The organism is Zhenhengia sp. (genome assembly GCF_046966505.1).
Taxonomy (GTDB): domain Bacteria; phylum Bacillota; class Clostridia; order Lachnospirales; family Cellulosilyticaceae; genus Zhenhengia; species Zhenhengia yiwuensis.
On sequence record NZ_JBKVCH010000005.1, the window covers coordinates 57,672 to 115,342 of the forward strand.

A 57,671-nucleotide genomic window follows, 5' to 3' on the forward strand; every position below is an offset into this window, starting at 1 on the left:
GGCAACAGGTACACATCTCAGCTTTTGCAATCTGCTCCTGTTTTATGCCTGCATCCACTAGAATCTTTTCATTGCATGCCCATAAATCAATATAATATTTTTCATTGCGTATATTTTTTGTAATAAAGTTTACATGCCCAAACTTCTCTATAAAGACCCTAGCCACTTCTTCCCCTACTTCAAAACAGCAAGGTCCTATAGAAGGACCTATCCCGACTTGTATCTCTTCAAGTGGAATATGATGCTTATTATGCCATATTTCAATCATTTTTTTACCAATACCCCCTACAGTACCTCTCCAGCCTGCATGGGCCATTCCAATCATACCATATTTTGATGCATAAAAAAACAGAGGAACACAATCTGCATAATGTGTTACAAGTGTTAATCCCCTTTCCCCTGTATAAATACCATCTACACTCTCCCATTTATTAGGAGAATGAATACCATTTCCTACATCCTTTAATGTCACTTCTTCTATATGTGTTTCATGAATTTGTCTAGATAAGATAAGACTTTCAAAAGGTACTTCTAACATGTGACAAACCCTTTTATAATTTTCAAGGACATTACCTTCCCCATCTCCTCTATTGAAGCCTAAATTTAAGCTTGCCCATTCTCCTTCACTAACACCACCTAATTTAGTTGTAAAACAATGCTTCATATGAGGATCATCTTGCCATTTTTTAAATTTTACATGAGGCACTTGACTTTCAAGATCCAATATACAGTCTGTGTGATTTTGCATAATTATCCCTCCATAAACGCATTTATAATATGATTAATCTGCTCTTTATAAATCTCAACAACATCAAATCTACACGGAATATCTCCTAAATGATGATACACCAAATAATATTGAGCTACCTTTACAATCTTTTGCTTTTTGTAATAGGTTATACTCTCACGAGGCAATCCACATTTATTATTGCTTCTATATTTAATTTCTACAAATACAGTATATGCCCCATCTTTTGCGATCATATCAATCTCACCTGTTCGACATCTAAAATTCATAGTTAAAATTTGATATCCTTTATCTACTAGATATTCTCTAGCTCGTATTTCATAATAAGTACCTATTTGTCTATTATTAAAATTGTTTCTACTTTTTGGCATATCTTCATTCCTATCATTTACAAATGTTTAATTTGCCTTCTCGTTTTTACTCTATTAGAAGTGTAGCCAGTTTAAAATCTTTATAAACACTAGAACATCTAGAAAGATGATACCCTTTATCCTGTAATAAGTAAATAAGTTTAATAAGAAAAATTTTTCTCCCTATAAATAATGCTGCCTTATCTATAACAATTAAGGCAGCATTATTTATCCTATTATTAGAATTTAAAATCCTTCTTTTTTTAAAAAGGTTTTTCTATGAAGTGATGTAATGCCATAGTGTCTAATACCCTCATAATGTTTTGTACTTCCATAACCTTTATTGCTTTCCCAATCATACATTGGATAAGTAAGGGCATACTCTTTCATCATTCGGTCTCTTGTCACTTTAGCTACAATACTTGCTGCTGCTATAGAAGCACTCTTATTATCTCCTTTGACAATCGCATGTTGTATACAATCAAGCTGTGGAATGGTTTTATCACCATCTACTAAAACCGTTTGATAGATCACATTCATCTTTTCTAAAGCAACTCTCATAGCTTTAAAGGTAGCTTGTAAAATATTAATCTCATCTATTTCAGTTGCTTCTATAATACCGATTCCTACATACAATGCTTTTTTCATAATCTCATCATAAAGTAGTTCTCTTTTTTCTTCTGTCAACTTTTTAGAATCCTTAACACCTAATAGTTCACAATTCGTCGGTAAAACAACAGCACATGCCACAACTGGACCTGCTAATGGTCCCCTTCCTACTTCATCTACACCTACTAAAACCTGACCTGATTCTCTAAAGCATTCATCAAAGTCCTGTTTTTGTTGCCATTCTATTTTCAGATTTTCTAGTGCTTGAAGCTCTTTTAATCCCTTTTGATAAAGCTTTTGTACTCCAGCTCTTGTATCTCTTTTAAAAAACTCTAATAATGCTGGCAATGCTTCTATAGAAGTATTTTTATAGAGTATTTCAATGTCTTTCATTTTGAGTGTCTGTAAATCCATTATTCTAATACTCCTATTTGATCAAAAGGATAAATTCTAAAAGCTCCAATAGCAATAATAGCTTCTTCTTTTATAGCACCAAATACACGACTATCGGCACTCTCCTCACGGTTATCTCCCATCATCCAAAAGCTTCCTTCTGGTACCTCATAAGGAAATTCTATATCACTCCAAGAAAATGGATATGTAACATGTTCTTTTCTTACATAACTTGATTCGTCTAAAATCTCTCCATTAACATAAACATCCCCATCTTGAAGATCCACTATATCTCCACCTTGGGCCACGACACGTTTTACAAGTCTATCTGGCCCTTCCCTAAAAATAACAATATCCCCTATTTCAGGAAGTTTATGATAAGCTGTAAATTGACTAATGAGAAGATGATCTTTTTCATTAATGGTAGGAATCATTGAACCACTTGGTACTTCTGTATGCATAGCTACAAATTGAATAACTAGAAGTGCTGCTAAAAGGGCAACTAGTAAATCCTTACTAAAATCTAATACGTTTCTTAACTTTTCCATGATTTACGCCTCTTTCCTTAAGTATTTATTACCTTAATACACCTATCTGATCTAAAGGATAAATTTTAAATGCACCGATAGCAATAATCTTTTCCTTTGGAATAGCACCAAAAATACGACTATCGGCACTTCCTTCCCTATTATCTCCCATCATAAAATAACGACCTTCCGGTACTGTATACGGAAACTCTATGCTACTTCCTACATATTCTCTTGTGCTATTAAAGGTACGAATATAAGCTATTTCATCTAGTTCCTCTCCGTTAATATACACTTTCCCATCTCGTAAATCTATAATATCTCCAGGAAGCCCAATAACACGTTTAATTAAATTCTCACCATTATATTCAAAAACTACTACTTCACCTCTATCTGGCACTCTATAATAGCTTGGAATCAAATTAACAATAAGATGATCACCCTTATTGATTGTAGGAATCATTGAACCACTGGGAATACGTGTGTGCATCATTAAAAACTGCGAAATGAGTAAAGCAGCCAATACAGCAAGTAATGGCTCCTTTATAAACTCTAAAAAATTTTTAACTTTTAACAATCTGATCCTTCCTCTCCTACAAGGTCTGTAGGGGATTCCACTGTAATCTTACCGATCTTGCCACTGCGATATTCATCTAAAATAACAAGAGCTGTTCTGTTTTCATCTACCCCACCACCTGGTGTAATGAAGCCTCGTTTATTACCAATTGCAAGTAGCATATCATATGGTGTCATTTCATCTGTAATTTCTAGTTTATAACGTTCTTCTAATTTGCCTCTAAAACGTTTTGCTCCTAACTCTAAAAAGCCCATAGCAAGTTCACGTGTATCTAAGATTTCATCTTTAATAGAGCCTAAATAAGCAAGTTTTTTAGCAACTTCTTGATCTTCAAATTTAGGCCATAAGATACCTGGCATATCTAAAAGTTCAAAGCCCTTTTTAATCTTAACCCATTGTTTACCACGTGTTACACCTGGTTTATCTCCAGTCTTAGTAGAACCTTTTCCTACTAAAGTGTTAATAAAAGTAGACTTTCCTACGTTTGGAATACCTACAATCATAGCACGAATAGGTCTATAAATACGTCCTCTTGCTTTATCCCTCTCAATTTTTTCTCTAAGCATTTCTTCAGCTGCAGCTGTAACCTCTTTCATACCTTTTCCTGATGTAGCGATAATTTCAATAACCTTAACATTACTACTGCTATACCAGTCAGTCCATGCTTTAAGCAGTTTTGGATCTGCTAAATCACTCTTATTAAGAACGATTAAGCGCATTTTTCCTTTTGCAAGTTTATCTATATCAGGATTTTTAGTACTATAAGGCGCTCTTGCATCTAATAACTCAATAACAATATCAACAAGTTTAATATTTTCTTCTATTAAACGTCTCGTCTTCGTCATATGTCCTGGATACCATTGTATTTGCATTATTCTTCACCTTTACTTTTCTAATAAATTTCTTCTTTTAAAAATGGATTCGTCCAAAAAGGCCATATACGCATATCAATGCGGCCAATAATTTTATTTCTAGGTACACAGCCTATATAGTTAAATCGGCTATCTATACTATTATTATAATTATCACCTAGGACAAAATAAGTATCTTGTGGTACTGTAAAAGGATACTTAATATCTCCTCCATGCATCATAACATTTTTATCTTCATTATTAATAGGGGTGCCATTGACATAAAGCTTTTCATTTCTATAGTCTATAAGATCCCCAGGCATACCTATAATACGCTTCACGACGGGATTGGAAACGTTATCTGAATGAAACCCTACAATTTCCCCTCTTTGTGGTGACTTAAATGTGTACACAAATTTATTTATAATCACCATATGGCTATTATCTAGTAAGGGCGCCATTGATGTACCTTGAACGCGTAGATTTTGCATAAAAAAAGTAGTTACAATCGTTACTACAATTAGCGCTATAGCTAAATCTTTCCCCCAGCCCCAAGCTACTTTAGCACATTTATTTTTTATGTATTTCATCAGCCATACTCTCATTTCTATACACAAAAAGGGACTTTAAAAGTCCCTTTTTATTTTATTAATTCTTATTACTTGATTAATTCTTTAACTTTAGCGTTTTTACCTACACGGTCACGTAAGTAGTTAAGTTTAGCACGTCTTACTTTACCACGACGGATAACTTCGATTTTTTCAAGAAGTGGTGAGTGAACTGGCCATGTTTTTTCAACACCAACACCGTAAGAAATTCTTCTTACTGTGAATGTTTCACGAGCTCCACCATTTTGTCTTTTAAGAACGATTCCTTCGAACATTTGTACACGTTCTCTTTGTCCTTCTTTGATACGAGCATAAACACGTACTGTATCCCCTACATTGAAAGGTGTTACTTCTCTAATTTGTTCATTTTCAATTGCTCTGATAATTTCGTTCATTATTTTTCTCCTTTAATCTAAGATGTTCTTAAGCACATATGTGTCAGCGGACCATCCGTAATAACTCTCACAAATTATAGCATGTCTTTTTAAGATTTGCAACGATTTTTTGCATAATCGTGGATAAACTGTTTCTCTTTATCCGTTAATGGAGCTTGTTTGAGAAGATCAGGCCTTTTATTAAAAGTATTTATAATAGACTGCTCTCTCCTATAGGCAGCAATCTTCTGATGATTACCAGAAAGTAGTACATCAGGTACAGCCTGTCCATTGTAAACAGCAGGTCTTGTATACTGTGGATACTCTAAAAGTCCCTCTGAAAAGCTCTCATCTTGAAAAGATTCTTCTTTTCCTAATACACCAGGTACAAGTCTACTGATACTATCTGCTACAACAAGCGCCGCAAGTTCACCACCTGTAAGTACATAATCACCTATAGAAACTTCATCTGTTACAATAGCATCTATAGCACGCTGATCAATCCCCTCATAATGCCCACACAGTAGGACAACATGTTCTTCTTGTGCAAAGCTTTCGGCCATAGATTGTTTCCAAGGCTTCCCTTGAGGTGTCATATAAATAACACGTGAAGGCTCAGCTTTAGCATGCTCCTTAATATGGTCATAACATCTACATACAGGATCAGCCATCATTAGCATACCTGCTCCACCGCCATAAGGATAATCATCAACCTGAAGATGTTTATTATTTGCAAAATCACGAATATTAACCGCTTCTATTTCAATAAGTCCTTTTTGTCTAGCACGCCCTAAAATACTACAATTAATAACTGCATCTATCATTTCAGGGAATAAGGTCATTACTGTAATTTTCATTAGTCCTCTAACCCTTCTAATAAATGTACAAGCATTTCCCCAGCTTCTAAATCTACCTTTAAAATACACTGTTTAATAGCAGGAATAAGAATTTCTTTTTCCTCATTACGCACAACATACACATCATTGCTACCTGTCATAAGAATATCTGTTAACTTACCTAAATCTCTCCCTGTATCTGTCACCACTCTAAGCCCATAAAGGTCACATTGATAATACTCATCCTTTTTAAGTGGAAGTGCATCTTTACGATCAATCTTTAAGAGACTATTTTTAAGAAGTTCTGCTTCATTCATAGTATCTATGCCCTTGAATTTTAAAAGTACAAAATTCTTATGATAACGTACTGTTTCAATTTCATAAGTTGTCATTGTTCGGTTTTCAACTTTCACTTCCTTAAGCTTACCAAAACGCTTAACATCATCTGTAGATGGGAGAACTCGTACTTCTCCTTTAACACCATGTGTATTAACGATTTTACCTATTGTAAACATTTGTTCCATCTTATAAGCATCCTTTCTATGTTAAATCATTTTAACAACTAGATACAAAGCCCTCTTTTATAGGAAAGAAGATCTTCTATCTAATGGTTAATATAACAAAGTAGGCTAGGGTATACCCTAACCTACTCATTAATCTCCACAACAACTTTCTTACTTAAAGAAGCTGCCGAAGACTTTACAATGGTACGTATTGCTTTTGCAATCTTACCTTGCTTTCCGATGATTTTACCCATATCACTTGGGGCTACTTTTAGTTCTAGAATTACTGCATGCTCATCTTCGCGTTGTGACACAGAAACTTCTTCTGGAAAGTCAACCAATTGCTTGGCGATCACTTCAACTAAATTTTTCATCGGATACCTCCATTAGGTATTACATTTCAATACCAGATTTTTTAAGTAAAGTTTTTACTGTATCAGTTGGTTGAGCACCATTTGATAACCATTTTTCTACTGCTTCTTTATTTACGCTTAATTCGTTTGGTTCTTGACATGGGTTGAAGAAACCTACTTCTTCAATGAAACGTCCATCTCTTGGAGAACGAGAGTCTGCTACTACGATTCTGTAGAAAGGAGCTTTTTTAGCACCTAATCTTTTTAAACGGATTTTTACTGCCATTGTATTCCACCTCATTATAAAATTATTATTTATTTACATAAAAGGTAATTTAAATTTACCTTTTTTGCCTTTCATCATACCAGAGAACTGCTTCATCATCGTCTGCATCTGCTCAAACTGTTTAATCAGACGATTAACTTCTTGAATATCGCGCCCACTACCTTTTGCAATACGTTTCTTACGAGACATATTTAAAATGCTTGGGTTTTGTCTTTCCTCTTTAGTCATAGACAAAATAATGGCTTCAATATAGGCAAGCTGTTTTTCATCAACATTAATATCGCCTAGTTTTGCGGTATTCATACCTGGGAGCATCCCCATAATTTGATTAAGAGGTCCCATTTTTTTTAGCTGTCTCATTTGATCTAAGAAATCATCAAAGTTAAATTCAGCTTTTCTAAATTTAGCTTCTAATTCCTTAGCTTTTTCTTCATCATAGTTTTGTTGAGCTTTTTCAATAAGTGTAAGGACATCTCCCATTCCTAAAATACGAGAAGCCATACGTTCTGGATGAAACGGCTCAAGGTCACTTAATTTCTCACCCATACCAGCATACTTGATTGGCTTATTCGTAACTGCTTTAACAGATAAGGCTGCACCACCTCTGTTATCACTATCGAGTTTAGTCATAATAATCCCATCAATGCCTAATGCTTCATTAAAGGCTTCTGCCACATTGACAGCATCTTGTCCTGTCATAGCATCTACAACAAGTAAAATCTCTCTAGGCTTTACATCAGACTTAATAAATTTAAGCTCATCCATAAGTACTTCATCAATATGAAGTCGCCCTGCCGTATCGATTAAAACAACATCATAGTTGTTTTCCCTAGCATATTCCATCCCTGCTTTTGCAATATCTACTGGGTTATGATCTGTTCCTAATGAGAATACTGGAACATTAACTTGTTTACCGACCTTTGTTAGCTGTTCAATAGCTGCTGGTCTATAAACGTCACATCCTACAAGTAATGGTCTTTTCCCTTGAGATTTGATAAGTGCTGCAAGCTTACCACTTGTTGTTGTCTTACCAGCTCCTTGAAGACCTACCATCATAATAGGTGTAATCCCCTTAGATGCAAAAGTAATTTTACTTTGTGCACCGCCCATCAGGCTTACTAACTCGTCATTTACGATTTTAATAACTTGCTGACCTGGTGTTAAGCTTTCTAGAACATCAGTACCTACTGCACGTTCTTCTATTGTTTTAATAAATTGTTTAACTACTTTAAAGTTAACATCTGCCTCTAAAAGAGCAAGCTTAACTTCTCTTAAGGCAACTTTAACATCTTTCTCAGTTAGTTTACCTTTACTTTTAAGCTGTTTGAAAACTTCCTGTAGTTTAGTAGATAATTGATCAAAGGGCATCCTAAAAGTCCTCCTACATTTCACTTGACAGCTTTTCAATAAGTGCTAAAACTTCCTCAAGCTGTCTATTATTTTTATTTGTGCATTCTTTACAAAATGCATTAAGTTTTGCTTTTGCTTCTGTAAGAATCTTTTCTTGTTTAACGTATTTGCTCCATAAGCCGAGTTTTGCTTCATAATCAAGCATTTTCTGCTCAGCTTTCTTTATGGTATCAAAAACACTTTGACGGCTAATGTTATATGTGCTTGCGAGTTCTCCTAATGAATAGTCATCAAAATAATAACGCATTAATAATTCTCTTTGCTTGTCTGTTAATAAGGACTCATAAAAATCATATAAGTACGTAATTTCAACAAACTTTTCCATACAACACCCCCCGGCCACTGTCAGCCCTTTTTGCTTTACAGATGAATTATAAAGAAAATCTCATCATTTGTCAACGTTTATTTTTTCTCTGTATTAAAAAGTGCTGCAGCAAATGCTTCTGGATCAAATGGTTGAAGATCATCTATCTTCTCACCTACACCAATATATTTAACTGGAACCTTTAAACTTTCGCAGATTCCTACTACAGCTCCACCTTTAGCTGTTCCATCCAACTTAGTAAGAACGATTCCATCTACTTTGGCAACTTCTTTAAAAACTTTAACCTGTGAAAGAGCATTTTGGCCTGTTGTTGCATCTAATACAATAAGGACTTCTTTATGAGCTTCTGGGTATTCTCTTTCTATAATACGGCCCATTTTCTCTAATTCTTTCATGAGATTTGTTTTATTTTGAAGGCGCCCTGCTGTATCACAAATAAGAACATCACTTTTTCTTGCTTTAGCCGCTTTAATACCATCAAAAACAACGGCTGCAGGATCTGATCCTTCTTCATGTTTAATAAGTGGTGTTTGTGAGCGATCTGCCCAAATTTGAAGCTGTTCTATAGCTGCCGCTCTAAAAGTATCTGCTGCTGCAAGGACTACATTTTTATTTTGTTCTTTAAATTGATGTGCAAGCTTTCCAATAGTTGTCGTCTTACCTACACCATTTACACCAATCACTAAAATAACATTAGGCTTTCCTTCTACAATAAGTGGTGTATTTTCTTGTGCTGTTAAAATATCTGTAATGATTTCTTGAAGTGTATTTTTGAGCTCACTTGGTTCTGTAATTTTACGTTCTTTAACTAAAGCACGTAATCTTTCCATCATATTGAGTGTTGTATCGACACCAAAGTCAGCCATAATAAGAGCCTCTTCAAGCTCTTCATAAAGCTCTTCGTCAATTTTCTTAAAACCTCGTAGTACGTCATCTACTGCTCCTAAGAAATTATCACGTGTTTTAGTAAGCCCACTAAAAAGTTTAGAGAATAAACCTTTCTTCTTAGGTTCTTCTTTCATTACCTCTTCTGCTTGAGTCTCTTCATTTATTGCAGTCTCTTCTACTGCTGGCTGTAACTCTGTAACTGTTTCGGATTGTTCCTCTAACTCATGTGCAGTTTCTTCAACTAAATCATTGAACTCTGCACTTTCTTCTACATGCTCTACTTCTTGATGCTCTACTTGATATTCCTTTTCTTGTTCTGCTTCTTGTAATTCCATAATAGGCTCTGATAGGATAATATTCTGTTTTTCTTCCTCTGCTATAGAAGTTTCCTCTTGTAAAGACTCCTCTTTAGCTTCTACTTGTTTTGTGTCATGTTCCTTAGTCTTATGAACCTCTTCTTTTTTCTTAAAAAATTTCTTAAAGAATGCCATAGGCTCCTCCTTAGCTCGTCTTCTTATCTAAATATTTTGTTGCTTCTTCTAATTTTATAGAAAGCACTGTAGAAACGCCTCTTTCTTGCATGGTCACACCATATAAAGTATCTGCACGTTCCATTGTACCTTTTCTATGTGTAATCACAATAAATTGGGTATCTTTTGAAAAACTTCCTAGATACTGTGCAAAACGCAGTACATTGGCATCATCTAAAGCAGCCTCTATTTCATCTAGTACACAGAATGGTGACGGTTTTAATTTAAGAATACCAAAGAGAAGGGCAATGGCTGTAAGCGTACGCTCTCCCCCTGATAAAAGAGTCATATTCTGTAACTTCTTACCTGGCGGTTTAGCAATAATCTCTATTCCAGACTCTAATATATTGTCTTCATCTACAAGTTGTAAGAAGGCCATACCTCCTCCAAAAAGTTCCTGAAAGACCACACTAAAGTTCTCTGCTATATTCTTGAATTGCTCCCTAAAGATTTCATGCATCTGCATGGTTAACTGATTAATAAGTTCGACAAGTGCTTCCTCTGCCTTTTCTATATCTTGTCTTTGAGCAGATAAAAATTCAAAACGTGACTTTGTCTCTTCAAACTCGCTAACTGCATTCACATTAACATGTCCTATTACCTTAATTTTAGCACGTAGCTGATCAGCTTGTTTCTTCATATCTACAATACTACCAAGGTCCTTCTTAAAGGCTAGACACGCCGAATAAGTCATTTCGTATTGTTCCCACATATTATCAGTTTGCTTATGCTCTTCCATCTCTAGTAATTCTTTTTTATTATGCAACCTATAGCTTTCTTCTTTAAGATTTGCTAGAACTTCATCTATTTTTATAACATTCTCATCGACTTCTTTTGCTTTCTCTTCTAATAACGCACGATCTGTTTCCACTTGAGCTTTTTCTGTCGCTGCATTGATAATTTCTTGTTCTAACTTCTCTATTTCTTCTTTTGTCTGCACAATAGTTTGCTGTAATTTCTTTTCATCTTCATAGAGAGATTCTTTACGTTCAAGAATACTCATATGTTGTTCTTTAGTATTGCTAATATTCACTTCTAATGTTTTGATTTGCTCTTCTACATGGACTTTATTCTGACTAGTTGTAGATAAAGCAATTTTTTCTTCTGTTAATTCATTTCTAAGAGCTTCCCTAGCTGTTTTTAAACTTTCTAGTTCGACCTCAAGGTCTTTTAAGCTTTCTTTATCAAGTTCTATTGTTTCTTGTAAGGCTTTAATTTGTTCATAGACTTCTTCTTTTCCTTGCTCTGCCAATGTCTTTGCATCTTCTATAGCAAGTTTTTCTTCTACAAGTTGAAGTTGAGATTGTTTTGTAAGTTTTAAGCTATTTTCACATTTATTAATTTCTAGAATAAGGACTTTTTCTTCATCATGTAACTTCATAAGCGTATCACTTGCCTTATCCCATTCTACAAGTAAATCCTTCATAGATTGTTTAATAGTCTGTATACGCTTTTCAAACTCGACTGTCTGTATTTTATAAGTTTCATAACATTCTTTTAACTCTTTAAGCTCACGTGTCCTTGCAAAAATATTATTTTTATTATTTTTACTTGCACCACCACTTAAAGATCCCCCTGCATGAAATACCTCTCCATCTAGTGTTACAATCTTATAACGATACTTATATTTACGTGCAATAACAGAAGCATTTTCAATCTGATCTACGATAAGGATACGATCTAGTAAATTCGAAACAATTGGTGCATAAATCTCTTCATAAACTACTACGTCACTTCCAAGACCTAAAAACCCTTTCTCTTTACGAAGGGCTTCTAAATCTGCTGGCTTTGCATAAGGCTGAATTGTATCAAGTGGAAGGAAAGTTACTTTGGAAATATTCCTTTGCTTCATTACTTGAATCATAGCTTTAGCATCCTTTTCAGAACGCGTTACAATATTTTGCATAGCGCCACCTAAAGCTGTTACAATAGCTACTTCATACTCTTTAGGTACTTCTACAATATCTGCTGTAATCCCTAAAATACCTTGCCACATTGCTGCATTTTCTTTCTTAAGGGTTAAAACTTGCTTAACACTATGATAATACCCCTCAAAGTCATTTTTTACCTGCTCTAACCATGCAATGTGACGCTTAGTTTGTTCTTTATTTTGCTGATTTGTTTTATAAGCATGTTCAAGATTTGAACACTCCTGTTCGAACTGCACTTTTCGGGATTCTAACTTCTCAAAGTTTACCTCTTGTGTCCTTAAAGTCTCTTGAACTTCTTGTTCTCTTTTCTTCTGAACTTGTAAATGGACTTCCTGATGGGTGATTTCACTATTGAAAGTTTGAATGCTTTCAGTTAGCTGACTATAACGATAATCGCGTTGTTCTTCTACAGAAGTCTGTTTATCAATTTCGCTCTTAAGAAGATCTATTTGGTGAACTTTATCAAAAATCTCAGATTTTGAAGCCTCTAAGCTTTTTTCCTTACTTTCTAAATCTTGTTGTTTAACATCAAATTCCTTTTCTTTTTTATTAAGGCGTTCTTCCTTCATAGCTTCTTCAAGTTCTAAAGCTGTATGTTTTGCTTTTAAAACTTGGTATTCATTTTGCATAGCCTCTTTATAATCTTGCTGCTTTTTTGTATCTTTATCGATTTGGTCAAGAAGCTGGTGAATACTACTGATACGCTCTTCATTAAGTTGAATAGCGGCATGCTTTTGCTGCTGGCTTTTTTCTAAATCACTAATGCGTTGCAGGAGATTTTGTGTTGCTAAAAAGAAGGCTTCTCTTTTTTGTTTATTCTCTTCTTGAACTTTTACTAATCTTTCTTTATTCATTTGAGCATCAGAAATCTGTGCTATAACACTTTCAATATCTGCATTTAGTTTATCTGTATCACGTTTAATGCGATGGACTTCTTCTATATAAAGGTTAATCTCAATATCTTTTAACGTATCTTTTAAGTTTAAATATTCCTTTGTCTTACCTGCTTCAATTTCTAAAGGTTCTAGTCTGGCTTCAATCTCAGACATAATATCATGAATACGTAGTAAATTATCACGTTCCTTCTCTAGCTTACGCTCTGCTTCTTGCCTACGTACTTTATATTTATAAATTCCTGCTGCTTCTTCAAACAAGCTTCTACGATCCTCTGGTTTTGAACTTAAAATTTTATCAATCTGCCCCTGTCCGATAATAGAATAACCTTCTTTGCCTATCCCAGTATCCATAAAAAGCTCTTGAATATCTTTGAGCCTACAAGGCGAACCATTAATAAAATACTCACTTTCACCCGATCTATAAACACGACGTTTAATCACGACTTCCATATATTCAATAGGTAGTACATGATCATCATTTTTAATATGCATGGATACTTCTGCATAACCTAGAGATTTACGTTTCTCTGTCCCAGCAAATATAATATCTTCCATTTTGGTTCCGCGTAGTGTTTTGGCACTTTGTTCACCCAGTACCCAGCGAATGGCATCTGCAACATTACTTTTCCCACTTCCGTTAGGACCAATAACAGCTGTAATGCCACGCGGTATGTTAAGTTTAACTGCATCCCCGAAAGATTTAAATCCATGTATCTCAATCTTATCTAGATACATTTGTCACCTCTCTATTTCTCCAGCGCTTTAAGCGCAGTTTTAGCTGCTTGTTGTTCAGCTTCTTTTTTACTTTTACCGATACCTTTACCAAGGCATAATTCACCATGATAAACAGCTACATAGAAATCTTTATCATGATCGGGGCCTTTTTCATCTACTACTTCATAATGCAGAGGCTGCATACTTTCTTTCTGGATATTTTCCTGTAAGATTGTTTTATAATCTGTGTAAAGATCCTCTACCGAAAGGCTGTCCACATTCTCAATAAGTGTTGTCTGCAAAAACTTTACTACATCTTCAAAGGCACCATCTACAAAAATAGCACCTGTAACAGCTTCAAACGCATCAGCTAAAATTGAGTTACGTGTACGCCCACCTGTCATCTCCTCACCTTTACCTAATAGGATAAAAGCGCCTAAATCTATATTTCTTGCTGTTTTAGCAAGAGAACCCTCACATACAATACTGGCTCTTACCTTTGATAAATCACCTTCTGGCATAACAGGATATTTATCAAATAAATATTTACTAATAATAAGGTCTAAAATAGCATCTCCTAAAAATTCAAGACGTTCATTATCTTTCATCTGATGATTGCGATGTTCATTTGCAAATGAACGATGTGTAATCGCCTCTTTTAAGTTGTTCGTATTATTAAATTGATAACCTATAATTTTTTCAAGCTCCATAAGCTTTTTAGGACTTATAAAACTTTCTATTTTTTTGTGCATTCTAATCGCTCCTTAGTTCAGTTCACTCAACACATTCTTAAATAGACTGTTTAATAATTAAAATTTTTAGCTATTAAACACCCTACTTAATATATGCGAAAAGCCCCGCAAAGCGAGGCTCTAAATTAATCTAATCCATTTGCTTGTTTGATGAATTCTACAACATCTCCTACTGTTGAAATGCCTTCAGCATCTTCATTGGAGATTTCCATATCAAATTCTTCTTCTAAAGCCATTATAATTTGAAAAATATCCAGAGAATCTGCATTGAGGTCATCCGTAAAAGATGTTTCTAATGTTACATCCCCTTCTGAAATATTAAGCTGTTCACTAATAATTTCTCTGACTTTCTCAAATACCATACTAACACCTCTTATGAAAATTTATACTTTGATAATATTATATACATGTTTTCTAGTCAATATTATTTTTAATTAAATTTAGAAGCAATCTTTTCAATGAGTTTATTTTCAATAAACTGCTCAGTTTGCATGATTGTGCAATAAATTTGTTTCTCTTTTGAATTACCATGTGTCTTCACAACAAGTCCATTCACACCTAAAAGTGGTGCACCACCTTTGCTTGCATAATCAAATTTTTCTTTAATAGACATAACGCCTTTTTTCATAAGTAAAGCCGCAATTTTTGTCTTTAAACTTCTCATAAACTCAGCTTTAACCATTGAAAACACCCACATACCAAAGCCTTCCATAAACTTCAGAATAACATTTCCAACAAAGGCATCACAAACTAAAATATCTGCTTCCCCTGATGGAATTTCCCTTGCCTCTATATTACCGATAAAGTTGATTTTTTCATCTTCTTTTAGAAGTTTAAATGCCTCTTTTGTAAGAGCATTACCTTTTTCTTCTTCTGCACCAATGTTGATGAGTCCTACTTTTGGCGCTTTCACACCCATACATTCTTCCATATAGACAGTACCCATACGTGCAAATTGATCTAAATAGGCTGGCTTAGCATCCATATTAGCGCCACAATCAATAAGAAGGGTATTCCCTTTTTTTGTTGGAATAAGTGGTGCTAAAGCAGGTCTTTCTACACCTTTTATACGGCCAACAACTAAAGTTCCTCCCGCTAAAAGGGCACCTGAATTTCCAGCTGAAACAAAGCCCTCAACTGCTTTATCTTTGACAAGTTTAAGGCCTACCACCATAGAAGAATCTTTTTTGGTTCTAATTGCAGTTACTGGTGAATCTTCCATTGTAATCACATCTTCTGCATTAACGATTTCAATCTTATCTGGATCATATGTATAATCCTTTAATTTCTCTTTAATGACAGATTCTTTTCCTACAAGGACAAGTACACATTTGGTTTCTTTTGAAGCGCGTATGCATCCTTTAATAATCTCATCTGGTGCATAATCGCCACCCATGACATCAATTGCTATCTTTGGCATTTTCATCACCCTTTATCTTTCTCTACAATTAAACTAAATATGCAAAAAGACAGCATATAGCTGCCTCTTGCATGGAATTAATCTACTTTAACTACAACGCGGTTAGCGTAAGAACCACAAGCTTTACAAACGCGGTGTGGCATCATAAGCTCACCACATTTAGAGCATTTTACTAAATTAAGTGGAGAAAGTTTCCAATTTGCTTTACGTTGGTTTCTTCTTGCTTTAGACGTCTTTCTTTTTGGTACTGCCATGTTAACACCTCCTCAGTTGCTATTTTTTGCTATTAAGACAAAAAATATCTTTTAGCGCCTCTAGTCTCGGATCGATGTCAGCTTTTTCACATTCACATGTGCCTTTATTTAGGTTCGTACCGCACTTCACGCAGATGCCCTTGCAGTCAACATCACATAAAGCTTTCATTGGCATAGCCATGGCGATACTCTCTAAAATAGAGTCTGATAAATCAATACTTGACTTAGTCACACGTTTAATATCCTCATCTTCTAAGTAATGAGCCTCATCATTAGAAAATTGGTCATCAAGCGTCGCATGAAGGGGATATTGAAACGTATTCATGCAACGGTCACAAATCAGTTCGAGTGTTACATCTACAAATCCTTCGACAGTGAAGAGCTCACCATCTTTATGAACTGTACCATAAACTCTAGCTTTGTAGTCCGTTACATTACTTAACAAACGTAGACTTTCAAGAGAAAGATCAACCTCTTGGTCAAAGTCTAGTGTGTCTTGTTTTGTAAGTGTCTGGATATTTATTATCATTCGTTTTCACTCCACTAGGTAACACTTCTGTAATTATACATATCTTAAGATATTTTGTCAATCAATTATTTATGAAGTAATCTTTTAGCATCTCTAGCGATAACAAGTTCTTCGTTTGTTGGTACTAATAACATACGAACTTTTGCGTTTTCTGTAGATAAATCTCTTTCTACACCACGGCATTTGTTTTTCTCAACATCGATTTCAACACCTAACCATGTAAGCATGTTTGCAACTTCTTCTCTCATAATTGCGTTGTTTTCACCAAGACCACCTGCAAATGCAATAGCATCTACACCGTTCATGATTGCAGCGTATGCACCAATGTATGATACTAAACGATGTTGGAATGCATCCATAGTGAAACGAGAAGCTTCATCACCAGCTACAACACCATCTTCGATTTCTCTAAAGTCGCTACCCATTTCTGATAATGCAAGAACACCTGATTTTTTGTTAAGCATTGTATCGATTTCTTTTGCACTCATGCCTTCTTTTTCCATTAAGAATGGAATGATTGCTGGATCGATATCACCTGAACGTGTACCCATTACAAGACCTGCAAGTGGTGTGAAGCCCATTGATGTTTCTACTGATTTACCATTTTTAACAGCACATACACTTGCACCATTTCCTAAGTGACAAACGATAATTTTTGCTTCTTCAACTGGTTTGCCGATCATTTCAGCAGCTCTTTGTGATACATATTTGTGTGATGTACCATGGAAACCATATTTACGAACGCCATGTTTTCTGTAGTATTCTTGTGGAATAGCGTACATGAAAGCTTCTTTTGGCATTGTTTGGTGGAAAGCTGTATCAAATACTGCTACCATTGGTACGTTTGGCATAAGTTCTTGACATGCACGAATACCTGTTAAGTTTGCTGGATTGTGAAGTGGTGCAAGATCACAGCACTCTTCAATAGCTTTAATAACTTCATCTGTGATTACTACAGAATCTGTGAATTTTTCTCCACCATGTACAATACGGTGACCTACTGCATCAATTTCATCAATTGAAGATACACATGCAGTTTCGCCTGTTGTGATCATTTCGATCATTTTTTCTAAAGCTTCTTTGTGATTATGGAATTCACATGGAATTTTAACAGTTTCTTGACCTTCTGTTGTGTGTTTGATGAATGAACCATCAATACCGATTCTTTCACAGATACCGATAGCGAGTACGCTTTCATTTTCCATGTTTAATACTTGATATTTAAGTGATGAACTACCACAGTTTACTACTAAAACGTTCATTGAACTCTCTCCTTAAAAATAAATTATTAAATTAGTTTGCTTGAGCTTGTACAGCTGTAATAGCTACTACGCCTACGATATCGTCTGCGCTACAACCTCTTGATAAATCGTTAACTGGTTTTGCAATACCTTGAGTTACAGGACCATAAGCCTCTGCTTTTGCAAGGCGTTGTACAAGTTTGTATCCAATATTACCTGCATCTAAGTCAGGGAATACAAGAACATTTGCTTTGCCTGCTACTTTGCTTTCTGGTGCTTTACTTTGTCCTACTTCTGGTACAATGGCAGCATCAAGTTGAAGTTCTCCATCCACAATAAGTTCTGGATACTCTGCTTTGGCAATACGAGTTGCTTCTACAACTTTATCAACATCTGCATGTTTTGCGCTGCCATATGTAGAATGTGAAAGCATTGCAACGATTGCTTCTTCTCCAACAAGTTGTTTAAAACTATCTGCTGAGCTTTTTGCAATAGCTGCAAGTTCTTCTGAATTTGGATTTTGGTTAAGACCACAATCTGAGAATACAAATGTGCCGTTTGAACCTAAATCGCAATCAGGCACAGACATAAGGAAGAATGAAGAAACTAATTTTGTATTTTTAGCTGTTTTTAGGATTTGAAGTGAAGGTCTAAGTACATTTGCTGTTGAGTTTACAGCACCTGCAACCATACCGTCAGCCATTCCTAATTTAACCATCATTACACCAAGGAAAAGTGAATCATTATGAAGAAGCTCACTTGCTTTTTCATCTGTCATCCCTTTTGCACCTCTAAGCACAACAAGTTCTTTGATGTATGTATTCATTTCTTCAAATGTTTGAGGATCTACAATTTGAGCTTTACTTAAATCTAAACCATTAGCTTTATTTAAAATCTCTTCTTTGTTACCAATAAGAATAAGGTTTGCAAGTTCTTCTTTTAAAATAGTATGTGCAGCATTAAGTGTACGCATATCTCCTGTTTCAGGTAATACGATCGTTTTCTTGTCACTTTTTGCGCGTGTTTTAATTGAATCTAAAAAAGACATAATAAAACCCCTTTCAATTTTCCTTTTATCAATTCCTCTTTTCATATTATATAAAATGTACTTCGTGTATACAAGTATCAATTTGAAAAATTTCTAGTTTCTTGTAATAAATTACTTTCCACTGTACACACTTTAAGATAAAATGAAACCAATTCACCCTATTATTTGGAGGTTATTATGCATATTACTGCAATTATTACAGAGTATAATCCCTTTCACAACGGGCATCTGTATCAAATAGAACAAATTAAGAAACGTCATCCCGAAGGAAAAATCATTATTGTCATGAGTGGCAACTTTGCACAGCGTGGTATACCTTGTATTACAGATAAGTATACCCGTTCAGAAATGGCGCTAATGAGTGGTGTGGACCTAGTTCTTGAACTTCCTGTTGTTTATGCTACTTCCAGTGCCGAACATTTTGCTATGGCCGCCGTGGGTATTCTTCATAAATCAGGTATTGTAGATGAACTTTGTTTTGGTAGTGAAACACCTCATATAGAAACCATGCAACTACTTGCTGATCTTTTACTTCACGAACCTGAAAGTGTATCCAGTCATATAAAACACTTACTTAGTGACGGTATAAGCTATCCTCAGGCACGCATGGAAGCACTGATTAAGTATGTTCGGGATACACAAAAAACAATTCCAGTCTACAGCGAGGTATTGATTGATTTATTAAGCCAACCTAATAATATATTAGGTCTTGAGTACTTAAAGGCACTTAAGTATTATCATTCCTCTATTAAACCCTTTGCACTTCAGCGCAAAACAGCTCACTATCATACTATAGATGTAGAAGGTCCTATTGCCTCTGCTACAGCTATCCGCCATCATATAACTTCACAAAGTCCACACAAAATTGAAAAGGCTATGCCCTCTTCAGCTTTCGAGCTACTTAAGCCTGTTATAGGAAAGCCTATTACGTTAGATATGGCCTCCTCCCTTTTTCACTATAAAATGATTATGTCCGAACTTGAAGATTTATATGCGATATGGGATGTCCCAAAAAATTTATGTCATTCCCTTTATCACAACGCTGTAACTTTTAAGGACCTTTCTGATATCATCGATCGTGCGACTTCAAAAACTTATACCAGGGCCACTGTTCAGCGTGCCATTATCCATCTTCTATTAGATATTAAAGAAAAGGATATACTTGCCTATAAACAGTTAGATTATATTCCTTATATTCGTCTTCTTGCCTGTAAGCAATCTGCTAGGGATGTACTTTCTAAACTTACTAAGCTCAGTCAAGTACCTATTATTATTAATCCTGCTAAAGCACAGTCTATTTTAGATACTACTAGTCAATCTTTATTAAACTATGAGCTTAAAGCAAGTAAGCTTTATGCCCTTTTAGCCCATGATCCGGGTTTAGTTTTTAAAGATTTCACCTATCAACCCTTTAGAAAATAACAGCCTTTTAGGTTGTTATTTTTTTTTTAGGCTTGTCATACACTGTAACAGTAGACAAATCTTATAAAGAAGAGGTGTTATTATTATGCGAAAAATATTCATGACCAGTATGGTTTTTATCATGATGCTCCTAATGCTTATATGTCCTAAAGTTTGTATTGAAGGCGCATCCTCTGGACTCCTACTATGGTTTCAAAAAGTTCTCCCTTCCCTACTTCCTTTTATTATCTTAATTAACCTTCTTTGTTCTTTAGGTATAATCTTTAGATGTAGTCGGTTTCTTGATCCCATTACCCAAAGACTTTTCCATCTATCAGGTAATGGCCTTATAATCTTTCTACTAGGACTTATTAGTGGCTATCCTATGGGCGCTAAACTGGCTAAAAACCTCCTTGAGGAAGGTGAAATGACTTATGATGAAGCTCAAAAAAGCCTTTGTTACAGCTGTAATTGCGGACCACTTTTTATTATAGGTACTGTAGGAACGCTCATGTTACAAGATACAAACATCGGTTATTTTCTTTTACTTGTACATATTTCCTCAGCTTTTATCATGCTTCTTTTAAGCCGTTTTTATACACTTCCCCAAAGCCCAACTCCGCTTCTTCATACAACACGAACATCTTCCCTGTCATTCTCCACGGCCTTTACCTCTGCTGTACAAAACGGTATGGACACCATCGTCTATGTAGGTGGCTATATTATCTTTTTCTCTGTTATTAGCAATCTCCTTGCACATTCTGAACTTTATACTTCTCTTACACAGTTTATAGGTAACTTCTTTGGGGTAAACCCTACTCTTATACATAGCTTTCTTTTAAGCAGCTTAGAATTTTCCTCCGGAAGTGCACGTCTTACAAGTTTACTACCTGTTAATACTACACTTCTTGCACTTTTATCTGCCGTTATTGCCTTTGGAGGTTTCTGTGTATGTTTTCAAAGTCAACATGTATTGCAAGGTAGCAACCTTTCTCTAAAGCCCTATATGTACTCAAAACTTCTTCAATCTTTGCTTGCTTATATTTTAACCTTTATTCTCTATCCACTTTGGAATCCCTCTCTTGCTTTAGGGTTTACATTAAAATGGTACATCCTCTTAGTCATGGTTCTTGTATTTACAGCCTTTTTATTTAAAATGCTTTCTTCTCACAAAGTACCTTTAAAACCTGCTTCTATACTCTCCTAAAATAAAAAAGAGCTACAAGGGCTATTTTCAGCCTTGTAGCTCTTTTCTACTCACGCTCTTCCATAACAGGTTGTGGATGAATCATTTCTTTAAGTTCTTGTCTATGATCGTATAAAATACGTAGTTCGTTTGTAATATAATTTTCGAAGTTCTGTGCTTCTTTATGTATAGATTCTAAAGTAAGTTTAAGCTGTTGTTCTACAACTTTAACTGTTTCATTGGCATATTCAATAGCGCCAATACGAATCTCTCTAGAATCTTTACGCGCATTTTCTAAAATCATCTGTGCACGATCTTCTGCATATTTAGTAATTTCATGTTGCTCAATCATTTTCTGAAGCGTTTCTTGTGCTTCTTGGATAATAAGTTTAGCCTCACCTTGTGCTTCTGCTAAAATTTTATTACGTTCTTCGACAATCCATACAGATTGTTGAAGCTCTGTAGGTAGCTTCATGCGAATATCTTTGATATATTCAAAAAATTCATCACGATCGATGGAGACTTTACTTGTAATAAAACTTGTTTTCCCCTCTTCAAGCAATTCCTCCATTTGATCTAATAAAGACATAATTTCTGTTTCTTTTGTGTATTCCACTTACTTTCCCTCCCTTTGGAATTTTCTCTCCAGTACACTTACTACATACTCTGGTACAAGGTCATGAAATCTACCTTGGAATAAAGCAAGTTCTCTTACTGAACTTGAACTTAAAAAAGAATACTGTGCATTGGTTACTAAAAATATAGTTTCTACATTAGGCAATAAACTTTTATTAATTTGTGCCATCTGCATCTCATATTCAAAATCTGTTACAGCTCTTAACCCTCTCACAATAACTGTTGCATTCTTTGCTTTTGCATAATCTACTAAAAGTCCTGAAAAAGTTTCAATTCTAACATTAGGTAAATGACTTATACTATTTTCAATCATATCCATACGTTCTTCATTTGTAAACATTCCACCTGACTTATGCGGATTAGTTAGAACCGAAACATATAAAACATCTACAAGTTTTGCAGCTCTTTCTATAATATCCATATGTCCTTTTGTTATAGGGTCAAAACTCCCTGGATATATACCTATCTTCACTTTTCTTGTATCCTTTCAAAAAAGCTTAACGTCGTAGTCTTATAAGTCTTTTCTTTAATAAGGACATAACCTTCAAAATTTAAAGACTTGTTTGTAGTCGCTCTTTCTAGTATAACGTAGCCTGTTTCACTTAATAATTCATATTGTTTAATGCACTCAAAAATTTTCCAAATACCTTCCATTTGATAAGGAGGGTCCATAAAAATAATATCAAATTTTTCATTATTTTGTTTTAATTTTTGTAATGCTGTATATATATCTATATTATACACTCTTGCATCATCTTGCAATCTTGTTTTTTCTAAATTTTTATGAATACATGCAAGTGCTTCTTGGTGATGCTCGACCATAACAGCCTTTTTTGCTCCACGGCTCAAGGCTTCAATACCAATACCACCACTTCCGCTAAATAAATCTAAAAATAAACATCCGGGTATATCAAAACTGATCATATTAAAAAGTGTTTCTTTAATACGATCAATAGTAGGTCTTGTATTAGAACCTTCGGGTGCTATAAGTTTTGTTCCTCGGCATTTTCCACTTATTACGCGCAAAACTTACCTCCTTCGATTATCACTTTAATCCATTTATTTTTATCCATAGATATTATACCCTATATTAAATAAATTGTCATCTTCTGCCACTTTATAAAGCTGTATGCATCTGTTCTCCTTCTATTGTTTGCAGGAGTTTTACTTTTAATCCTTGATGCTCTGGCAAACTTAAGTCTTTATCTTGCTCTAATAAAGATTTGGCAGCTTTTTGAACTTCTTTAAGAACTTTTGCATCTGTATAGAGATTGGCTATCTTCATTTCAGGTAAACCATGTTGTTTGGTGCCGAAGAAATCTCCAGGCCCTCTTAACTTTAGATCTGTATCTGCAATAACAAAGCCATCTGTACTCTCCTCCATGATTTTGAGACGCTTCTTTGTTACTTTATTTTTAGAGTCGCTCACAAGTACACAGTAGGACTGATGTTTTCCTCTTCCTACACGTCCTCTAAGCTGATGAAGCTGAGCAAGTCCAAAACGTTCTGCATTTTCAATAACCATCACAGTAGCATTGGGCACATTAACACCAACCTCTACTACTGTTGTAGATACTAAAATATGCACCTGACCACTCGCAAAAGCCTCCATTACCGCATTTTTTTCTTTTGGTTTCATCTTACCATGTAATAGTCCTATGTTAAAATGTGGGAAGACTTGTTCTTTTAAATAAGCTGTATACTCTGTTACGCTTTTCAAATCAGCCTGCTTTTCATTTTCTTCTACCATAGGACAAATAACATAACACTGTCTTCCTTCTCTAATATGTTTGTCCATAAACTGATAAATCCTCGCATGATAAGAAGAATCTACAGCATTTGTCTTAATAGGCTGTCTTCCTGGAGGTAATTCATCAATAATGGAAATATCCATATCTCCATAGAGGATAAGTGCTAGTGTTCTTGGGATAGGTGTCGCCGTCATAACAATAACATCTGGCGTTTGACCTTTTTCAGATAGCTTGAGGCGTTGTCTTACACCAAAACGATGTTGTTCATCTGTAATGACAAGACCTAAAGCAGGCATTTCCACATTATCCTCTATAAGAGCATGAGTTCCTACTACAAGGTCGAGTTCTTGTGATTTAAGCTTTGCTAAAATCTCTCTTTTTTCTTTTGCTGTTGTAGACCCTGTTAGTAATGCCATTTTTATATTAAAAGGTTCAAAAACTTGCTGTAAAAATTCATAGTGTTGCTTAGCAAGCACTTCAGTAGGTGCCATAAGTGCACCTTGCTGATTATTCTTAATCACAATAAATAAACTAGCTGCTGCTATAACTGTCTTCCCAGAACCTACATCCCCTTGTACTAAGCGATTGCCTGCATAGTCACTTTTAAGGTCTTTTACAATCTCTTTCATAACCCTTTTTTGCGCACCTGTAAATTCAAAAGGAAGATACTCAACAAATGCCTTAAAGCTTTCAGGTACTTTTTTACTAATCCCTTTACTTCTTGATAAAAATTCAGATTTAAGCACAAATAAGCTAAGCTGCAGCAAGAAAAGTTCTTCAAAAACCAGCCTTTTACGTGCTTCAAAGAAAGCTTCATCATCTTTCGGAAAATGAATATGTGTTAAGGCAAAGCTTTTACTTTTAAGTTTATAAAGTTCTTTAATATAAGCAGGCAATACATCTTCCACTTCAGGTAACGCTAAACTTAACGCCTGCTCAATGAGTTGTCTAATAACCTTTTGTGAAAGCTTTTGCGTAGCTGGGTAAATAGGAATAATCTTATTTGCTTTTTGTGTAATCCCATTGTCTACTTTTTCATACTCTGGACTTTCCATTTCAATACAGCCATATTGTCTTCTAATTTTACCATAGAAATTATAAGTTTCTCCTACTATAAAGTTATTTTTCATATAAGGCTGCCCATAAAACACCACATAAATACTGCCTGTATCATCCTTAATTCTAAACTTTACAATAACTTTATAGCCCTTTTTCATCACTTCTGGCCTAGATGCAACAGTAGCTATAATATTATTTTCCTCATCCATAACGGTCTCTTGAATCTTTGTAATCTTCCGCCTATCTTCATATTCTTTCGGATAATGCTCTATTAAATCCTGTATTGTAAAAAGACCTAATTTATTAAATTTTTTTATGGTTTGTTCACCAACACCTTTTAAATCCATAATAGATTGTTCAAGGAACATGGCTTCACTCCTTTATTAAAGTTATTAAAAAAGGCTAAAGTTTATCTTTAGCCTTAGACCTTTATATTATTCAGCTGAAATCATAAAGTAATAAACAGGTTGACCACCTGAGTGTACTTCTACATCTGCATCAGGGAATACTTCTTCCGCAATGGCTACATACTGCGCAGCTATTTCTTCTGTAATCTCTTCACCATAATAAATAGTGATAATTTCAGCATCTTCATTCATCTTACCAAGTAAATTTTTAAAGGTTTCTTTAAGATCTTCATTGTGTTCTACAATATCATTTTCTAAGATACCTAAATATTCACCTTCTTTAATAGCTTGGCCATCAATTGTTGTATCACGTACAGCAATTGTAATTTGCGCTGTCTCTACCATACCAATAGATTCCTTCATTGTTTCTACAATAGATTCAGCATCTTCACTTGCATCATAGCTTACCATAGCTGTGATACCTTGTGGCATTGTTTTAGATGGTACAACATGCACTTTACATTCTGACTCAATTTGTGCAGCTTGCTCTGCAGCTAAAATGATGTTTTTATTGTTTGGAAGTACAATAACATGTTCTGCATGAGCACGTTTAATAGCTTCACTAATATCCTCTGTACTTGGGTTCATAGTTTGGCCACCTTCAATAACTTCCTCTACACCTAGACTTCTCATAATTTCTGCAATACCACTACCTGCTGCAATAGATACAAATGCAATAGATTTACGTGGGCCTACTGGCTCTTCTGTTTGCTGCGTACTTTCATCAAAAATAGAAGAATGCTGTTCACGCATGTTCTCAATTTTAATACTTGTAAGTGCACCAAATTCTAGCCCTTTTTGAAGTGCAAGTCCTGGGTTATCTGTATGCACATGAATTTTAATAAATGTTTCATCAGATACAGCTACAATACTATCCCCGATTGTTTCAAGATACTCACGCATAGCCATTTCGTCATAATTTGCATCTTTTTTACGGTCAACAATAAATTCTGTACAGTATCCAAAAGTAATATCTTCTGTATTAAAGTTTTTAAGCGCACTAAATGCTGCTTCATTTGGTTTAGATACAGGCTTTTTAATATTGATTTTAATATCACCTGTAATAACCATAGCTGCACCTTCTAAAATACATAGGAGCCCTTGCCCACCTGCATCTACTACACCTGCTTCTTTTAATACTGGAAGCATCTCTGGTGTCTGATGAAGTACTTCATAACCATGTTCTAAAACTTTCTTTGCAAACTCTTCAATATCTGTAATTTCCATACTAAGTTGCATAGCTTTTGTAGCAATTTCTCTTGCAACAGTTAAAATAGTTCCCTCTTTAGGCTTCATAACCGCTTTATAAGCTGTATCTACACCTGATTGGAAAGCATTTGCAAGCGTTAAGGTATCAATTGGCGTTTCTGTAAGCCCTTTTGCAAAACCACGAATAAGCTGTGATAAAATAACACCAGAGTTACCTCTTGCTCCACGTAAAGAGCCAGACGCTGCAGCATTACCTACTGCCACAATACTTGTCGGGTCAATTTTTTCTACTTCTTTAGCCGCAGCTAACATAGTTAAGGACATATTTGTTCCTGTATCTCCATCTGGAACAGGGAAAACATTCATCTCATTAACCATTTGTTTCTTTTCATCTAATAGCTTAGCTCCAGCCACAAACATGTTCTGTAAAAGCTTAGCATCTATTACTTCTAATTTCACTTTAATGTGCCTCCTCAAACGAACTTCTAAATTTAGTTATCTACGCGTACACCTTCAACATAAACTTTAATTTGTTTTACGTCTAAACCTAAAATGTCTTTCACTTTATATTTAACGGTGCTCATGAGGTTCTCTGTAACAGCAGAAATTTTTGTACCATATTCTACTATAATATGAAATTCTATGCTTATGCCATCATCTTCATAGACTTGTACAGCAATTCCTTTTGTAAGGCTTTCACCCTTTAAGAGTTGCACAATGCCATCTTTCACATTTCTTGCTGCCATGCCTACTATACCGTAACACTCTGTTGCTGTTATACCACTAATTTGTGCTATAACCTCTTCACTGATTGTAATGGTACCATATTTATTAGAAAATTTACCGCCCATAATATACCTCCTTAATATTTATAATTCTATCTTTATTTTTAAGATTGCAATGCATTTGTTTCCTATTATAGCATTATTTATAGTATAAATAAAGTCTTACAGGATAGCTTTTCCAAGTATTTTATGATTTTGTCAAATAAATATGCTTTACACTCTTGAAATATATCTTATTATCTGTTAGAATAGCATTTGTTATGTCACGGATATTATTTTAAGGAGGTGTTTACAGTGGCAAAATGTGAAATTTGCTCAAAAGATGTACACTTTGGTATCAAAGTTAGCCACTCTCATAGAAGATCAAATAAAATGTGGAAGGCAAACGTAAAAAAAGTTAGAATTGCACAAAACGGTGTAGTTAGAACTGCTAACGTATGTACACGTTGCTTACGTTCAAACTTAGTTTCTCGTGCTTAATTTAAAAGCAGAGTAAATTCCATAGTTCATTTATGAATTATGGAATTTTTTCACTTAAAAAGAGTGTATCTCTCAAGAGATACACTCTTTTTTATTGATTAGAGCCTTTATAAACTTTCCCCACAATCTTACCTAACCATTTAGGGAGTTTTATCACATATATTCTCATAAATCACCCTCCTAATCATCACCACATACTAACAACCAACCAACTAATATGAATACAGCTGCAGATGTTAGGATCCACCCAAGTGCAGGTATGATGATGACCATGAGCATACCACATCCTACACAAAAGCAGATGAGTCCTAGTACTCTCTTTTTCATTGCATGGACCTGCCTCCTTGTGAATCTTCGCTATATAACCATATTATTCCAAAGCAAATAAAGTGTGCGTAATTTACGCACACTTTATTTTTAATCTTTTATTTTCATAACAAGTAGTAAACCTTCTTTTATATTCACCTCAGCCCATGTATCTGTCATATAGTTACTTACACCATAAGGTTTACCAAAATGAAACTCACCATTCTCTAAGCTATATGCTAAATGAGTCGTTGACACCCCTTTTACAGAAGGTGTAAAAGGAATGAGACTTACTAGGTCTCCCTTATCTCCTTCTAGTCTTATATGATTTTCAATAAGCTCAACCTGGTTATAAGCATTACATAAAACAGCGCGTACACCTTTTCCTAAAGCCTTATGAAGTAAATGAATATTAGCTAATGTATGGTCAATACGCGTACCTAACCCTCCTAATATATAAATAGTCTGGGCCCCCAATTCTATAGCACGGTCTAAGGCAAGCTCTGTATCTGTTTCATCTTTTTCACATGGAGATGTTACAACAACAATACCTTGCTGTTTATAAAATTCTAGTTCATCTGGATTACAACTATCAAAGTCACCTAATATTTCATTAGGTTTAATCCCGAGCACTTTCGCATGCTTCATACCATTATCAGCACATAAAACATAATCATAACTAGGTAACTGCTTGCAAAAGCTATAGTCACCATAGTCTCCATTCGTAAAAATTAAAACCTTCATGGTTCCCCCTATTTACTCATTCATAAGTGCTATAAATTCTTGAACTGCTTTTGTCACATCTTCGGCACCAAACACAGCTGAGCCTGCTACAACTACATTGGCCCCAGCTTCTACAACCTCTTTAACATTATGAAGACCTACTCCACCATCTACTTGAATAAGTAATTCTTTATTATGTTTTTTAGCAAGCTCTTTAACTGTTTTGACTTTCTCTAGGGCATAAGGGATAAAACTTTGTCCTCCAAATCCCGGGTTAACAGACATGATAAGTACCATATCAATTTCATCTAGAAGACATTCTATCACCTCTACAGGGGTCCCTGGGTTAAGTGATAGACCACTTTTCATTCCTAAGCTTCTAATCGTTTGGAGTGTACGATGTATATGTCTTGATGCTTCATAGTGTACAGTTACAATATCTGCTCCTGCATCTTTAAAATCTTGTAAATATTGATCTGGATTTTCAATCATAAGATGAACATCCATTACACCTTTAATGTGCTTTCTTAAAGACTTTGCTACAGGTGCTCCTATTGTAATATTGGGAACAAAATGCCCATCCATTACATCTACATGAATAAAAGGAGCGCCTGCTGCCTCCACAAGTGTAACAGCTTCTCCTAAAGCTGCAAAATCTGCTGATAATATTGACGGCGCTAAATAATTCATCTTACCATTTCCTCGTTTCTTTTAGTTGATTATAATATGTGACATAGTTGTCGTAGCGAAGTTTAAAGAGTTCCCCTCTCTCTAACGCCTCTTTTACTGCACATTTGGGTTCATGGATATGACTACATCCATTGAACTTACATTTTCCTTCAAAAGGCTTAAACTCTGGGAAATAATATTTAAGCTCATCTTGATCAATCGTTTCAAATTGCAAGGAAGTAAAGCCAGGTGTATCAAGGACATAACCTCCCTCACTAAATGGAAGAAGCTCTACATGTCTTGTCGTATGTTTACCACGTTTTATCTTTTCACTCACATCGCCTGTCTGTAATTTCAAATGAGGTTCTATGCTATTAAGCAGTGTAGACTTTCCTACACCAGATGGGCCCGCAAAGAAAGATATTTTATCTTTTAATACTGCCCTTAAATCATCTAAACCAATCTGCTTCTTTGCGGAAACAAGTAGGACTTTATACCCGCTTTGCTCATACCCTTTTACAATATACTCATAAGTTTCCCTTGGTGCACCATCTATTTTATTAAGTGCAATATAAGGTTTAATACCCTCTATTTCCATCATAATGAGAAAACGATCTAAAAGATCTAAGTGTATTTGCGGATAAGTTACCGCAAATACAACAATCCCCTGATCCACATTAGCTACAGGTGGTCTTACTAGTTTATTCTTGCGCTCAAAAATCTCTACAATATGTCCTTGTTTATAGGCATAATTCGTATCTTGATTATCATAGTCTACTTCAATAGACACAGCATCTCCTATAAGAGGCGTAACCCCTTCATTTCTAAACTTGCCACGTGCTTTACATTCATATACCTCATCTTCTACTCTCACGTAGTAAAAACCTGCAATACCTTTAATGATTGTTCCTTGCATCATACTTATTGTGTCACCTCATCAAAATTAATGTTGTTGTCTCTATACTCTTCTTGTCCATCAAAAAAGGTTGTAAGTACACCTTTTCCTTTGCCTGATACTTGTATTGGAAGAGGGAACTGTTCTTTCTTTACAATGCCATCAAAAGCAGTTCTTGCACCTAAATCATCTTCGATTAGAACTAGTACATGATATTCATCTTGTAATTTATCTGTTGGTGCATTAATAACACGTGTTATTGTAGCAAGTGGTTCTTCTTCTGGCGTATTTTCTTCAGATGGTATGTCTGTATCTGGTGTAGTAGGATTATTTGGATCCTCTTCAGGAGGTATCACTTCTTCTACTTTAGGTCCTTTACTGATGACAATATCAACAATCTCACCTTGCTCAATTTCTTGATTTTCTGCAATACTTTGCTTCATAACCTTACCTTGTTCCACAGTATCACTATGTTCCTCCACAGTTTGCCCAAATCTAAGCCCTACTTCATTTAATTTAGCTTTTGCCTCATCTAAAGTCAAATTATAAAGGTTCGGTACTTTAACAAGTACTACTTCTTTTCCTTTACTTAAAACAAGGGTAACTGTATCACCTTTTTTAACACGTACGCCTGCCTCTGGCGTATGTGAAATAACCTTACTTCTATCAAGTTCATCACTATACTCCCACTCTAAGGCTACATCAAGATCCATCTCAGAGAGTATGCTCTGCGCATTAGCAGACTCCTCACCTTTTAAATTTGGCACTACAACTTCTTCTATTACTTCTTTTTGTTTAGCTACCACAACATTAATGACCGTACCTGGCTCTACCACTTTCTCACCATTAGGTGTTTGTCTCATAATAGTTCCAGGTGTATAAGTATCACTTACTTCTTCACCAGCTAATAGAATAGCTAAATTTTTATCCTCCAAAATAGCAGTGGCCTTATCTACTGTCTGCCCTAATACAGAAGGTACCACTACACGTTGAGGTTTAGTAAAAGAAGGAAGTACAAAGAAGGTAACTGCTGCCATAATACCTACTATAAGAAGTGTAGCAAGTACGCCACCTAAACCAGCTAAAATTTTATAACCAGTAGAAACTTCTTCTTCATCCTCTCCCCCATATTCTTCATAATAATCTTGAGGTGTACTCATTTTCACACCAGGTGTTTGATTAGATTCTAAACGACTTGTAGTCTTTTCATTTTGCCTAATAAAACTTGTCTGAATATCTGTTAATAAGATGGTTTGATCTACATCTGTTTCTGTTACTTCTTTACTACTTAAATCAACTGTTGGATTAGCAAGAACAGTTTTCATATCTTCCAACATACTGTCTGCATTTTGATAACGTAATTCTTGCTTTTTATTGGTTGCTTTTAAAATAATAGATTCTAGTCCTGGCCAAATCTGTTCATTGAATAAACTTGGCTTTGGCACTTCTTCATTAATATGTTTAAGCGCAATAGAAACATGTGTATCTGCTTGAAATGGTAAACGGTTAGTTGCCATCTCAAAAAGTACAATACCACATGAGTAAAGATCGCTTGTTTCATTAACATATTTTCCTTTAGCCTGTTCTGGCGAGAAGTAATGAACAGAGCCAATAGCATTCCCTGCTGCAACAATAGTAGAAGAATCTACAGCTTTAGCTATACCAAAGTCAGCTACTTTTAACATTTGATCATGGGTAATTAAAATATTTTGTGGCTTAATATCTCTATGAATAACTTGTTTGTTATGCGCATGCCTAAGTGCAGATACAATTTGCATACCATACTCTAAAGTTTGAGTTGATGATAATGGTCCATTTTGTTCAATATATTCTTTAAGTGTTTGCCCTTCTACAAATTCCATTACGATATAGTGCAGATCATCCTCTTGTCCTACATCATAAATACTAACAATATTAGGATGGGATAGGCCCCCTGCTGAAAAAGCCTCAGACTTAAATTTTTGTACAAAAGCTTCATCTTTCACAAATTCTTCTCTTAATACTTTAATGGCAACAAATCTCTGAAGCTTATTACACTTAGCTTTATAGACAATGGACATGCCGCCTGCACCGATCTTTTGTATAATCTCATAGCGATCCCCTAGTATTTTCCCAGGTTCTAACATGTTTTGCTCACCTCATCTTTTTTTCCAATAATAACAGCAATATTATCTGCCCCACCTGCTTCATTTGCCTGCAAGATTAATTCATCAATAATTGTTTCAAGGTTTGTATGATGCTTATAAACCAGTTCATGCATTTTTTCTTCACTTAACATCGCTGTCAATCCGTCTGAACATAATAAAATATACTCTACACCATTTAAGCATTGTTTCATAGTGTCTACCTTTACTTGTTCATATGTACCCACTGCACGTGTAATAACATGTCTTTGTGGGTGTTCCTGCATATCTGTTTCTGTAATATATCCCTGCTCAAGCATTTCTTGTACTAAGGAGTGATCTACAGTTACTTGTCTCATTTGATTAGCATTCATACAATATAATCTTGTATCTCCTACATGGGCAATATAAGCAGTTCCATTCATTACTGTGCATAAGGTAATGGTCGTTCCCATTCCTGTAAAGTCTGGATTTTCCAGTCCTTTTTTATAAATGACATAATTTGCGTGTGAAATACCTCTTTTTAATAAAATAAGCAATTCCTCTTCTGTTTTGATTTGGGCATTTTCATGCTCTTCTATATAGTTACAAAAAGCATCAATGGCAAGTTTACTTGCAACAGCACCTGCCTTATGTCCCCCCATTCCATCGGCAACAATATACAAATTAGGTAATACACCTATTGGCTCATTAGAAACCAGGACACTATCCTCATTTCTAGTACGTCTTTTACCGATGTTTACTTTCCCAACAGCAATCATGCTATTCACCTCTTTTTTCGAGATACCTACGCCTTAACTGACCACAAGCAGCATCTATATCTGCTCCTAGTGTACGGCGCACAGTGGTCTCTATATTATAAGATTTTAATACTTTAGCAAAATCTTCTACTCTATTATGTGTTGCCGCCTCATAATCACGCTCTTCAATTGGATTAACAGGTATCAGATTAACATGCGCAAGCATCCCTTTTAATAGTTTAGCGAGTCTTGTTGCATCCTCTATTGTATCATTTTTATCAGCAATAAGCGAATATTCAAATGTAATACGTCTTCCAGTCTTATTAATATAGTGCTGACAAGCTTTTAATATTTCTTCAATGCTGTAACGACGTGCGATAGGCATAACTTCTCTCCTTTTTTCGTCTGTCGTCGCATGAAGTGAGATAGCAAGGGTAATTTGGAATCCCTTATCTGCAAGTTCATAAATACTTGGCACAAGTCCACAAGTAGATACAGTAATATGACGTTGTCCTATATTTTGACCTAATTCATGGTTAATAAGTTCCACAAATTTCGTTGTAATATTTAAATATTCGAGTGGCTCTCCACTTCCCATAATAACAATATTAGAAATCCGTTCTCCCGTATCTTGTTGTACTTTATAAATCTGTCCTAGCATTTCTGATACTTTGAGGCTTCTTATAAGACCTTCGAGTGTTGAAGCACAGAACTTACATCCCATACGACACCCTACTTGTGAAGAAATACAAATAGAATTTCCATGCTTGTAACGCATTAAAACACTTTCTATTATATGGGAATCAGACAATTCAAACAAGTACTTTATTGTCCCATCTATTTGAGAAGTATATTTTTCTATAATACGCATTTCTGTAAGGGGATAAAGTTCTTTAAGTTGTTCTCTAAAGGAGATAGGAAGATTTGTCATTTCGTCATAATTCCATACTAACTTTTTATGAAGCCAATCAAAAAGCTGCTTGGCTCTAAATTTACTTTGCCCAAGATCCATTACGATCTGTTCAAGCTCTATTAAATTCATACTAATAATATCGTTCATTGTGTTACTCCTTATTTTCTAAATCGCGCCATAAAGAATCCATCTGTATCGGTCACGTGTGGTAAGATTTCAATATAAGCATTGTCTTTTATATAAGGTTTTAAACATGCTGGCATATCATAAGGAATGGCATCTAATTGAAGTCCTAAAGACAATGCATACTCTACCATATTTTGATTTTCTTCTTGTGTCAATGTACATGTACTATAAACCAAAATACCATCCTTTTTTAGATAATTTATAGCATTTTTTAAAAGCTTACGCTGAATGTTGTTAATATCACGAATCGCCGTCTCATCTTTAGCATAACGAATATCTGGTTTTCTTTTTATAATACCAAGTCCTGAACATGGTGCATCTAGTAAAATTTTATCAAATTTTTCTTTCCAATCTTCATTGATTAACATACCATCTTGAAGTTTGCCTTCTACAATAGATGCGCCTAACCTTTTAGCATTTTTCTCAATTAATTCTATTTTATGCTCATGAACATCTGCACCTATAATATGTCCTTCATTTTGCATAAGCTCTGCTAGATGGACTGTCTTACCTCCTGGGGCACTACATACATCTAAAATTTCATCACCTTTTTCAGGTCCTAATACATGCCCTACTAACATAGCACTTTCATCTTGAACTGTCCATAGCCCTGCTTTAAAAGATGGACTATGGTGAATACCATTAGGAGCATGAATATAGAGACTTTCTGGGAGGAATCCCTCCTCTAATACTGTAATCCCTTCTTCCGATAACAAAGCTTTAACTTTATCTTTTGTTGTTTTAAGGTTATTAATTCTAATACATACACGTGCACGCTGTGAAAGACTTTCACAAATAGCTTTTGTCTCCATTTCTCCATAATACTTCATCCATCTTGTTATTATCCATTCAGGAATAGAATAATAAACACTTAAATTAGGATAAGTAATCTCTGATTTATTTCTATCTATATTTCTAAGAACACCATTTACAAATCCTGATAAATTACTCATCTTACGCTTATGCATAATTTTAACAGCTTCATTAATAGCTGCCGATGCTGGTACTTTGTCTAAAAACAAAATTTGATAAACACTCATACGCATGAGTTGTCGTATAAAAGGTTTCATCTTTTTTACAGGCGTTTTAGAAAATTGGTCTAATACATAATCCAATCTTAAACGCCATTTTATAGTACCGTAAATGAGCTCATTAGCAAAGCCTTTATCTTTAACCTCTAATGTATCGAGTTCTTTTTTTAGTGCAAGTTGTAAATAAGTATCATCTTTTTCAATGTCTGTTAAAATCTGTGCAACTTTCTCACGTACTGTTTTTTGCTCCATTTTATATTCCTCGCTTGTATTACTCTTTATTTTATAGTATAAAAGACGCTTTAAAAGCGTCTTTTAGTATGTTTGTCTTAATCTCTATTTTGTCCACCATAGATTAGAATAAGTCTTAAAAGCATCATCATAGATACAGCTGCACCTGCTACATAAGTTAAGGCTGCTGCATTAAGAACCTCTTTTGCTCCATCTAGCTCTTCATCTGATAAAATACCACTTTGAGAAAGTGCTACTATAGCACGTTTTGAGGCATTAAATTCTACTGGTAATGTGACAAGACTAAATAGTGTTGTAAAACTAAATAAGATAATACCAATCCACGCTAATCCTTGGAAAGAAGTAATCGCTCCTAAAAATACCATTGGAATGGCTGCACTATCTGCAAATCTTGTAACAGGCAAAAGTTTATGCCTTAATGTAAGCGCATTATAATGATCTGCTTCTTGAAGCACATGACCCACCTCATGCGCTGCTACACTGACTGCTGCAATAGAGTTTAAACTGTATACAGTTTGAGATAGACCTATTTCTTTTTGTATAGGATTATAATGATCTGTCATAGAGCCCCTTACAGGCTTAATACCTATATGCCCTAAGTGGTTAATCATTAAAATACGTCTTGCCGCTTCCTCTCCTGTATAACCTGATAAACTTCTTACACGAGAATACTTATTAAACGTATTTTGTAGTTTCAAACTTGCCCAAATAGGTAAAATGGAAACAACAATGAATAAGATCCAATAGGAAGAATCAATCATCATTTTATCAGCTCCTGTCTTAGTCACCTAATAATTTGCCTGGTTCAATGGTGTTTCCTTTAATATATTCTGATACAGGCATACGCTTTTTATTAGGTGCTTGTATCTCCTTAATAATTAAGATCCCATTTCCTGTTTGTACATGAATACCCGCTTTATCAACTTCTATAATTGTACCTGGTTCATATTCTGTTTGTCCTACGCCAGTTGATACGTTCCAAACTTTCATCATTTGTCCATCATAGTAAGTATAAGCAGCTGGCCACGGATTAAGCCCCCTAACTAAAGCATCAATTTCATGGTTTGACTTTTCCCACTGAATTTCACCTAAGGCCTTTTGAATAGGTGGTGCATAAGTTGCTTCTTCTTCATTTTGTTTGATACGCTCCTTACCACCACTTACAATAAGAGGCCAAGCTTCTTTTAAAGCAGCTGCCCCTACATCTTTCATCTTATCATGAAGAGATGCATAGGTTTCATCTTCAGCAAGTACCATTTCTTTTTTATAGAGCATATCACCTGTATCCATACCTTTATCCATATACATGATGGTAACACCTGTTACAGCTTCACCATTTAATACACTCCACTGAATAGGTGCTGCACCTCTGTATTTTGGTAAAAGTGAACCATGAATATTAATACATCCGAGTTTTGGTACTTCAAGTACACTTTCAGGTAAAATCTTTCCATATGCTACTACAACCATAACATCTGGATTTAAAGCTTTTATGTGCATTAAAAATTCTTCATTACCTTTTACACGTTCAGGTTGAAGAACTTCTATCCCATGCTTAAGAGCAAGCTCTTTAACTGGTGGCATAAGTACTTTATTGCCTCTTCCCTTTGGTCTATCTGGTTGTGTAACGACTGCACTAATGGTATGACCTTCGTCTATTAACATCTGTAATGTAGGAACTGCAAAATCTGGTGTTCCCATAAATATAACATTCATATGTGCCTCCTCATTATTCCTCATCTGATAGTTGAACGAGTTCGCCTTCTACAAAGTCTACAAAAAGCTTTCCATCTAGATGATCATTTTCATGAAGCATAGCACGTGCCATAAGTTCTTCACCCTCTATTTCGAACCATTCACCCATTCTGTTTTGAGCACGCATTCTTACACGATTAGGGCGTCTTACTGGACCATATTTCTTAGGTACACTTAAGCACCCTTCTTCACCAAATTGTTCACCATCTTCTAAAACAACTTGTGGATTAATAAACTCAACAAGTCCTTCACCAATATCAATAACGAAGATACGTTTTAACAGGCCAATTTGTGGTGCTGCAAGACCTACGCCATCAGCCTCATACATAGTCTGCGCCATATCTTCAAGTAAGGCCCATAAACTTTCATCAAATTTTGTAACTTCTTTAGAAACTTTTCTAAGAATCGGATCACTCTCTATACGTATTGTACGTGTTGCCATAATAGCCTCCTTATTTAAAACATACTGATAGGGTCTATATCCCAATTTATTTTTATTGTACCAGTATTTTCTCGATTAATAAACTTATTTAAACAATATTTACCATACAGTAAAAGTTTTTCTCTATCTTCACCTACTAAAATAAGTTGCCATCTATATTCATCTGCAATTCTGCTAATAGCTGCTGCAGATGGACCTACAATACGAAAAAGTCCTTTTTTATTGTAGTATTCATAATAATACTTTAACGTATGCACCATTTGGATGACTTCTTTTTCATTTCTACCTAATACAGTAAGTGAAAAAAGATGTGTATACGGCGGGTAACCCAGCATTTTTCTAATTTTAAGCTCTTCTTCATAAAAAGCTTGCTGCTGTCTAAACTTAATCTTTTCTAACACAAAATGCTCTAGATTATAAGTTTGAATAACTACCTCACCTTTTTTATCGCCTCTTCCTGCCCTACCTAATGCCTGAGTAATAAGCTGATAAGTACGCTCTTCACTTCTAAAATCCTGTATATAAAGAGCTTGATCTGCTGCAATAATACCCACAAGGGTTACATCTTTAAAATCATGTCCTTTTGCAATCATCTGTGTCCCTACCAGAATATTAAACTCATGGTTTTGGAACGCTTCTAGAACTTTATTATGCCCTTCTTTACCTGTAGTGGTATCAAAGTCCATTCGTCCAATACCATACGGCTTAAAGTGTTTATTAAGGTATTCTTCAACCTTTTCTGTCCCACTTCCAAAAAAACGAATGTGTTTACTTCCACAAGCAGGACACATAGATGGAATAGGCTCCTTTAGTCCACAGTAATGACATTCTAAACTACTAGATTGTCTATGATAAGTCATAGCAATATCACAATGCTTACATTTCACCACAAAACCACAGCTTCTACAATTAACAAAAGTAGAATGTCCTCTACGATTTAGAAGTAACATAACCTGATTGCCAGCTCTCACTGTACGTTCTATAGCTTCATGGAGCGTATGACTCATAATCTGCATATTCCCATTTTTGAGTTCTTTACGCATATCTACAATTTCTATCTCTGGTAAAGTAGCATTACCTACACGCTGCGTCAGTTCGATAAGTTTAAGTCTATCTCGCTTCATTTCATAATAACTTTCAAGACTTGGTGTAGCAGAAGCTAAAATAAGCACACCACTATTCCTTATCATACGCATACGTGCTACATCTATAGCATGGTATTTAGGAGTAGTCTCAGACTTATAAGTTGTTTCATGTTCTTCATCTACTACAATAAGCTTTAAGTTTTGCATAGGCATAAAAACTGCACTTCGCGGGCCAATGACTACTTTTATCTGCCCTTTACGCACCTGTTCATAAAGCCTTAACCTTTCAGTCTGATTCATACGACTATGTGTAAGAGCTACTACGTTACCAAAACGTTCTTTAAAACGCATTAAAGTCTGCCTTGTAAGGGCAATCTCTGGCACAAGTACAATAGCACTACCACCTTCTTCAAGCACTTTACAAATAGCATAAAGAAAGACCTCTGTTTTTCCGCTACCTGTAATACCTTGTAAAAGGACACCTTCATATCTGTTGGCACCTATAGCAGCTAAAAGCTGGTCTTTAGCATAAGTCTGTTCTAAGTTAAGTTTTTTAAAGTAGTCATAGTGAATAGGATCTTTTCTAAAGCCTATGAACTTTTCTTCTTTTCTTAAGATACCATTTTTAATGAGTGTACTTAAACTAGAAGGGCTGACTTCATTACTTTTTTTCAGGTCTTCTAAAGAAATAGAAGCCTGTATTAAGAACAACATAAGAATAGCTCTCTGCTTATTAAAGCTTTTCATATGTGCCTTACTTGCTATATAACTTTTTAAAACTTCAGGTTTTATATTTAGTGTGATATAAGTTTCAGCTTCTTCAAAAGAACTATAAGGTTTCTTACTCATACCTGGTGGAAGCATAACTTCTAAAGCCATAGCAAAGCTGCATCCATAATAGTTCACGAGAAACTTAGCTATTTCAATCTGCTCCTCATTAAAAACCGGTATTTCATCAAATAGACTAACAATAGGTTTAATTCTATAATGCTCTTCAGGTGGGTTACTTGAAAGATGGATAACATAGCCTATCTGTGTATGATTCCCCTGACCAAAAGGTACCTTCACACGGCTTCCTATTTGAATCTTAGGAAGTAGCGTGTAAGGTACACTATAGGTAAATAAGCGATCTATTTCTTGTGTCTTAGCGAAATTAATAATCACCTGAGCATACATATGACGCTCCTTCTTCTACATAAAGAATAAACAAGTGCGAGCACTTGTTTATTCTGTCACAGCTTGTTCTTTGATTTTGATCTTACCAGCGTAAAGTTCATCTACAGCAATTGAAGTTGATTTTTTGTATTTTAATTTTTCATTAAGCTCTGCTGCTTCTTTGATACGAATTGGATCAATTGGTGTATCTTTGTCTGCATTTTTGCTATTTGCTTCTTCATTTACAATATCAATGATTTGCCTTGCACGTCTTGCTGCTGCAATAATAATAGAGTAACGGCTTGTAACGACTTTCTCTGAAGCGTCCTCATTAAGTTTTTCCATAAGTTGAGTATAAGATGGTTGTAACATGGTGGTTCCTCCTTTAATTTGAGAGCATTTGCTCAATGTAAGATTTATATCTATAACTTCTTAGTTTTTCAGCTTGTACAATTTGTTTAATATCTGTAACAGCATCTTCTAAGTTGTCATTAATGACAATATAGTCATATTCTTTAAATGCTAGTAATTCTTCTCTTGCTCTATTTAGACGCGCCTCAATCACATCATTACTTTCTGTCCCACGTCCAATAAGCCTACTTTGAAGTTCTTCAAATGTAGGTGGCATGATAAAAATAAGTATAGCATCTGGATAAGCACTTTTAGCCTGCATAGCACCTTGTACTTCAATTTCTAAAATAATGTCTTTTCCACTTTTAATCGTTTCATTAATAAATGCTTTTGGTGTACCATAATAATTATTACAGAAATTAGCATACTCTAAAAGCTCTTCTTTTGCAATCATCTCTTCAAATTCTTCAGTTGTTTTAAAGAAATAATGTTTGCCATGCTCTTCGCCTACACGTGGTTTACGTGTTGTCGCTGAAATAGAAACAACAAAATTCTCCTCTTTAATCAGCTCTTTTACAATAGTTCCTTTCCCTGAACCAGATGGTCCTGAAAGAATCAGTTTAAGTCCTTCACTTTGCATAATTATCTCCTTAAAATAGAAATATTATTCTTTTAGACAAGTAGTTGAGCGGCTAGCCATAGTCTCAGGTTGTAGGGCAGATAAAATGATATGGTTGCTATCTGTAATGATTACGCCCCTTGTTTTCCTTCCCTGTGTGGCATCAATGAGCTTCTGAGTATCCCTAGCATCTGCAATCAGCCTTTTAATAGGTGCAGACTCAGGTGCTACAATGGCCACAATACGGTCTATGCCTACAATATTGCCATATCCAATATTTATAAATTTACTCATTGTCATCCCCTACTCTATATTTTGAATTTGCTCGCGGATTTTCTCTATCTCACTCTTTAATTCTACTGCATAAGAAGTAATAGTATAGTCACCTGCTTTTGAAGCAATAGTATTCGCTTCACGGTTCATCTCTTGCATTAAAAAGTCTAGTTTACGTCCAATAGAACTCTCTTCTTCTAAAATCATTTTTAACTGTCCTACATGACTTTTTAGTCTCGTAAGCTCTTCATCAATAGCCGCTCTATCTTCAAAAAGGGCTACCTCCATAGCAAGACGCGTCTCATCGACTGGAATTTCCTCTAAAAGTCTACTTATACGTTCTTCTAATTTTAGTTTATAGGTATTGACAACTTCTACACTTAAATGCTCCAGTTCACCTACAAGGCGAAGCATGTTATCTGCTTTCTCCAGTAAGTCTTTTTTCAGTATCATGCCTTCTTTTTCTCTCATGGCTACAAGCTGAGTAAGTGCCTGTCTAAGTGCCTGATCAATCATAGGCCATATGACTTCTAAATCTGCCTGTTTCTTCTGGATTGTAATCACATCATTTAAGCGCATGACTTCTGCCATACCTATATTGTCATTTAATCCCAGTTTTGCGCCTATCTTTCTTAAAGCTTCTATATAAGCTGTGCAGGCTGGCTCATTGACAACAACTTCTACATCATCTGCTGACATGCTTGTTATATAAATGCTTACTTCTACTTTCCCACGTGCAATAAATTGTTTAATACATTTACGAATCTCATCTTCTAAATGCGTCAGTGCTTTTGGCATGCGAATAGAAAGATCACAGTATCTATGATTCACTGTGCTTATCTCCACATTCACCTTGCGCTCTTTTTCTTCAATCTCATATCTGCCGTATCCTGTCATACTTTTTATCATACGGTTACCCCTTTGCACTTTAATCGTTCTATATTATAGCACAGCTTACTTTTATTTTCAAAAAAATTATGCTATACTCCGTGTATTAAATAAAGGAGGTGCGACTTATGGCATTAGATGGTATTGTCATCTCAAATATCGTATCAGAATTAAGTGATGCGCTCATAGGTGGGCGTATTGATAAAATATATCAGCCAGAAAAGGATGAACTACTCCTTTCTGTTCGTAACCAAAAAGATGCTTATAAACTTTTCTTAACAGCAAATAGTAACTATCCACGTATTCATTTTACAACACGTGTAAAAAACAGTTCTCAGACTCCTCCTATGTTCTGTATGTTACTACGCAAACACCTTTCTAGTGGACGCATTATGAGTATTACCCAACCTCATTATGACCGTATTGTAGAAATGGAAATTGAAGCAACTAATGAACTAGGAGATCGTGAAAATAAAAAGCTCATTATTGAAATGATGGGGCGTCACAGCAATATTATTTTAACTAAAGCAGATGGAACGATTATTGATAGTATCAAACATATCTCAAGTGCACAAAGTAGTATGCGTGAAGTATTACCTGGACGCACTTACTTCTACCCTAATAATCAAGTAAAACTTAATCCTTCTGCGCTTCATCTAGATAGTTTTATAACTCATATCAAAGCCCAAAGCCTACCAACTTTTAAGGCCCTTTATACAGTTTATGCTGGTATAAGTCCACTTCTTGGACATGCTCTTTGCCATGAAGCTGGTATTGAAAGTGCTACCCTTGTAGAAAATCTTGATGATAAAGCACTGCATAGACTCTTTACAGCACTTTCAAATCTAATGGAAAAAGTACATGCTAAGGCTTATAGCCCTACTTTATTTGTGGATCATGAGGACCATCCTTTAGAATTTTATAGTTTTCCTCTATCTACAGAATATACCCATGCTAAAACTTATTCTACACTGTCTGAGTTATTAGAATTCTATTATTATGAGCAATCTTCTAAATCTGTAGTCTCTCAAAAAACAGCAGATATTAAAAAGATGATTCTTACTTTTATTGATCGTGGTGTAAGGAAAAAAGCTATTCAAGAAAAAGCTATTGAAGAAAGCCAAGATGCAGAAATTTATAAAATCTATGGTGAACTTTTAACAGCTTACTCTTTTGCAGTACCTGAAGGTGCAGACAGCTTTATAACTCAAAACTATTATAGTGAAAACTATGAAGATATCACTGTTCCTCTTGACCCAAAATGTAATGCGATTGAAAATGCTCAAAAGTACTTCAAACATTACAATAAAGCAAAACGTACCTTATCAGCAGCTCATGAACAGCTCCTTTCTATCGAAGAAGACCTTAGCTATCTGCAATCCGTCTTAATATCCCTAGACTTTCTTCAGACACAAGAAGATATTGATGGTTTAAGACGTGAACTTGTCGATATGGGTTATCTAAAAAAGCGTAAACAAACTAAAGGTAAGCCACAAAAAAATGCTATTCCCTATATGCAGTTTACTTCTAGCGATGGTCAAACCATTTACGTCGGTAAAAACAACTATCAAAATGATGAACTCACCATGAAGTTTGCCAAAATCACAGATCTCTGGTTGCATATTAAAGATGGACCTGGCTCTCACGTTATTGTCAAGCTAAATCCTGGTGAAGATCCAAGTGATATGACCTTAATTGAGGCATCTATGTTAGCGGCTTATTACAGTAAAGGTAAACATTCCAGTAATGTAGCTATTGATTATACATTCCGTAAAAATGTTAAAAAAGTTCCAAATGCTAAACCTGGCATGGTCATCTATACAAACTTTAAAACCATTTATGTAACACCAGATGAAAACCTTGTCAAACGACTTGAAAACCATTAAAAAAGCTCCCTATCTTGGGAGCTTTTTTAATATCAGATAAGCTAAAAGTGCAAATAAGCCTGCAAAGAAGAAAGGAAGTTTGCTTCCTAAACTAAAGATGAATCCAGACCCTAGAGAACCAATAACCATACCAAGTGCTTTGGCTGAACCTTGTACACCCATCACTTCTCCATAGTTTTCTTTTGCGATTTTCGAAACAATACTTTGCTGAATAGGCACGACAAGTGCACTTGAAGCAATAAATCCTATAATAAAAACAAGACTTAGTACTGGTGAAGAAACCACACTTGCTAAAACAAGTAAAATACCTGCTATAAAGGTAGTCGATTTGATAATTTTATACTCATCACATTTTTTACCTAAATACGGACCAACTCCTACATTCATAATGAGTGCAATCATACCACCTATAGCCATAACTAAGCCATTTACTGTACTTGGCATATTTAAAACAGACTCTACGTAATAGGTAATGGTTGAATTGTAAGCTGTTGTTGTAATGGTAATAAAGGTCATTACTAAAATCATAATGCCTATACTTGATTTCAAGTCAAACATCGTTTTTTTAGGCTTAAGGTGATCTAAATAAACAGTAAGTTTATCTCCTTTATGCATAATAGGTTGTATCTCTTTCAAACATATTGCAAAAATACCTAGTAGTACAAAACAGAATAATCCTTGTACAATAAATGTATATTCATAATGCGTTTCACCAAGATACCCGCCTAAAAGCCCACCTATAGAAGTTCCTAAAGAAAGGGTCGCTGTATGATAAGATAAGTACTTCATACGCTCCTTTGGCTCTGTTAAATCAGTTAAATAGGCAAGGGCACTTGTAATATAACAAATAGAGAAAGTGCCTCCTAATAATCTAAAAATTAAAATAGGGAAAAGAGTTGTACTTAGGCCAAATCCTACTTGGCTTAAACCATATCCAATTACCCCTATCATCAAAAAGCGTTTTCTACCTTTTTGATCTGATAAAGACCCCCATATAGGAGACATGACATAATTAGCAACTGCCATTAATGCAAAGAACACACCAAACATATAGCTTGGGAACTGCAACTCATTAATGAGCTTAGGCGTTACAGGATGTGCCATATTAAAAGTTGTCATCGTTAATAAATTAATGACTAATAATTGATTCAGTTGTTTCTTATTCATTTTTTATCTCTTTCCTTTAAAATTTCTCAGCTCCTTTATTGTAACAATTATTTTTATTTATTCAATATAAACTTTAGTATACTCTGGGATATTTGTATAAAGCCATTTACTATCTTCTTCTGATAGACGTATACAACCATGAGAAACACGAGCTCCTAGTTGATATTGACCAGACCTGACGTATTTTCCTGTTATATCAAAAAGAATAGAGTGGTACATATAATCTCTAAAAACCACCAAGGCATTTTTACATCTATAGCCTTTATCCATGCCAAAATAAGGTACTTTATATTCTATTTTAAACTCTCCTGTAGGTGTAAGACTTTTATTCTTACCTGTAGAACATTTCATACTCTTAACTAAATCCCAGTTATTTTTCTCTCCCTTAAAAACATAAGTGAGTTGTCTGTAAATATCTGTCCATATTAAATACTCAGTATCACTTTCATAATCTTTAAGGTTCACATAGTCTTCAATTTCCATTGTAGTTGCAGGCTTCCAGCCTTTTCCCATATCACTCACAATATCAATACTATCTAAAGGTACAACTATTTTTTTTCCATCTGCTCTTTTAAGAACATGATACTGTCCTTTTTCGCTACGCCATAGTTCTACCTCTTCACCTTCTTGAAAGCCCGCTGCAGGATATTTTACCTTAGCGGTTACCTTATACTTTGGAAAAACTTTATCCAGTACTCTTAGTCTTTTAGCTTTTGTATAAGCCTCATAGATTACAGTAGGCTTCTGTCCATAATCTTCCTCCGCATAAGGTAATGGAAGTCCACATATTTCTTGAATAAATGTAGTGAGATAAATCATATGCTCTTCCTGCGCTACTGCTAAAGTATCTGCCTGTATACTCTCATGGGGGCCTATCATTTGTTCCCTATAGTTTTTTTCAATATAAGAATCTTCTTTCCAATATATCTGGGTATAACTTACCGTTAATGTAAAGTCAGATAGATTAGTTAAACCACTTTCATCGATTGCAATATACTGCTCATACTCATAAGTTCTAGGACGAATCGTATAATAACCCTCATCTTCTTCAATATACCATAGAGCTTTAAGTGCTCTAAAAGGAATAAACCATCCCTTGGGTGTTTGAATACTATAAGATCTTACATTTCCTATATAAAGTTTTTTTTCACTTAAATAAGCGGTAGTCTCTTCAAAATCTTCATCCCGTGTTTCATAGTCAGCTACCTCACATTGTGCCCTTCTAATAAAGTACTCTCCTGTATCATTTTGCTCAAGTACAGCACCTATATTTTTAAGGTCGTCAAATGATATAAAGGGCTCTCCATATAACTTATAAATAGGATAAGCCTGCGTTCCAAACCATACTGTATCAATACTTTTAATCAATTGCCCTACAGATAAAGTTTCATCAAAACCTACTGGCAATGAAGTGGCCGCTATAAGATTTAAAAACATATTTAAGCTTATTACAAAAATCATTATTATAGAAACCTTTTTTTTCATCTTCTTCCCTCATTTTGTAGAATAACTAAATAAAAAAGACATCCTATATTAGGATGTCCATAAACCTATTTTTTATTTATTAATTGCTAGACATAGGAATAAAAGGTGCGATACGACCTGCAAAATTCTGCATAGTAATAGTTTGAAGCCATACTGTTCCTGGTCCTACAAGTCTTGTAAGGAATAGTCCTTCTCCGCCAAATAAAATATTTTTAAAGCCTTTTACCATCTCAACCTCATAGCGAACGCCACTTTCGAAAGCCACTATATTACCTGTATCTACCTTAATGACTTCACCAGGCATGAGTTCTCGTCTTACAACACTACCTGCTGCTTCCAAAAAGGCAATACCTTGCCCACTTATACGTTGCAAAATAAAACCTTCTCCGCCAAAAGCACCTGCTGAAAATCGTTTTGTAAACTCAACACCAAGCGATATGCCTTGTGTGCCGCATAAAAAAGCACTTTTTTGGCAGATATACTCTTTGCGTGCATCAACTTCAAGGTCTAAAATCTTACCTGGGAAAGTAGATGCAAATACAATTTCTGCACTAGGCTTAGAAGAAGTATAAGTAGCCATAAAAAGTGACTCACCAGAAAACATACGTCCAATGCCTTTCATTAGACCACCTTTCATATTGGTGCTCATCTGAATCCCTTCATCCATCCATGCCATTCCACCTGACTGGGTATAAAGGCTCTCACCTGCATTAAGCCTTACAGATACTGCTGGTAAGTCATTGCCAAAAATCTTATACTCCATATTCAATCTCTCCTTTATCTAAAAATACATATTCATTATAGCGCACTTCATTTACCTTGACTAGCGAAGACAAGCTCCTTAAACCTTTCTTGTATATCGGATAGCTCACCTTTCAAACTACCTTGGCAAATGTCCTTACCGCCACCTCTTCCCTCAAAGGCTTCATTAAGCGCCTTGCATAAAGGTAATAGAGTCTGATCGCGTTGCCCTAATGCATATTTAAACCCACCTTCTTCAGGTACTAAAATGAAACATGGCCATGATGTTTTTAAGAATAACTTGCTCATAAGACGGCGAAGTCCATCTGGTGTCAACCCTTCTTCTACTCTGCAAATAGGTCCATGAGAAGATATGGTTTCTATCAGAGTGTTAAAATACTTTTCTTCTATGCTGTAAAGTTTTTGTTTAAGATCCTGCTTCTCTTCCCATAAACCTCTAACACCGCTTGTTACTTCTTCTATAGGTACAGATAAAAGCCTAGAAATCTCTCTATTTTGATTAAGTTTGTTCTCGTAATCCTCTAAAGCACGCAACCCACACTTAAGCATGAGCCTCATACCTCCTCTATGCTTTTGAGCACTTAAGATTTTAATAAGTCCTATCTGACCTGCCCTCTTAACATGCACACCGCAACAAGCACAACAGTCACTTTCCCCAATAGATACAAGCCTTACATCATGTTCAAATACTTTTTTAGAACGAAAAACCTTCGTCTCTAACTGCTCCTTTGTATACACCTTACAAACTACAGCTTGATCTTCTCTAATCGCTTCATTAGCTAATTTTTCAATCTCTCGTATTTGGTTGTCTGTCAGTATACCATCAAAATCTGCTGTCACCGTTTCTTCACTTAAATGAAAACCTACATTAGAATAACCATATAACCTTTCTATAATACCTGAAAGAATATGTTCACCACTATGCTGTTGCATAAAATCTAAACGCCTACTAAAATTAATCTTTCCCTCTACTTTCTGCCCTATTTCAAAGGGATGCTCCACCATATGGCAAAGCGTTTCACCTTCTTCAATAAGCTTATAGACTACTTGTCCATTAATCGTACCATAATCTTCAGGTTGTCCACCGCCACCTGGAAAAAAGGCACTTTGATCCAATTTTATAGCATACAAGTTTTGAGCTCTTTGACACTCTAAAACGGTAGCTGTAAAATGCTTTTTAAAACTATCTTCATAATATAATCTTTTAGTCACTTTCTTCTCCTCCTCATTATGAGTCTTATTTTAAACGAAAGCCTTAAAGACGTCTACGTATAAAAATGCAACTCTTAGTTAATACTAATGGCAACTTATGCATCAAAGGAGTGTACTATGTTTAAACCTAAAAGAGTTATTTTTGAAAAGGGCGCTCTCAATTACCCCCTTGGTCAATCTCTTTATAAGCAGTTTAACGAGGCTCATCACGAAGTTATTATGCTCTCTTCTAACCGTGTTAAAAGTGCTATCCCTGGAGATGACCTTCCTTCTCAATATGAAAATGGTAAACAAACTCTAGTAGTAGGTATCAAAAAATCTTTAAAGTTTCAAAGCTGTAAACCTTCAGCTCACTATCAGCTTCCTCTTGTGAGTGGTTGTATGGGACAATGTGAGTACTGTTATCTCAATACCCAATTAGGCGATAAACCTTTCGTTAAAGTTCATGTTAATTTAGATGAAATACTCGATGCCGCTAAAAAATATATTTATGAACGCCTACCTGAAGTAACACTCTTTGAAGGTGCTGCAACTTCTGATCCTGTACCAGTAGATCCCTATACCCATGCCCTTGCGGACTGTATTACTTTTTTTGCACATGAAGAACATGCAAGGTTTCGCTTTGTGACTAAATACACAGATATAGACCACCTTCTATCACTTAACCATAAAGGTCATACTCAAATTCGTTTTAGCCTGAATACAGATACAGTCATTCATGCCTATGAGCATGGTACAGCAATGGCTGCTAAACGTATTGAAGCAAGTCAAAAATTAGCTATGGCTGGCTACCCCCTAGGGTTTATTATTGCGCCTGTTTTCCTTTATCCTAACTGGCAAGAAGAATATACCCAGCTCTTATCCTCGCTTAGCCAAAAAATGCCTTCTCATTTAAATGAACCCTTATTCTTTGAAGTGATTTCTCATCGTTATACGACTAAAGCTAAAAATCGTATTTTGCAAGTTTTTCCTGAAACCACTCTCCCTATGGATAATGAAACAAGACAATTTAAATATGGACAATTTGGCTATGGCAAATATATTTATCCAAAAGAAACGCTAACTGACCTAAAACATTTTTTTACAGAAAAAATCACTACTTTCTTTCCTCACGCCTCTATTCTTTATATTATTTAAAAAAGCTACCGTAGAAATTACGGTAGCTTTTTTAATTGATTGATTAATTGAGTGTTTCTTTCCAATGATTCATAATGCTACGAATAGCTTTTCCAATAATGAAGTAATCTTCATCATTTAAATTTGCTAAAGAAACTCTAACTGACCATTTTGAAGAAGCAAACCCATCTCCCGATAACAGAATAACATTATGACTATGTGCTAATTCATATAAGAAGTCCACACATTTATAAGCCTTATCCATATCCGTTGCATAGGTCATACCCCATTCTTCCTTAGCCCACTCATATAAGTCAATTTCTGTATAATAGCAAGCATCATGTGGATCCTGTACAAGATTACGCTGAAGTCCCTGGTAAAGAATATTTTTACGTCTTATACAAATTTCACGTGTCATTTCTTTATAACGATTCGCTTTATCTAATAGAGCAAATCCACAGAAGAATGCCATCTGAACTTGCTGTGGTGTCGAAAGACCAGCTGTATGATTCAGTGCTACTAATCTACTATCCGCTACAATACGGTCAATAAAAGTTACATCTTCTGCATGTCTCCCTAATGAAGTATAACGTTTCTCAAGTTCATCCTTGTCTTCTTGATTTAGATTGCAAATAAGTTCATCAAATACATTATCTTCATGGAGCATAATTGTTCCAAGTCTCCAACCCGTTACACCAAAGTACTTAGATAAAGAATAAATACAAAGTGTATTATAAGGTAAATCAGCAATAAGAGAGCGGAATCCTGGTACAAATGTACTATAAACATCATCTGTTACAACCATTAAATCGGGTCTGTCTTCTTTTACAATCTTAATAAAATCAGCTTTACTTGCATCACTCATAGCAATAGAAAGGGGATTATTAGGATTTACAATAAAGACTGCTTTAATAGACGAGTCTTTTAAGACCTCTAATGCTTCTTTTGTATATTGCATACTCTTAACACCATTCACTTCTAATGGTGTTGCTTTAATATAAACGACCTCAAAAGCATAATCTGGCAAGTGAGGAATTTCTAGATATGGTGTAAAAATTGGTGTCATTAAAGCAATTTTATCACCTTTATGAAGTAGATGATTATGTACAAGTGAGTCAAATAAGTAGCACATCCCAGCAGCGCCACCTTCTACACTGAAGATGTTAAATTGCCCTTCAATCTCTACCCCTTGGCACAGTTCTTGTAAAAGGTAATCGCGTACTACTTTTTCAATATGTATAAGACTTCTATCTGGGAATGGATAATGATCACCTATAATCCCATTAACAAGTTCATATACCCAAAAATCCCTATCAAAATTTAATTTTTTCACTCCATAATCTATAAACGCACTTAAAAAAGTTCTAACCTTTTCATCTTGGCAAGTTTCTAAAAACTGGTCTAGACGTTGTGCAATACCTTTACGTTTAGGCATACCTGCTAAATCTTCTTCTTTCCAAGTTCTTTGCGTTTCTAAAACAGCAAATTGTCCAAAAATAAAAAAGGCTTGTCTTGGAAGGGCGGCTGTCCAGTTAGGATTTCCTCTTCCTGCATCTAAAATAGGTTTTCTGTTCTCTTTTTTACTTTTGGCAATACTGATTAAAATTTCTTTAAATTCAAATCCACTTATTTTATTATAAAGGGATTCGACTTCTCGTCTAGTTAGACAAGTCATGATGTTCTCCTCCTAGTTAACTTGCTCGCATCCACGCTATAATTCATGCGTATTGATTCAATAAAATAAAAATAGGACAATAGTTTTCCTATTGTCCTAACTATCATACTCTATATTGACTCATAAAGCCATATCTATCTCATAAATTTTATATAAAATTTATATTAGGCATTTATAATCTTTTGAGTTGTTTTTTCTAACACATTTTGAACTTCTTCATTTGTAATAGGCATTACATTTTCGGATAAGCTACTGATTTCAGTCATCATAGGCAATTCCCCAAGAAGTTCTACATCCATATTACTTAAGAACTGATCCATACCTTCTTTGTTAAAGATTCTAATTTTCTTATCACAGTCTGGACATAAGACATAACTCATATTTTCAATAACACCAAGTACTGGAATATCAATTTTTCTAGCCATATTGATAGCTTTTGAAACAATCATAGATACCATATCTTGTGGTGTTGAAATCATAACAATGCCTGTCATTGGAATAGATTGCATCACTGTAAGTGCTACATCTCCTGTTCCTGGTGGCATATCAATCACTAAATAATCAAGTTCACCCCATAAAACATCTGTATAAAATTGTTTGACAGCACCTGCAATAACAGGCCCTCTCCAAATTACAGGTTGATTTTCATCTTCAATCAATAAGTTTAAAGACATAACTTTAATGCCTTCTTGTGTTGCAACAGGGTGAATGGTCTCACCTGTAGTCATAGCTTTCTCATCTTTAATATGAAGAAGTCTAGGTATACTTGGTCCTGTAATATCAGCATCCATGACACCTACTTTAAAACCTTTTTTATTTAAAGCTTTAGCAATAAGAACAGATAAAGTAGACTTACCAACGCCGCCCTTGCCACTCATAACACCAATGATTTTTTTAATTTTATTATTTGGATTATTTTGTACACCACAACTTGACTCACTTTTAGAACATGAACCATGTGATGGACAAGAACTACAATTTGACATATTTTCCCCTTTCTAACAATAACATTTATATATTTATTGTATGATTAATTATAGATCATGTCAAATTTTGCACATTTTTAATTCTACCAGTATAAATTTTCATCATCATCTATAATTTTTTTACGACACTCTTGGCAGCTATAATAGTCATCCACAACATAACGCACGACTTCATCTGGTACATTAAATAATACTCGTACTTTTTCTAAAACATCCTTACCTAAACATTTATCATGATAAATAATATACTGTCTGCTATTTGTGTTATAACTTACTCTGCCTATGGGCCAAAAATCATACTTTTCTCTATGTTCTTTCTCAAATTTATTTCTCCATACACGATCATGTCCTTCTGGGGGATTAAAGATTACCCCTTGTTGTTTCCCATCATGTCTTTCATACATGTGTGTAAGTATTTCATCTTCTGTACAAAAGAAAACCCCAATGTTAGCCATTTTCTAATTCCTCCTAAAGCCTATCTTAATGTTACTTCATCCATTCCTTTATTAGCTAAAGCATCTGCCCTGTTATTGCCTACATTATCAGAATGCCCTTTTACTTTAATAAAGGTGATATTCGTGAATTTCTGTTTTTCTTCATAAAGTCGCTGCCATAGTTCTTTATTTTCCACTGGTTCTTTTTTGGAAGTCACCCATCCTTTTTTCATCCAGTTATAAATCCAGTTCGTAATACCATTTAATACATAAGCACTATCTACCATTACTTCTACTGGAATATCATGTCTTTTTAAAGCTCTTAAGGCTTGTATGCAAGCAGTCAGCTCCATAATATTATTGGTTGTACCTTTTGTACCACCATAAAGTTCTTTTTCATTTCCTTTGTAAGTTAGATAAACACCCCATCCACCTACATTGTCTTCTCTACCGTTTCCTCTACAACCGCCATCACAGTAAATAATAATTTTATCCATATAAACTCCTTTTATGCTCCTTTTCTTCTAAACGAGATAGTGTATAAATAGTGTAGCAAGACCTAAGAAAAAGAAAAAGCCTAAGACATCTGTAAAAGTTGTCACAAATACTGAAGATGCAAGTGCTGGATCTACTTTAATTTTTTTCAGTACAATAGGTACGGTAAATCCAGAAAGTGTTGCTACAATCATATTCAGAACCATAGCAATACCTATAACAAGACCAAAGATTATATTACCTTCCCACATATAACCTAAAACAGCAATAATACATCCTATAGATATACCTGTAATGGTTCCAATACCAATTTCTTTAAATAAAACCTTTTTGATATGTTTATAGTCTAATTCACCTAAGGCTAGTCCTCTTACCATAACAGTAAGGGTCTGTGTCCCTGCATTACCACCCATACCTGCTACAATAGGCATAAAGGTAGCTAGCGAAACAACCTTTTCAATAGTTCCTTCAAATAAACCTACAATGGCTGATGCTAAAATAGCCGTTAATAAATTAACTAAAAGCCATGGCAATCTACTTCGCACAGATTCTTTTAAAGTACCATTGAGTTTTTCACCTTCACCTACACCACCTAGCTTGTGAATATCTTCTGTATTTTCATCACGCAAAATCTGCATCACATCATCTACAGTAACAATTCCTAAAAGTCTTCCTATATGATCTACAACAGGCATCGTTAAATACCCATACTTTTCAAACAAGTGTCCTACTTCTTCCTGATCCATATGATAAGGAATGCTTTCTACATTCGTCTGTATAATTTCTCTAATAGATGTTGTAAAAGCAGAACTTACTAAATCTTTTAAAGAAACAACGCCTTTAAGCCTGTCTAAGCTATCAATAACATAAAGGTTATAGGCATTGTCCATTTCTTCTTGATTAGCCTGAAGGTATCTTAGGGTCTCTTCTACATTCATATACTCTTTAATACAGATAAACTCTGTTGCCATAATACCCGCTGCAGTATCTGGTTCGTAACTTAAAAGTTGCCTTACTTTCCTCGCATCTTCTTCTGTCATTCTAGCTAAGAGTTTATTAGCCTGATCCTCATCTAAAATGCCTAATAAGTCTGTAAGTTCATCTGAAGACATGGCCTCCATAATGTTTTTTTGCTTATTCTCACTAAACTGCATGAGAAAATGATACTTTTCTTCTGTCTCAGCTTCGTCTATAATCTGAGCAATATAATTTTCAGGTAGACGCCCCAGTATATCTTGCGCATCTTCTTCATCATCTCTTAGAATATCTAAAATATCTACTGGATGTACATCTTCTATGTACTGCATCACCTTTGACTGTGGTGCATGTAATAGAAATTTTCTAAACTCTTCTTTATTCATATTCAATTTCATAGTGGATCCCCTCTCTTAGATGGGGAAGTCTCGTAATGGGGTATGACTAGCTTCTTCCCTATCTGGTAAACTTTCCATCTCTTGTTTATTTTGCCTCTGCTCATGCGAATCCATTCATACCACCTCCTTAACACCATAAAAAAGACTTTTTGTATTTCACAAAAAGTCTTTTAAGTTTCTCTATTTCTTACTTTTTATCATACCTAATGGTTTTTTATCTGTCAATAGATTGATGAAGTACTTTACTTGCTATTCTAAAGGCTAATTTAAGTACTTCATTAACAACGATAACAGAAAGACCTACTAATATAATTTTGCCCCACATATTAGCTGTTAGTGGTACAGCATTAAAGAATTTACCTACAAACTGTGTAATAAGAATCTGCAGGCACGCTGTTAAAGCAATGACCCTTAGGAACATCTTATTCTTTGTAAAGTTAGGGAATATACTTGCAATACCAAACTCTCTACAGTTAAAGGCATTAAAGAGCACTGAAAAAGCAAAAAGACTAAACAGTACAGTTTGCACTTCACTGGCATTGCCTATAACATGATTTAGATTTGCACCTAAGAAGTTTAGTTTAATTTGCAAATATAATACGATAGCAATATAAAGACTATTAAGTCCTATAGTTAAAATCATAAATTTATTAATAATACTTGCATTTCTTGACGTAGGTTTACGCTTCATCACCGATTCACGAATAGGTTCTAATCCTAATACAAGAGCAGGAGGCCCATCCATGATCAGGTTAATCCATAAGAGATGTATCGTAGTAAATGGCATATCATAACCCATAAGTTGACTCAGCACTGCAATAAGAAAGGCTATAACATTGACAGTAAGCTGAAACTGTATAAAACGTTGGAAGTTATTATAAATACCACGTCCCCATTTAATAGCTTGTACAATCGTACTAAAACTATCATCTGTTAGAATAATATCTGCTGCATTTTTACTTACTTCTGTCCCTGCAATCCCCATAGCTACACCTACATCTGCTTTAGTAAGAGCAGGGGCATCATTAATACCATCTCCTGTTACGGCTACAACCTCTCCATTTTTCTGAAGAGCTTGTACAATACGCATTTTAGTAGTTGGCTTAGAACGTGCTACAATACCAATGGTTTTAATTTCATCTGCTAATTGTTTATCATCTAATTGGTCAATATAAGTAGATTCAACTGCACGCATCTTAGATCCTTCACCAATCATACCCAGTTCCTTACCAATTGCCATAGCTGTCTGAATGTTATCTCCTGTAAGCATTTTCGTTTCAATGCCACCTTCTCTAGCTATAGCAATGGAATCTACAACACCTTCTCTAAGTGGATCATTAATACCTACAAAACCTTGGAATACAAGTTCTCTCTTCCAATCTGCTCTTGTTCGATAATCCTTAGGCTCTATACTTTCTTTATACCCAAAAGCTAATACACGCATAGCTTCTTTTTGAAGCTGACTCATTTCTCGTATAATCTCCTGTTTACGCGTCCCTGTTAAAGGTTTTATACTCCCCTCTATTAATTCATAACCGCATTGTTCAAGTATAACTTCAGGTGCGCCTTTAGAATAAAGTATATAATGGTTAGGGGTATGAATCATAGTGAGCATATATTTATTCTGAGAATTAAAAGGAACCTGTCTTACAATATCACTAATCTCTCTTGCTGTTTGATAATTAAAGTCTTTACAAAGACGAAGAAGCGCACATTCTGTAGCACTTCCTATATACTTAGGTTCTGGTGAGCTATAATCTACATCTGCTGTGCTATTAATCAAACAGTTATGTACAAAGTCTTTATGTTCACTTAGCTTAGATGGCTCGACATAATGTCCTTCAAGATATACTTTTGCTACTTGCATACGGTTCTGTGTTAATGTACCTGTTTTATCGCTACAGATTACACTTACACTTCCTATAGTTTCACACGCTTCTTTTTTACGTACTAAAGCATTAATTTTAGCCATCTGTTTCATAGTAATAGCAAGTGTAATATTAATCATAGTGGTTAAGCCTTCTGGCACAGCCGCTACAATCAAAGCTACACATACAACAAAGGCTGTTTTAATCTCTGGAAAGCATGCAGCCAGACCTTTCATAGAGTTTCTAAAAGCTTGTCCATTAGCAAGACTCATATGAATAGGTGCTTCCTGTATAATCTGTACAAGCATATAAACAAATAACATGCCTGCAACAGCTGTAGAAATTTGAGAAATCTTCTTTCCTAAGTTATCAAGTTTAATCTGAAGTGGTGTATCTTCCTCACGCTCTCCTAATTCCTTGGCAATACTTCCCATCTCAGTGTGGTCTCCTATAGCTGTTACAACCATAGTCGCTGTACCAAGAGCGATAAGTGTTCCCCCAAAAAGCATATTCTTCTGCTCTGCTAAATGGTCTGAACTCACCGTACACTCTTCCTTACGTACATCATCAGATTCACCTGTTAGCATATCCTCTCGTACTTTAAGCTCGACACTTTTTAAAATACGTCCATCTGCAGGAATCATGTCTCCTGTTTCTAGAAAAACAATATCTCCTACTACAACTTCACTTTTATGTATGACCTCTTTTTTTCCATCCCTTAGCACTTTTACACGTATATCCTCTGTCATTTGTGCGAGAGCTTCAGCCGCTTTTTTGGATTTATTTTCAGTTACTAGCCCTATCACACTCCCTATTAAAATAGCCAAACAAATCCCAATGGCATCATGATATTCTTTAATGAGCAGGCTAATACCCGCTGCAATAAGTAATATGATAATAAGTTGCTGTCCCAGTATTTCTTTAACTTCTTGAAGCAGA

Annotated in this window: 61 protein-coding genes (2 of these 61 cut by a window edge); 5 read left to right on the forward strand and 56 right to left on the reverse strand. The window is 35.1% G+C overall.

What is annotated here, in order from left to right; genetic code table 11:
• The 23 genes from pgeF to pta all read right to left on the reverse strand — a co-directional run.
• Positions 1 to 748: the 5' portion of a peptidoglycan editing factor PgeF gene (gene pgeF, locus ACLTBU_RS07375; RefSeq protein WP_249332504.1), read on the reverse strand. The gene continues 77 nt to the left of window position 1, outside the view; 748 of the gene's 825 nt are visible here — the first part of the coding sequence; it begins with the start codon at positions 746 to 748; its stop codon lies beyond the left edge, outside the window.
• Between the two features lie 2 nt (positions 749 to 750).
• Entirely contained in the window at positions 751 to 1,119 is a 369-nt protein-coding gene (locus ACLTBU_RS07380) for a YraN family protein (RefSeq protein WP_412218405.1), read from the reverse strand.
• A gap of 225 nt (positions 1,120 to 1,344) precedes the next feature.
• Positions 1,345 to 2,121 (reverse strand): ribonuclease HII, encoded by a 777-nt coding sequence (locus ACLTBU_RS07385; protein ID WP_249332502.1) that lies wholly within the window; start codon positions 2,119 to 2,121, stop codon positions 1,345 to 1,347.
• Positions 2,121 to 2,648, reverse strand: coding sequence for a signal peptidase I (gene lepB, locus ACLTBU_RS07390; protein WP_177672181.1), 528 nt, complete (start codon positions 2,646 to 2,648; stop codon positions 2,121 to 2,123). Before lepB (ACLTBU_RS07390) ends, ACLTBU_RS07385 begins: the two co-directional genes overlap by 1 nt.
• 28 nt (positions 2,649 to 2,676) lie before the next feature.
• Positions 2,677 to 3,204 (reverse strand): signal peptidase I, encoded by a 528-nt coding sequence (gene lepB, locus ACLTBU_RS07395; RefSeq protein ID WP_249332501.1) that lies wholly within the window; start codon positions 3,202 to 3,204, stop codon positions 2,677 to 2,679.
• Positions 3,198 to 4,076: a ribosome biogenesis GTPase YlqF gene (gene ylqF, locus ACLTBU_RS07400; protein WP_177672182.1), complete on the reverse strand. Its 879-nt coding sequence runs from the start codon at positions 4,074 to 4,076 to the stop codon at positions 3,198 to 3,200. The genes lepB (ACLTBU_RS07395) and ylqF overlap by 7 nt, the downstream gene beginning before the upstream one ends.
• A gap of 20 nt (positions 4,077 to 4,096) precedes the next feature.
• Positions 4,097 to 4,645 (reverse strand): signal peptidase I, encoded by a 549-nt coding sequence (lepB, locus tag ACLTBU_RS07405; RefSeq protein WP_177672183.1) that lies wholly within the window; start codon positions 4,643 to 4,645, stop codon positions 4,097 to 4,099.
• Positions 4,646 to 4,713: 68 nt separating this feature from the next.
• On the reverse strand, positions 4,714 to 5,058 hold the full coding sequence (gene rplS, locus ACLTBU_RS07410; protein ID WP_177672184.1) for a 50S ribosomal protein L19: 345 nt from the start codon (positions 5,056 to 5,058) through the stop codon (positions 4,714 to 4,716).
• 89 nt (positions 5,059 to 5,147) lie between these two features.
• A complete protein-coding gene (trmD, locus tag ACLTBU_RS07415) occupies positions 5,148 to 5,894 on the reverse strand; it encodes a tRNA (guanosine(37)-N1)-methyltransferase TrmD (RefSeq protein WP_249332500.1) in 747 nt (248 codons plus the stop codon).
• A complete protein-coding gene (gene rimM / locus ACLTBU_RS07420) occupies positions 5,894 to 6,397 on the reverse strand; it encodes a ribosome maturation factor RimM (protein WP_177672186.1) in 504 nt (167 codons plus the stop codon). The genes trmD and rimM overlap by 1 nt, the downstream gene beginning before the upstream one ends.
• 122 nt (positions 6,398 to 6,519) lie before the next feature.
• Positions 6,520 to 6,750: a KH domain-containing protein gene (locus ACLTBU_RS07425; protein ID WP_249332499.1), complete on the reverse strand. Its 231-nt coding sequence runs from the start codon at positions 6,748 to 6,750 to the stop codon at positions 6,520 to 6,522.
• Positions 6,751 to 6,769: 19 nt separating this feature from the next.
• Positions 6,770 to 7,015 (reverse strand): 30S ribosomal protein S16, encoded by a 246-nt coding sequence (rpsP, locus tag ACLTBU_RS07430; RefSeq protein ID WP_177672188.1) that lies wholly within the window; start codon positions 7,013 to 7,015, stop codon positions 6,770 to 6,772.
• 33 nt (positions 7,016 to 7,048) lie between these two features.
• Positions 7,049 to 8,383, reverse strand: a complete 1,335-nt coding sequence (gene ffh / locus ACLTBU_RS07435; protein WP_249332498.1) for a signal recognition particle protein — start codon at positions 8,381 to 8,383, stop codon at positions 7,049 to 7,051.
• A gap of 13 nt (positions 8,384 to 8,396) precedes the next feature.
• Positions 8,397 to 8,750 (reverse strand): YlxM family DNA-binding protein, encoded by a 354-nt coding sequence (ylxM, locus tag ACLTBU_RS07440; RefSeq protein WP_177672190.1) that lies wholly within the window; start codon positions 8,748 to 8,750, stop codon positions 8,397 to 8,399.
• A gap of 77 nt (positions 8,751 to 8,827) precedes the next feature.
• Positions 8,828 to 9,772, reverse strand: a complete 945-nt coding sequence (gene ftsY, locus ACLTBU_RS07445; protein WP_334299079.1) for a signal recognition particle-docking protein FtsY — start codon at positions 9,770 to 9,772, stop codon at positions 8,828 to 8,830.
• A gap of 367 nt (positions 9,773 to 10,139) precedes the next feature.
• The gene (gene smc, locus ACLTBU_RS07450) at positions 10,140 to 13,730 is read right to left on the reverse strand and encodes a chromosome segregation protein SMC (RefSeq protein ID WP_249332497.1); all 3,591 of its coding nucleotides are present in this window, start codon (positions 13,728 to 13,730) and stop codon (positions 10,140 to 10,142) included.
• Between the two features lie 11 nt (positions 13,731 to 13,741).
• Positions 13,742 to 14,461, reverse strand: coding sequence for a ribonuclease III (gene rnc, locus ACLTBU_RS07455; protein ID WP_177672193.1), 720 nt, complete (start codon positions 14,459 to 14,461; stop codon positions 13,742 to 13,744).
• Between the two features lie 125 nt (positions 14,462 to 14,586).
• On the reverse strand, positions 14,587 to 14,823 hold the full coding sequence (gene acpP / locus ACLTBU_RS07460; RefSeq protein WP_177672194.1) for an acyl carrier protein: 237 nt from the start codon (positions 14,821 to 14,823) through the stop codon (positions 14,587 to 14,589).
• A gap of 68 nt (positions 14,824 to 14,891) precedes the next feature.
• Positions 14,892 to 15,881 carry a phosphate acyltransferase PlsX gene (gene plsX, locus ACLTBU_RS07465; RefSeq protein WP_177672195.1) on the reverse strand — a complete coding sequence of 330 codons (990 nt, stop codon included), beginning with the start codon at positions 15,879 to 15,881 and terminating at the stop codon, positions 14,892 to 14,894.
• A gap of 77 nt (positions 15,882 to 15,958) precedes the next feature.
• Complete coding sequence (rpmF, locus tag ACLTBU_RS07470; RefSeq protein WP_053983984.1) at positions 15,959 to 16,135, reverse strand: 50S ribosomal protein L32; 177 nt, start codon at positions 16,133 to 16,135, stop codon at positions 15,959 to 15,961.
• 19 nt (positions 16,136 to 16,154) lie between these two features.
• Positions 16,155 to 16,664: a YceD family protein gene (locus ACLTBU_RS07475; protein WP_177672196.1), complete on the reverse strand. Its 510-nt coding sequence runs from the start codon at positions 16,662 to 16,664 to the stop codon at positions 16,155 to 16,157.
• A 65-nt stretch (positions 16,665 to 16,729) separates the two neighbouring features.
• Positions 16,730 to 17,926 carry an acetate kinase gene (locus tag ACLTBU_RS07480; protein WP_412218410.1) on the reverse strand — a complete coding sequence of 399 codons (1,197 nt, stop codon included), beginning with the start codon at positions 17,924 to 17,926 and terminating at the stop codon, positions 16,730 to 16,732.
• Between the two features lie 31 nt (positions 17,927 to 17,957).
• Complete coding sequence (gene pta / locus ACLTBU_RS07485) at positions 17,958 to 18,953, reverse strand: phosphate acetyltransferase (RefSeq protein ID WP_249332495.1); 996 nt, start codon at positions 18,951 to 18,953, stop codon at positions 17,958 to 17,960.
• Positions 18,954 to 19,130: 177 nt separating this feature from the next.
• On the opposite strand from pta, the gene ACLTBU_RS07490 reads away from it, so the two are divergent.
• Both ACLTBU_RS07490 and ACLTBU_RS07495 read left to right on the forward strand, forming a co-directional pair.
• Positions 19,131 to 20,375 carry a nucleotidyltransferase gene (locus tag ACLTBU_RS07490; RefSeq protein ID WP_249332494.1) on the forward strand — a complete coding sequence of 415 codons (1,245 nt, stop codon included), beginning with the start codon at positions 19,131 to 19,133 and terminating at the stop codon, positions 20,373 to 20,375.
• A gap of 85 nt (positions 20,376 to 20,460) precedes the next feature.
• Positions 20,461 to 21,561: a nucleoside recognition domain-containing protein gene (locus ACLTBU_RS07495; protein WP_320649855.1), complete on the forward strand. Its 1,101-nt coding sequence runs from the start codon at positions 20,461 to 20,463 to the stop codon at positions 21,559 to 21,561.
• A 46-nt stretch (positions 21,562 to 21,607) separates the two neighbouring features.
• On the opposite strand, the gene ACLTBU_RS07500 is transcribed toward ACLTBU_RS07495, so the two are convergent.
• The 6 genes from ACLTBU_RS07500 to ACLTBU_RS07525 form a co-directional block, all read right to left on the reverse strand.
• Positions 21,608 to 22,156, reverse strand: a complete 549-nt coding sequence (locus ACLTBU_RS07500; protein ID WP_177672201.1) for an ATPase — start codon at positions 22,154 to 22,156, stop codon at positions 21,608 to 21,610.
• Positions 22,157 to 22,648, reverse strand: a complete 492-nt coding sequence (gene coaD / locus ACLTBU_RS07505; protein WP_177672202.1) for a pantetheine-phosphate adenylyltransferase — start codon at positions 22,646 to 22,648, stop codon at positions 22,157 to 22,159.
• Entirely contained in the window at positions 22,645 to 23,202 is a 558-nt protein-coding gene (rsmD, locus tag ACLTBU_RS07510; protein WP_249332492.1) for a 16S rRNA (guanine(966)-N(2))-methyltransferase RsmD, read from the reverse strand. The genes coaD and rsmD overlap by 4 nt, the downstream gene beginning before the upstream one ends.
• Before the next feature lie 91 nt (positions 23,203 to 23,293).
• The gene (recG, locus tag ACLTBU_RS07515) at positions 23,294 to 25,354 is read right to left on the reverse strand and encodes an ATP-dependent DNA helicase RecG (RefSeq protein WP_249332491.1); all 2,061 of its coding nucleotides are present in this window, start codon (positions 25,352 to 25,354) and stop codon (positions 23,294 to 23,296) included.
• Positions 25,355 to 25,420: 66 nt separating this feature from the next.
• Positions 25,421 to 27,061: a DAK2 domain-containing protein gene (locus tag ACLTBU_RS07520; RefSeq protein ID WP_249332490.1), complete on the reverse strand. Its 1,641-nt coding sequence runs from the start codon at positions 27,059 to 27,061 to the stop codon at positions 25,421 to 25,423.
• 32 nt (positions 27,062 to 27,093) lie between these two features.
• Entirely contained in the window at positions 27,094 to 27,453 is a 360-nt protein-coding gene (locus ACLTBU_RS07525) for an Asp23/Gls24 family envelope stress response protein (protein ID WP_177672206.1), read from the reverse strand.
• Positions 27,454 to 27,681: 228 nt separating this feature from the next.
• Here ACLTBU_RS07525 and rpmB point away from each other — a divergent pair, with 228 nt between their 5' ends.
• On the forward strand, positions 27,682 to 27,867 hold the full coding sequence (rpmB, locus tag ACLTBU_RS07530) for a 50S ribosomal protein L28 (protein WP_177672207.1): 186 nt from the start codon (positions 27,682 to 27,684) through the stop codon (positions 27,865 to 27,867).
• A gap of 91 nt (positions 27,868 to 27,958) precedes the next feature.
• Here the strand turns inward: rpmB and ACLTBU_RS07535 are convergent, their stop codons facing one another.
• The 17 genes from ACLTBU_RS07535 to ACLTBU_RS07615 all read right to left on the reverse strand — a co-directional run bounded on the left by ACLTBU_RS07535 (position 27,959) and on the right by ACLTBU_RS07615 (position 42,294).
• Positions 27,959 to 28,036: a stage V sporulation protein M gene (locus ACLTBU_RS07535; RefSeq protein WP_177672309.1), complete on the reverse strand. Its 78-nt coding sequence runs from the start codon at positions 28,034 to 28,036 to the stop codon at positions 27,959 to 27,961.
• Positions 28,037 to 28,047: 11 nt separating this feature from the next.
• A complete protein-coding gene (locus ACLTBU_RS07540) occupies positions 28,048 to 28,194 on the reverse strand; it encodes a hypothetical protein (RefSeq protein WP_177672208.1) in 147 nt (48 codons plus the stop codon).
• 90 nt (positions 28,195 to 28,284) lie between these two features.
• Positions 28,285 to 28,917: a thiamine diphosphokinase gene (locus tag ACLTBU_RS07545; protein WP_249332489.1), complete on the reverse strand. Its 633-nt coding sequence runs from the start codon at positions 28,915 to 28,917 to the stop codon at positions 28,285 to 28,287.
• 12 nt (positions 28,918 to 28,929) lie between these two features.
• Positions 28,930 to 29,586, reverse strand: coding sequence for a ribulose-phosphate 3-epimerase (gene rpe / locus ACLTBU_RS07550; RefSeq protein ID WP_249332488.1), 657 nt, complete (start codon positions 29,584 to 29,586; stop codon positions 28,930 to 28,932).
• Between the two features lies 1 nt (position 29,587).
• Positions 29,588 to 30,481: a ribosome small subunit-dependent GTPase A gene (gene rsgA, locus ACLTBU_RS07555; RefSeq protein ID WP_249332530.1), complete on the reverse strand. Its 894-nt coding sequence runs from the start codon at positions 30,479 to 30,481 to the stop codon at positions 29,588 to 29,590.
• Positions 30,482 to 30,486: 5 nt separating this feature from the next.
• On the reverse strand, positions 30,487 to 32,586 hold the full coding sequence (pknB, locus tag ACLTBU_RS07560; protein ID WP_412218416.1) for a Stk1 family PASTA domain-containing Ser/Thr kinase: 2,100 nt from the start codon (positions 32,584 to 32,586) through the stop codon (positions 30,487 to 30,489).
• Positions 32,580 to 33,344 carry a Stp1/IreP family PP2C-type Ser/Thr phosphatase gene (locus ACLTBU_RS07565; RefSeq protein WP_177672212.1) on the reverse strand — a complete coding sequence of 255 codons (765 nt, stop codon included), beginning with the start codon at positions 33,342 to 33,344 and terminating at the stop codon, positions 32,580 to 32,582. The genes pknB and ACLTBU_RS07565 overlap by 7 nt, the downstream gene beginning before the upstream one ends.
• A gap of 1 nt (position 33,345) precedes the next feature.
• Positions 33,346 to 34,383 carry a 23S rRNA (adenine(2503)-C(2))-methyltransferase RlmN gene (rlmN, locus tag ACLTBU_RS07570; RefSeq protein ID WP_177672213.1) on the reverse strand — a complete coding sequence of 346 codons (1,038 nt, stop codon included), beginning with the start codon at positions 34,381 to 34,383 and terminating at the stop codon, positions 33,346 to 33,348.
• 11 nt (positions 34,384 to 34,394) lie between these two features.
• Positions 34,395 to 35,705: a 16S rRNA (cytosine(967)-C(5))-methyltransferase RsmB gene (rsmB, locus tag ACLTBU_RS07575; RefSeq protein ID WP_249332486.1), complete on the reverse strand. Its 1,311-nt coding sequence runs from the start codon at positions 35,703 to 35,705 to the stop codon at positions 34,395 to 34,397.
• 77 nt (positions 35,706 to 35,782) lie between these two features.
• The gene (locus tag ACLTBU_RS07580; RefSeq protein ID WP_249332485.1) at positions 35,783 to 36,469 is read right to left on the reverse strand and encodes a zinc metallopeptidase; all 687 of its coding nucleotides are present in this window, start codon (positions 36,467 to 36,469) and stop codon (positions 35,783 to 35,785) included.
• Positions 36,470 to 36,485: 16 nt separating this feature from the next.
• Positions 36,486 to 37,421: a methionyl-tRNA formyltransferase gene (gene fmt / locus ACLTBU_RS07585; RefSeq protein ID WP_177672215.1), complete on the reverse strand. Its 936-nt coding sequence runs from the start codon at positions 37,419 to 37,421 to the stop codon at positions 36,486 to 36,488.
• Between the two features lie 13 nt (positions 37,422 to 37,434).
• A complete protein-coding gene (gene def, locus ACLTBU_RS07590) occupies positions 37,435 to 37,902 on the reverse strand; it encodes a peptide deformylase (protein ID WP_177672216.1) in 468 nt (155 codons plus the stop codon).
• Positions 37,903 to 37,916: 14 nt separating this feature from the next.
• Positions 37,917 to 40,163, reverse strand: a complete 2,247-nt coding sequence (gene priA, locus ACLTBU_RS07595) for a primosomal protein N' (RefSeq protein WP_412218421.1) — start codon at positions 40,161 to 40,163, stop codon at positions 37,917 to 37,919.
• 48 nt (positions 40,164 to 40,211) lie between these two features.
• Positions 40,212 to 40,514 (reverse strand): DNA-directed RNA polymerase subunit omega, encoded by a 303-nt coding sequence (gene rpoZ, locus ACLTBU_RS07600; RefSeq protein WP_177672218.1) that lies wholly within the window; start codon positions 40,512 to 40,514, stop codon positions 40,212 to 40,214.
• Positions 40,515 to 40,527: 13 nt separating this feature from the next.
• Complete coding sequence (gmk, locus tag ACLTBU_RS07605; RefSeq protein WP_249332483.1) at positions 40,528 to 41,133, reverse strand: guanylate kinase; 606 nt, start codon at positions 41,131 to 41,133, stop codon at positions 40,528 to 40,530.
• Between the two features lie 24 nt (positions 41,134 to 41,157).
• Positions 41,158 to 41,406: a DUF370 domain-containing protein gene (locus ACLTBU_RS07610; protein ID WP_249332482.1), complete on the reverse strand. Its 249-nt coding sequence runs from the start codon at positions 41,404 to 41,406 to the stop codon at positions 41,158 to 41,160.
• A 9-nt stretch (positions 41,407 to 41,415) separates the two neighbouring features.
• Positions 41,416 to 42,294: a YicC/YloC family endoribonuclease gene (locus ACLTBU_RS07615; protein WP_412218423.1), complete on the reverse strand. Its 879-nt coding sequence runs from the start codon at positions 42,292 to 42,294 to the stop codon at positions 41,416 to 41,418.
• Between the two features lie 107 nt (positions 42,295 to 42,401).
• On the opposite strand from ACLTBU_RS07615, the gene ACLTBU_RS07620 reads away from it, so the two are divergent.
• Positions 42,402 to 44,159: an NFACT family protein gene (locus ACLTBU_RS07620; RefSeq protein ID WP_249332480.1), complete on the forward strand. Its 1,758-nt coding sequence runs from the start codon at positions 42,402 to 42,404 to the stop codon at positions 44,157 to 44,159.
• A gap of 9 nt (positions 44,160 to 44,168) precedes the next feature.
• Here the strand turns inward: ACLTBU_RS07620 and ACLTBU_RS07625 are convergent, their stop codons facing one another.
• The 4 genes from ACLTBU_RS07625 to ACLTBU_RS07640 all read right to left on the reverse strand — a co-directional run bounded on the left by ACLTBU_RS07625 (position 44,169) and on the right by ACLTBU_RS07640 (position 48,785).
• Positions 44,169 to 45,326, reverse strand: coding sequence for an MFS transporter (locus ACLTBU_RS07625; RefSeq protein ID WP_412218425.1), 1,158 nt, complete (start codon positions 45,324 to 45,326; stop codon positions 44,169 to 44,171).
• A gap of 57 nt (positions 45,327 to 45,383) precedes the next feature.
• Complete coding sequence (locus tag ACLTBU_RS07630) at positions 45,384 to 46,811, reverse strand: L,D-transpeptidase (protein WP_249332478.1); 1,428 nt, start codon at positions 46,809 to 46,811, stop codon at positions 45,384 to 45,386.
• Between the two features lie 79 nt (positions 46,812 to 46,890).
• On the reverse strand, positions 46,891 to 47,574 hold the full coding sequence (locus ACLTBU_RS07635) for a TIGR00266 family protein (protein WP_412218428.1): 684 nt from the start codon (positions 47,572 to 47,574) through the stop codon (positions 46,891 to 46,893).
• Positions 47,575 to 47,621: 47 nt separating this feature from the next.
• The gene (locus ACLTBU_RS07640) at positions 47,622 to 48,785 is read right to left on the reverse strand and encodes an alanyl-tRNA editing protein (protein ID WP_249332476.1); all 1,164 of its coding nucleotides are present in this window, start codon (positions 48,783 to 48,785) and stop codon (positions 47,622 to 47,624) included.
• A 117-nt stretch (positions 48,786 to 48,902) separates the two neighbouring features.
• On the opposite strand from ACLTBU_RS07640, the gene splB reads away from it, so the two are divergent.
• Positions 48,903 to 49,922 (forward strand): spore photoproduct lyase, encoded by a 1,020-nt coding sequence (splB, locus tag ACLTBU_RS07645; RefSeq protein WP_412218433.1) that lies wholly within the window; start codon positions 48,903 to 48,905, stop codon positions 49,920 to 49,922.
• Between the two features lie 43 nt (positions 49,923 to 49,965).
• Here splB and aspD read toward each other — a convergent pair whose 3' ends face one another.
• The 6 genes from aspD to ACLTBU_RS07675 all read right to left on the reverse strand — a co-directional run.
• Positions 49,966 to 51,576 carry an aspartate 4-decarboxylase gene (aspD, locus tag ACLTBU_RS07650; RefSeq protein WP_249332474.1) on the reverse strand — a complete coding sequence of 537 codons (1,611 nt, stop codon included), beginning with the start codon at positions 51,574 to 51,576 and terminating at the stop codon, positions 49,966 to 49,968.
• A 164-nt stretch (positions 51,577 to 51,740) separates the two neighbouring features.
• Entirely contained in the window at positions 51,741 to 52,562 is an 822-nt protein-coding gene (locus tag ACLTBU_RS07655; RefSeq protein WP_249332473.1) for an Mrp/NBP35 family ATP-binding protein, read from the reverse strand.
• An 83-nt stretch (positions 52,563 to 52,645) separates the two neighbouring features.
• Entirely contained in the window at positions 52,646 to 53,017 is a 372-nt protein-coding gene (locus ACLTBU_RS07660; RefSeq protein WP_412218436.1) for a hypothetical protein, read from the reverse strand.
• 20 nt (positions 53,018 to 53,037) lie between these two features.
• Entirely contained in the window at positions 53,038 to 53,493 is a 456-nt protein-coding gene (rnhA, locus tag ACLTBU_RS07665) for a ribonuclease HI (RefSeq protein ID WP_249332471.1), read from the reverse strand.
• A gap of 27 nt (positions 53,494 to 53,520) precedes the next feature.
• Complete coding sequence (gene mgtE / locus ACLTBU_RS07670) at positions 53,521 to 54,864, reverse strand: magnesium transporter (RefSeq protein WP_249332470.1); 1,344 nt, start codon at positions 54,862 to 54,864, stop codon at positions 53,521 to 53,523.
• A 214-nt stretch (positions 54,865 to 55,078) separates the two neighbouring features.
• On the reverse strand, positions 55,079 to 57,671 hold the 3' portion of the coding sequence (locus ACLTBU_RS07675; RefSeq protein WP_249332469.1) for a calcium-translocating P-type ATPase, PMCA-type. 146 nt of this gene lie beyond the right edge of the window; 2,593 of the gene's 2,739 nt are visible here — the last part of the coding sequence; its start codon lies off the right edge, out of view — the gene reads right to left on this strand; its stop codon occupies positions 55,079 to 55,081.

Bases quoted from the DNA above. Each gene is read 5' to 3' on its own strand.
- gmk (WP_249332483.1), bottom strand. From the start codon at position 41,133: ATGCAAAGTGAAGGACTTAAACTGATTCTTTCAGGACCATCTGGTTCA.
- plsX (WP_177672195.1), bottom strand. From the start codon at position 15,881: ATGCCAAAGATAGCAATTGATGTCATGGGTGGCGATTATGCACCAGAT.
- ACLTBU_RS07635 (WP_412218428.1), bottom strand. From the start codon at position 47,574: ATGGAGTATAAGATTTTTGGCAATGACTTACCAGCAGTATCTGTAAGG.
- rnc (WP_177672193.1), bottom strand. From the start codon at position 14,461: ATGCACAAAAAAATAGAAAGTTTTATAAGTCCTAAAAAGCTTATGGAG.
- ACLTBU_RS07525 (WP_177672206.1), bottom strand. From the start codon at position 27,453: ATGGGCGGTAAATTTTCTAATAAATATGGTACCATTACAATCAGTGAA.
- ACLTBU_RS07620 (WP_249332480.1), top strand. From the start codon at position 42,402: ATGGCATTAGATGGTATTGTCATCTCAAATATCGTATCAGAATTAAGT.
- ACLTBU_RS07535 (WP_177672309.1), bottom strand. From the start codon at position 28,036: ATGAGAATATATGTGATAAAACTCCCTAAATGGTTAGGTAAGATTGTG.
- ACLTBU_RS07495 (WP_320649855.1), top strand. From the start codon at position 20,461: ATGCGAAAAATATTCATGACCAGTATGGTTTTTATCATGATGCTCCTA.
- acpP (WP_177672194.1), bottom strand. From the start codon at position 14,823: ATGGTATTTGAGAAAGTCAGAGAAATTATTAGTGAACAGCTTAATATT.
- def (WP_177672216.1), bottom strand. From the start codon at position 37,902: ATGGCAACACGTACAATACGTATAGAGAGTGATCCGATTCTTAGAAAA.
- pknB (WP_412218416.1), bottom strand. From the start codon at position 32,586: ATGTTAGAACCTGGGAAAATACTAGGGGATCGCTATGAGATTATACAA.
- ACLTBU_RS07580 (WP_249332485.1), bottom strand. From the start codon at position 36,469: ATGATGATTGATTCTTCCTATTGGATCTTATTCATTGTTGTTTCCATT.
- rplS (WP_177672184.1), bottom strand. From the start codon at position 5,058: ATGAACGAAATTATCAGAGCAATTGAAAATGAACAAATTAGAGAAGTA.
- ACLTBU_RS07655 (WP_249332473.1), bottom strand. From the start codon at position 52,562: ATGTCAAATTGTAGTTCTTGTCCATCACATGGTTCATGTTCTAAAAGT.
- rpsP (WP_177672188.1), bottom strand. From the start codon at position 7,015: ATGGCAGTAAAAATCCGTTTAAAAAGATTAGGTGCTAAAAAAGCTCCT.
- ACLTBU_RS07565 (WP_177672212.1), bottom strand. From the start codon at position 33,344: ATGATTGCTGTTGGGAAAGTAAACATCGGTAAAAGACGTACTAGAAAT.
- ACLTBU_RS07425 (WP_249332499.1), bottom strand. From the start codon at position 6,750: ATGAAAAATTTAGTTGAAGTGATCGCCAAGCAATTGGTTGACTTTCCA.
- smc (WP_249332497.1), bottom strand. From the start codon at position 13,730: ATGTATCTAGATAAGATTGAGATACATGGATTTAAATCTTTCGGGGAT.
- aspD (WP_249332474.1), bottom strand. From the start codon at position 51,576: ATGACTTGTCTAACTAGACGAGAAGTCGAATCCCTTTATAATAAAATA.
- ffh (WP_249332498.1), bottom strand. From the start codon at position 8,383: ATGCCCTTTGATCAATTATCTACTAAACTACAGGAAGTTTTCAAACAG.
- mgtE (WP_249332470.1), bottom strand. From the start codon at position 54,864: ATGAAATTGAATATGAATAAAGAAGAGTTTAGAAAATTTCTATTACAT.
- ACLTBU_RS07660 (WP_412218436.1), bottom strand. From the start codon at position 53,017: ATGGCTAACATTGGGGTTTTCTTTTGTACAGAAGATGAAATACTTACA.
- recG (WP_249332491.1), bottom strand. From the start codon at position 25,354: ATGTTCCTTGAACAATCTATTATGGATTTAAAAGGTGTTGGTGAACAA.
- pta (WP_249332495.1), bottom strand. From the start codon at position 18,953: ATGTCTTTTTTAGATTCAATTAAAACACGCGCAAAAAGTGACAAGAAA.
- lepB (WP_177672183.1), bottom strand. From the start codon at position 4,645: ATGAAATACATAAAAAATAAATGTGCTAAAGTAGCTTGGGGCTGGGGG.
- lepB (WP_177672181.1), bottom strand. From the start codon at position 2,648: ATGGAAAAGTTAAGAAACGTATTAGATTTTAGTAAGGATTTACTAGTT.
- ACLTBU_RS07625 (WP_412218425.1), bottom strand. From the start codon at position 45,326: ATGAATAAGAAACAACTGAATCAATTATTAGTCATTAATTTATTAACG.
- ylqF (WP_177672182.1), bottom strand. From the start codon at position 4,076: ATGCAAATACAATGGTATCCAGGACATATGACGAAGACGAGACGTTTA.
- ACLTBU_RS07540 (WP_177672208.1), bottom strand. From the start codon at position 28,194: ATGAAAAAGAGAGTACTAGGACTCATCTGCTTTTGTGTAGGATGTGGT.
- ACLTBU_RS07610 (WP_249332482.1), bottom strand. From the start codon at position 41,406: ATGAGTAAATTTATAAATATTGGATATGGCAATATTGTAGGCATAGAC.
- fmt (WP_177672215.1), bottom strand. From the start codon at position 37,421: ATGAATGTTATATTTATGGGAACACCAGATTTTGCAGTTCCTACATTA.
- ACLTBU_RS07615 (WP_412218423.1), bottom strand. From the start codon at position 42,294: ATGATAAAAAGTATGACAGGATACGGCAGATATGAGATTGAAGAAAAA.
- ACLTBU_RS07380 (WP_412218405.1), bottom strand. From the start codon at position 1,119: ATGCCAAAAAGTAGAAACAATTTTAATAATAGACAAATAGGTACTTAT.
- rsmB (WP_249332486.1), bottom strand. From the start codon at position 35,705: ATGGAGCAAAAAACAGTACGTGAGAAAGTTGCACAGATTTTAACAGAC.
- ftsY (WP_334299079.1), bottom strand. From the start codon at position 9,772: ATGAAAGAAGAACCTAAGAAGAAAGGTTTATTCTCTAAACTTTTTAGT.
- ACLTBU_RS07545 (WP_249332489.1), bottom strand. From the start codon at position 28,917: ATGAAGGTTTTAATTTTTACGAATGGAGACTATGGTGACTATAGCTTT.
- ACLTBU_RS07490 (WP_249332494.1), top strand. From the start codon at position 19,131: ATGCATATTACTGCAATTATTACAGAGTATAATCCCTTTCACAACGGG.
- priA (WP_412218421.1), bottom strand. From the start codon at position 40,163: ATGTATGCTCAGGTGATTATTAATTTCGCTAAGACACAAGAAATAGAT.
- ACLTBU_RS07480 (WP_412218410.1), bottom strand. From the start codon at position 17,926: ATGAACGTTTTAGTAGTAAACTGTGGTAGTTCATCACTTAAATATCAA.
- ACLTBU_RS07385 (WP_249332502.1), bottom strand. From the start codon at position 2,121: ATGGATTTACAGACACTCAAAATGAAAGACATTGAAATACTCTATAAA.
- trmD (WP_249332500.1), bottom strand. From the start codon at position 5,894: ATGAAAATTACAGTAATGACCTTATTCCCTGAAATGATAGATGCAGTT.
- ACLTBU_RS07475 (WP_177672196.1), bottom strand. From the start codon at position 16,664: ATGATAATAAATATCCAGACACTTACAAAACAAGACACACTAGACTTT.
- rnhA (WP_249332471.1), bottom strand. From the start codon at position 53,493: ATGGATAAAATTATTATTTACTGTGATGGCGGTTGTAGAGGAAACGGT.
- splB (WP_412218433.1), top strand. From the start codon at position 48,903: ATGTTTAAACCTAAAAGAGTTATTTTTGAAAAGGGCGCTCTCAATTAC.
- rimM (WP_177672186.1), bottom strand. From the start codon at position 6,397: ATGGAACAAATGTTTACAATAGGTAAAATCGTTAATACACATGGTGTT.
- rlmN (WP_177672213.1), bottom strand. From the start codon at position 34,383: ATGAACGATATTATTAGTATGAATTTAATAGAGCTTGAACAGATCGTA.
- rpmF (WP_053983984.1), bottom strand. From the start codon at position 16,135: ATGGCAGTACCAAAAAGAAAGACGTCTAAAGCAAGAAGAAACCAACGT.
- ylxM (WP_177672190.1), bottom strand. From the start codon at position 8,750: ATGGAAAAGTTTGTTGAAATTACGTACTTATATGATTTTTATGAGTCC.
- ACLTBU_RS07630 (WP_249332478.1), bottom strand. From the start codon at position 46,811: ATGAAAAAAAAGGTTTCTATAATAATGATTTTTGTAATAAGCTTAAAT.
- rpoZ (WP_177672218.1), bottom strand. From the start codon at position 40,514: ATGTTACAACCATCTTATACTCAACTTATGGAAAAACTTAATGAGGAC.
- rsgA (WP_249332530.1), bottom strand. From the start codon at position 30,481: ATGCAAGGAACAATCATTAAAGGTATTGCAGGTTTTTACTACGTGAGA.
- rpe (WP_249332488.1), bottom strand. From the start codon at position 29,586: ATGAATTATTTAGCGCCGTCAATATTATCAGCAGATTTTGCAGCTTTA.